Origin of the sequence: Vibrio sp. ZOR0018 (assembly GCF_963865925.1) — a bacterium.
GTDB classification, from domain to species: Bacteria; Pseudomonadota; Gammaproteobacteria; order Enterobacterales; family Vibrionaceae; genus Vibrio; species Vibrio anguillarum.
In genome coordinates this window covers 1-50,341 of record NZ_CAWMCN010000104.1, presented here as the reverse complement: position 1 = coordinate 50,341, position 50,341 = coordinate 1, and the positions used below count along the sequence as shown (strand labels likewise).

Genomic DNA, 50,341 nt, shown 5'->3' with positions numbered 1-50,341 from the left:
GGCGCATTAACCCCACTCGCTTTTGCTCCTTATCAGTTTTGGCCGCTGGCCATACTCACCCCCATGTTGCTATTGTTGCTCATTAATCAGCAACCAGCTAAAAAAGCAGCATGGATCGGATACTGCTGGGGCTTAGGTTTTTTTGCTTTTGGCATCAGTTGGGTGCACGTCAGTATTGATACCTTTGGTGGTATGCCCAAAATTGCCAGCCTGTTCCTGATGTCATTACTGGTCGGTTATTTAGCCCTTTATTCTGGGCTTTTCACTGGCTTACTCAACCGTTTTTTCCGCCGTAACACTATCAGCCATTTTTTATTAGCCACCCCTGCGCTTTGGCTAATTACCGATTGGCTTCGAGGCTGGGTAATGACCGGCTTTCCTTGGTTATGGCTTGGTTATAGTCAAATTGATAGCCCGCTTGCCAGTTTCGCACCACTGGGAGGCGTTGAGCTGGTCACCTTCTTCACGCTCCTCTGTTCTAGCGCTCTAGCAATGACGTGGCTTAAGCGCTCTTGGATACTCGTGCTCATTCCTCTGACCATATTGGCGACGGGGTTTGGACTACGCAATTTCGATTGGGTCACTCTCGATCCCAGCACACAAACTCGCGTCGCACTGATTCAAGGTAATATTAAGCAAGCGGAAAAATGGCTTCCCAATCAGCGCTGGCCAACCATTATGGCCTACACCGATCTCAGTCGAGAAAACTGGGACGCAGATATTATCGTATGGCCAGAAGCGGCGATTCCCGCATTTGAATTCGAGATCCCTTCCTATTTGAGTAACTTAGATTCTGCGGCAAAAATGAACGACAGTGCAATTGTCACAGGCGTGCTCAACCAAAGCCCAGAGCGATCCTTTTACAACAGCATTCTGGTACTTGGCACCAACCCTTATGGCGACTACCGTTATAACTCTGACGCTCGCTACCATAAGCATCATTTATTGCCATTTGGTGAGTTTGTGCCATTTGAAGATTGGCTCAGGCCCATCGCACCCTTTTTCAACTTGCCGATGTCTTCATTTAGCCGTGGTGACTATATTCAACCGAATCTGATTGCCAAGGGGAGACACCTAGCCGCGGCACTGTGCTATGAAATCATCTTCAATGAACAAGTCAGAGCGAATGTCACTGATGAAACAGATTTTATCTTAACCCTCTCTAACGATGCGTGGTTTGGGCATTCAAATGGCCCATTGCAACATATGGAGATTGCTCGGATGAGAGCTTTAGAGCTGGGTAAACCGCTCATTCGTTCAACCAACAATGGTGTCACCGCCGTGACGGATCACAAAGGTAAAATAACGCAGCAGATCCCACAATTTGAAACAGCCGTATTGAAAGCAACCATCACGTCGACCAAAGGAGAGACGCCGTATCACGCTGTCGGCACTTGGCCGCTCTACGTCTGGGTGTTACTCAGTTTGATCGTCGGATGGACAAGACGTCACTCACCTCATTCTTAACCTCAAAAAGGCGCATTTCAGCGCCTTTTTGAGGTTTTCTATCAGCAACACTTAAGGTTTTAATGGCTGACGAGTAAAAGCCGTTTGCCCACATTGAATACAAGGCATAATTTCAGTTGGATGATTATACTGGGTTTTATGCCCACAATGGTCACACACTAACATTCCAAGGCCTATCATCTCCCCCGCCTGGTACAAACCTTGTCTTTCTAAATCTTGAAACAATTCCACCCATTCCACTTTTGTTTTATCGGTGATTTCAAAAAGCCCCTGCCAAATTGAATTGGTAATCATCAATGAAAATGGGCTGCTTCTGCTCTCTTCAAAACTATCCGCGAATTCTTTGAGATCCGCTTTTACATAGGCAGAAATAAGCGCTAATTCATCTTTGGTGAGATTATTGGCAGCATCAACAACCTTACCTGATGTTTGCAAAACTTGGGACATTTCATCAGGACTATGTTTGAGCGTTTCAATCACGTCATCCACAATCTCTTCGTAACTTGTTTTACGTTTTGGCATCACCCACCTCCATCAAACCAGATTGGCTATTGTTGTGTACCCCTGCTTTAGGTATTCTATGTCGATCTATTAGACTCTGTTCTAACCGAACTCACAAATTCCAAGATAACCGGATATCATCGATGCAAGAGCAATATAACCCGCAAGATATTGAACAAAAAGTTCAACAGCACTGGGATGACAACAAGACCTTTGTTGTAAGTGAAGACCCAAATAAAGAAAAATTCTACTGTCTTTCTATGTTCCCATACCCAAGTGGCCGACTGCACATGGGTCACGTGCGTAACTATACTATCGGTGATGTAGTCTCTCGTTTTCAACGTCTGCAAGGCAAGAACGTCATGCAACCCATTGGTTGGGACGCATTTGGCCTACCCGCTGAAAATGCGGCTGTAAAAAACAAAACGGCACCAGCGCCTTGGACCTACGAAAACATTCAGTACATGAAAAACCAGTTAAAACTGCTGGGTTTTGGCTACGATTGGAGCCGTGAATTCGCCACTTGCACGCCAGAATATTACCGCTGGGAACAAGAGTTCTTCACGAAGCTGTATCAAAAAGGCTTAGTCTACAAGAAAACCTCTTCCGTTAACTGGTGTCCAAACGACCAAACCGTTCTCGCTAACGAGCAAGTTGAAGATGGCTGCTGCTGGCGTTGTGATACACCAGTAGAACAAAAAGAGATCCCACAATGGTTTATTAAGATCACCGCGTACGCACAAGAACTGTTGGACGATTTAGAGAACTTAGAAGGTTGGCCTGAAATGGTCAAAACCATGCAGCGTAACTGGATTGGTCGCTCAGAAGGCGTAGAGCTCAAGTTTGGTGTCAACGGTCATTCAGATCTCGACGTCTATACCACTCGCCCTGATACCTTGATGGGTGTCACTTATGTGGGCATTGCGGCTGGTCATCCATTAGCGACCATTGCAGCGCAAAATAACCCTGCTTTAGCTTCTTTTATTGACGAATGTAAGAACACTAAAGTTGCAGAAGCTGAACTGGCGACCATGGAAAAGAAAGGCATGGATACAGGCTTAACGGCCATTCATCCTTTAAATGGTCGTGAAGTGCCTATTTATATCGCCAACTTTGTGCTGATGGATTACGGTACAGGCGCGGTGATGGCCGTACCTGCTCATGACCAACGTGATTTTGAGTTCGCCACCAAATATGGCCTAGACATCATTCCAGTCATCAAACCAGAAGATGGCTCTGAAGTCGATGTGTCTAGCGCTGCGTACACTGAAAAAGGAGTCCTGTTTGGTTCTGGCGAATTTGATGGTTTAGCCTTCCAAGCAGCATTTGATGCTATTGCAGCCAAGCTGGAGGCTGAAGGTAAAGGCAAGAAAACCGTTAATTTCCGTCTACGTGACTGGGGGGTTTCTCGCCAACGTTACTGGGGCGCGCCGATTCCTATGGTGACCACTGAAGATGGCCAAGTTCACCCAGTGCCAATTGATCAACTGCCCGTCATTCTACCAGAAGATGTTGTGATGGATGGTGTAACTAGCCCAATCAAAGCCGACAAAGAGTGGGCCAAAACCACCTTTAATGGCGAGCCTGCACTACGTGAAACCGATACCTTCGATACGTTTATGGAGTCGTCTTGGTATTACGCTCGTTACTGTTCACCACAAGCGGACGATATTTTAGACCCAGCGAAGGCAAACTACTGGTTACCAGTAGACCAATACATCGGTGGTATTGAGCATGCTTGTATGCACCTGCTCTACTCACGCTTCTTCCATAAGCTATTGCGTGATGCAGGCTATGTCACTTCAGATGAACCTTTCAAGCAACTACTTTGCCAAGGCATGGTATTGGCAGATGCGTTCTACCACACGAACGAGAAAGGCACCAAAGAGTGGGTAGCGCCAACTGACGTAAAAGTGGAACGCGACGGTAAAGGTCGCATCACTCAAGCCGTAGACAACCAAGGCCGCAACGTTGAGCACTCAGGCATGATCAAAATGTCTAAGTCGAAAAACAACGGTATCGACCCGCAAGAGATGGTTGATAAGTATGGCGCAGATACGGTTCGTCTATTCATGATGTTTGCCTCTCCGGCTGACATGACGCTTGAATGGCAAGAGTCTGGTGTAGAAGGTGCTAACCGCTTCCTAAAACGCGTCTGGAAACTGGTTGCAGAACATAGCGCTAAAGGTGTGGCTGAAGCGGTAGATAGCGCCTCTCTTACTGGTGAACAAAAAGCGCTGCGTCGTGATGTGCATAAAACCATCGCCAAAGTGACTGACGATATTGCACGCCGCCAGACGTTCAATACCGCCATTGCTGCGATTATGGAGTTGATGAATAAACTCACTAAAGCGTCACAAGAATCCGTGCAAGATCGGGCCATTCTCGACGAGGCTTTAAAAGCGGTTGTCAGCATGCTTTACCCAATCACTCCTCATATCAGCTTTGAACTGTGGAATGCACTGGGTGAGAGTGATGTAGATAATACCGTGTGGCCGACCTACGACGAATCCGCCCTAGTGGAAGATGAAAAACTGATCGTCCTACAAGTTAACGGAAAACTTCGTGGTAAGCTGACCGTAGCCGCTGATGCAAGTAAAGATCAGGTTGAAGCACTCGGTTTAGCAGACGAAAACGTCATGAAATTTACGGATGGCTTAACCGTTCGTAAAGTTATCTATGTACCAGGTAAGTTACTGAACATCGTTGCGAACTAATATCGCAGCCTAATGTCGTAATAACTGGTTTATCAACAGGGTAGCTCGCTGCCCTGTTGATTTATCTTAGCGTTCTTACCCACAGAGCTATAGAGCGCTAAGATAAGTCACCTAAATATATGAGAACTTAACCCCAATGCGCCAAATTTCGTCTTACTCTCTGAAATTATCGTTAATTGTTATTATGAGCAGCCTACTCTCAGCTTGCGGCTTTCATCTTCGTGGCGATTACTCCGTTCCTGAAGAACTCAATCGAGTCTCTGTCACCAGCTACGACCAATACAGTACCTTCACTCGTATGGTAAAAAATCAATTACGAATGAGTGACATTGAGATTGTTTCCCCCTCAGAGACGGTGCCAAACATCTATCTAATAAACGAGAGTGTTGGTGAACGGACGCTTTCGCTTTATCAAAATACTCGTGCTGCTGAATTGGAATTGACGTTCAACGCCTCCTATAGCGTCACCCTACCTGAAGTGGGGATAAAAACGTTTTCAACCAGTGTGACTCGTAGCTATCTTGATAACCCATTAACCGCTCTCGCCAAATCGGTAGAGCGAGACATGATTGAAGATGAGATGCGTAAACTAGCTGCAACTCAAATTCTACGCCAAATGGCACGTCTAAAAGCCGATATTGCAGCGAATGAACATCAACTTGAACAACAAGAAAATGAACAGCAGCAAACAGACCAGCAGGCCTATGAGATAAACACCGTGGAAAGTGAACCGTCACAATTCACGGCTCCTGCGACAAACTAAAGGCGAGTAATGAGAATATTTGCTGACAAGCTGGCCGATCACTTAAACAAGCCCTTGATGGGGCTTTACTTACTGTTTGGCAACGAACCGCTATTGCTGCAAGAATCACGCGTGGCGATAGAGAAAAAAGCATTAGAACAAGGATTTGAAGAACGCCATCGTTTCAGTGCCGATGCCCATTTAAACTGGGATCAAGTCTATGACTGCTGCCAAGCTTTAAGTTTATTTTCCAGCAAAAAAATCATTGAAATTGAATTACCTGAAACGGGTGCAAATGCAGCAACAGCAAAAGAGCTCGTCGCCCTAGGTCAATCGCTTCATCCTGACGTACTACTTGTGATCATCGGTGAGAAATTGACCAAAGCACAAGAAAGCACTAAATGGTTTAAGACACTCTCAAGCCTAGGATGTTGGGTGAGTTGCTTAACCCCGGACATCAGCAAACTGCCACAATTTGTCATGATGCGCTGCCGCGCATTGGGGCTAAAACCTGATCAAGAAGCAGTGCAGATGCTGGCGCAATGGCATGAAGGCAATCTGTTCGCACTATCTCAAAGCTTAGAAAAACTCGCGCTACTCTATCCAGATGGCTTACTGACGCTGATCCGCTTAGAAGAGTCATTAAGCCGACATAACCACTTCACTGTCTTTCACTGGGTCGATGCGCTGCTCGAAGGGCAAGCGAATCGGTCACAACGTATTTTACGCCAGCTCATTACTGAAGGCACTGAGCCTGTGATTCTGATACGTAGCCTACAAAAAGAGCTGCTACTGCTGCTGCAAATGCATCAAGATTTAACCCAGATGCCGATTGGCTCAATCTTTGATAAGTACCGAATTTGGCAATCCAAGCGACCTTGGTACGCGGCAAGCTTAAAAAGACTATCGAGAGATAAACTCAAACAGCTGATTGCATTACTCACCCAAGCCGAAAGAGTAACTAAAACTCAGTATGAAACCTCAACTTGGCCAATATTGCAGCAAATCAGTGTTGAATTTTGCTTGCCACAGTCCGTTGTATCAAAGTTGGCTTGAAGGCGTGTTATACTCCGCGACATTTTGTCAGTAACCAGACCAATTTTTAAAGGAGATGACGCTTGCAACACCACGAATTGAAAGACTTTCTTGCCGATAAAGCCGACGATATGAAAGCCATTGATATCAAAACCTTAGATGTTAAGGGAAAATCTAGCATCACCGATTACATGATCATTTGCACAGGCACATCAAAACGACATGTAGCCTCGATTGCCGAACATGTCGCAACTGAAGTCAAAAAAGTGGGCATGGAACCACTGGGTATGGATGGCGAAAGTGAAGGTGAATGGGTCGTGCTAGACATGGGCAGCAGCATGTTGCATGTTATGCAAGAAGAGCACCGTGATCTGTACCAGCTTGAAAAACTTTGGAGTTAAGTTTTGAAAATTCAGTTGATTGCCGTTGGTACCAAAATGCCGAAATGGGTAGAAGAAGGCTTTCAAGAGTACCGCCGACGTTTTCCACACGATATGCCGCTTGAATTAGTGGAGATACAAGCGGGCAAACGTGGCAAAAATGCGGATATTGCAAGAATTTTGCAAAAAGAAGGCGAAGCTATGCTCGCGGCCGTGCCAAAAAGCAATCGAATTGTTACTCTCGATATTCCAGGTAAGCGTTGGGATACCGAACAACTGGCGGAACAACTTGAAAGTTGGAAGCTCGATGCCCGTGATGTATCAATTTTAATTGGTGGCCCTGAAGGGCTTTCTCCTGCATGCAAAGCCGCCGCAGAGCAGAGCTGGTCGCTTTCGCCGTTGACACTTCCTCACCCTTTGGTTCGAGTGGTCATGGCAGAGAGTTTGTACCGCGCTTGGAGTATTACGGCTAATCACCCTTATCACCGAGAATAACTATTCATGTTACGTAAGCGTAGCCAAATTCGTGACTACCAATCAGAAGCTCGGCTGTTTCGCAACCGAGCAATTGTCTCTTTTATTGCGATCATCATGCTGGTGGGCGTTCTGCTTACCAATTTGTACCATATTCAAATTAACCAATATCAAGATTACAAAACGCGATCCAACGATAACCGAATCAAAATCGTCCCGATTGCGCCTAATCGAGGGTTAATTTATGACCGCAATGGTGTGCTACTAGCGGAAAACCGCCCAGTATTCAACTTAGAGATCACACCTGAGCAAGTGCGCGATATGGATGATACGATCACGCGCTTACAGCAATACCTGACCATCTCACCAGAAAAAATTGCCACCTTTGAAAAAGAGCGTCGTCAGACACGCCGGTTTAATTCAGTGCCGCTTTTGACACAGTTAACACCGGAAGAAGTGGCTATTTTTTCGGTCAATCAGCACAAGTTTCCCGGTGTATCAGTAAGCGCAAGCTTAAAGCGCTACTACCCCTATGGTGAAGCTCTCACTCATGTTATCGGTTATGTATCCAGAATCAATGACCGAGATATGGAACGTCTAGAACGCGAAGAGCGCTCAGCCAATTACCAAGCCACTCGTGATATTGGCAAACTGGGGATTGAACGCTTTTATGAGGATGTGCTGCACGGCACGGCTGGCTACCAAGAAGTTGAGGTCAATAGCCGAGGACGCATCATTCGCACCTTAAAATACGTCCCTCCCGTGGCAGGGAAAGACATTGTATTAAGCTTGGACATTGATCTGCAGCTTTATGTGCACAAGTTGTTGGATGGCCGTCGAGGTTCAATTGTAGTGCTCGATCCAAAAGATAACGGTGTCCTTACCATGGCATCAAGTCCAAGCTACGATCCAAACCCATTCGTACATGGTATTTCTAGCGCCGCCTACAACGAACTTCTCAATGACCCAGACCGCCCGTTAGTCAATCGAGCGACACTTGGTATTTACCCTCCCGGCTCAACGATTAAACCTTTTATTGCCGTCGCTGCACTTCAAGAAGGGGTTATAACCCCAACAACAACACGTAATGATCCTGGTTATTGGGTGATACCAAACTCCAAAACGCGGCCCTTCCGAGACTGGTTGCGCTGGGGGCATGGTCGAGTGGACATTAATAAGGCGCTCGAAGAGTCTGTCGATACTTTCTTTTACCAAATCGCCTACGACTTGGGTATTGATCGTCTCTCTAGTTGGATGATGAAATTTGGCTTTGGTGACTATACAGGTTTAGACATTTATGAAGAAGGCAAAGCGAACATGCCAACGCGTGAATGGAAAATGGCACGTCACCGAACCCCTTGGTATCAAGGTGATACGATTCCGGTCGGCATTGGCCAAGGGTATTGGACATCAACACCGATGCAAATTGCCAAAGCGACTTCCGTGCTGGTTAATCACGGCAAAGTGATTGCGCCGCATTTATTGCGTTCGACGCTCAAAAATGGTGAAGAGTTTAGCAGGCAAGAGCTTTCAGAATTAGAAACTTCGCCACCGATCGAAGGGGTGCCGAAACGCTATTGGGACATCGCAATCAATGGCATGCGTCTTGTAAACCACGGTAAAAAAGGAACCGCACGGCGCTCATTTACCAATATGAAATATGTCAGCGCTGGAAAATCTGGAACTGCGCAAGTGTTTGGCTTGGCAGAAAACCAAGTGTATAAGGCCGATGAATTAGCCGAACACCTTCGTGACCATGCCCTATTCACAGGCTTTGCGCCTGTAGATGACCCGCAGCTTATTGTCACTCTGGTACTCGAAAACGCAGGGGGAGGTTCTGGCAATGGTGGACCCGTTGTTAGGAAAATATTTGACCGCGCCATTCTAGGTAAAGAGGCTGAAAAATAATGGAACTGGATCCTTCAACAGGACAAAATCGAGCGCTTTTTGAGCGCTTGCACATCGACTTGCCATTACTGCTGGGTATTTTGTTATTGATGGGGTTTGGACTGGTCGTGATGTACAGCGCCAGCGGTCAGAGCTTAACTATGATGGATCGCCAAGCCATGCGCATGTTACTGGCTCTCGGTGTGATGATCTTTCTTGCTCAAATTTCCCCAAGAACTTATGAGTCTCTTGCACCCTTTATGTTTTTCTGTGGCGTACTGTTGTTGCTCGGCGTGCTGTTTTTTGGCGAATCGTCCAAGGGAGCTCAGCGCTGGTTAAATTTAGGCTTTGTTCGTTTTCAGCCCTCAGAATTGCTTAAACTCGCAGTGCCTCTCATGGTCGCTCGCTACATAGGGAAACGTTCTCTTCCACCCACCTTTAAAACCCTAGTCGTTTCGCTGTTAATGGTGTTTATCCCTACCGTGCTAATCGCGAAGCAGCCCGATCTTGGCACTTCAATATTGATTGCAGCCTCCGGTATTTTTGTCATTTTCTTATCTGGAATAAGCTGGCGAATCATTTTTTCTGCCGCCGTGGCTTTGGGTGGCTTCATACCTGTGCTTTGGTTCTTTCTGATGCGTGAATATCAAAAAACCCGAGTCAGAACACTTTTCAATCCGGAATCCGATCCACTCGGTGCAGGTTATCATATCATTCAGAGTAAAATAGCCATTGGGTCTGGAGGGTTGTCAGGAAAAGGATGGCTACACGGCACACAGTCGCAACTTGAATTCTTACCTGAGCGGCACACCGACTTCATTTTTGCCGTCATTGCTGAAGAGTGGGGCATGATTGGCATCTTGTGTTTACTCGCTATTTATCTTTTTATCATCGGACGTGGTCTATACCTCGCGAGCAACGCACAAACGGCTTTCGGCCGAATGATGGCAGGAAGTATTGTACTCAGCTTCTTTGTTTACGTTTTTGTAAATATAGGTATGGTCAGTGGTATTTTACCCGTGGTTGGTGTTCCCTTGGCTCTCATCAGCTATGGTGGCACATCCATGGTCACTCTCATGGCTGGCTTTGGCATACTGATGTCTATCCACACTCACCGAAAAGCATTTTCTAAGGCAACCTAAGCATGAGAAACTCCCTATTTATCTTTATATTAACGAGTCTATTTCTCATCGGTTGTAGCTCTTCAGGCCGCTATTCAATAACAGACGACGTGGCCCCTAACACGCCACTCTCGGTTGAGCATATTGAAGATGCACATCCGCAATACGAACCCTATAGTTTGGGCGGCAACAAGAATTACACTTTGAGAGGCATAAACTACACCATTGTCAAAGAGGCCAAAGGATTTACAGAGAAAGGCCAAGCCTCGTGGTATGGAAAAAAGTTTCATGGACATCTGACATCCAACGGTGAAATCTACGACATGTATTCGATGACGGCCGCCCATAAAACGTTGCCGTTACCCAGCTACGTTAAAGTAACGAATTTAGATAACAAAAAAACTGCGATCGTTCGGGTAAACGATCGCGGTCCCTTTCATGAGGGACGAATTATTGATTTAAGTTACGCTGCCGCTTACAAATTGGGTGTCGTTCAAACCGGGACTGCGAATGTGGCTATCGAAGTCATCACCATCGATAAACCCATCACGACGTCACCACAGAAAAAGAAGGCTCAATATCTCATCCAAGTTGCCTCTGCAAAATCAGAGCAAAGAATACGAACTTTATCCGAACAATTGAGTCAAACATTGACGGTTGAAAGCTTTGTAGACAGTGTGAATGGCAGTCATCGCGTATTTTTAGGGCCATTTAATGACGATGCCCTGACTCAACAAACGCTAGAAAAAGTTAAATTGCTCGGTTACGAGACCGCCTTCATCAAAGCGCAACCCGTCACTCAGTGACTTATCAAATCCAGTGATCTTGATTCAAGCTCTGGTTTGATAGGTCGTTTCTGTTAAGATATGGACAGTTAATAAGATAATTTGCATTCCTCATGAAAAAACACACATTCTTAAAACCGATTCTAGCGTCTTCTATTGCGCTTTCTGCAACCTTTACTAGCTCAGTATTTTCTGCGCCTATCGTGATACCTGATGCTCCTCAAATTGCCGCTAAAGGCTATGTGTTGATGGACTACCATTCAGGTAAAGTGCTGGCAGAAAAAGAGATGAACACCAAACTTTCACCTGCAAGTTTGACGAAAATGATGACCAGCTACGTGATTGGCCAAGAACTTAAACGTGGCAATATCTCTCCACAAGATAAAGTGGTGGTCAGTAAAAATGCGTGGGCTAAAAACTTCCCTGACTCGTCTAAAATGTTTATTGAAGTCGGCACTACAGTTACCGTAGAAGAACTGAACAAAGGTATCATCATTCAGTCTGGTAATGACGCTTGCGTGGCGATGGCTGAACACATTGCTGGCTCAGAAGACGCTTTTGTTGACCTAATGAATGCGTGGGCAAGTTCACTAAAAATGAGCAATACGCACTTTGCTAACGTACACGGTCTAGATAACCCAAATCTCTATTCAACTCCATATGACATGGCGCTACTAGGTCAAGCGTTGATTCGTGATGTACCAAACGAGTACCGTATTTATTCAGAGCAGAAATATACCTATAACGGGATTACCCAGTACAACCGAAATGGTTTGCTGTGGGATAAAAGTATGAACGTAGATGGTATTAAAACCGGTCATACGAGTAATGCTGGGTACAGTTTAGTTAGCTCTGCAACGGAAGGGAAAATGCGCCTCGTTGCTGTGGTTATGGGAACCAAAGATGAAAATGCTCGTAAATCAGAAAGCAAAAAACTTCTGAGCTATGGCTTTAGATTCTTCGAAACCGTTGCGCCACACAAAGCAGGTGAAACATTCGTCGAAGAAAAAATCTGGATGGGTGACAAAGATAAAGTGGCGCTTGGTGTCAATGAAGATACTTACGTTACACTCCCTCGCGGTCAAGCGAAGGATCTCAGCGCAAGCTTTGTTCTTGAAAAAGAGCTCAGAGCGCCAATAAGCCAAGGTGATGTGGTCGGTAAGCTTTACTACCAGCTTGATGGCAAAGACGTGGCTGAATACCCTCTTTTGGCATTAGAAAATGTTGATGAAGGCAGCATATTTAGCCGTCTTTGGGACTACATTATATTGCTTTTCAAAGGGTTATTCTGATATCCCTTGTAGAAGATAAAACAAAGCCGCCTTACCGCGGCTTTGTGATTATTGAGTTCCATCAACATTCGCTGTAGTATTCGCCACCGCTAATCGAATTATCAACGGGAGTTTCCATTATGCTGACTATCAACTCTGATGCAAAACTCAAAGACTTACTCGAGTTTCCTTGTTCATTTACCTACAAGGTGATGGGCCACGCAAAGCCCGAACTTCCAGAGAAGGTTCTTGAAGTTATCCAACGTCACGCTCCAGGTGATTACAGCCCACGAGTTAAACCCAGTGCAAAAGGGACTTATCACTCCTTATCGATTAACATTACCGCCACCTCTATCGAGCAAGTTGAAATACTGTACAAAGAGCTAGGCGAGATCGATATCGTACGTATGGTTCTGTAGCCCAAAAACCGTGATTGAGATGCCTAGCCTCTCATTTTTTGATTTATTCAATTTTTTTTGAAAGCAGCTTAGGCTGCTTTTTTAATATAAATCATATAGCTAGCATATACCCCATCACACTAAGGACAAATTTATCGTCCTCATTAGTAGTCCATTCGCTGGAAGAAGTTTATAATCCAAAAACTTTATTTATACGGTAGATGAGTCACGCTGATGTTAAATTCGCTTGTTGTAAAACGTCTGGGTCGCCAAGAATACCTTCCTGTATGGGAAGCTATGCATGAATTTACCGATACAAGAACCGAAAGCACACCGGATCAGATTTGGCTTGTCGAACATCAACCAGTTTTTACCCAAGGCCAAGCAGGTAAAGCTGAGCATCTTCTCAATACTGGCGATATTCCAGTGGTACAAAGTGACCGAGGCGGCCAAGTTACCTACCATGGTCCAGGCCAACTAGTGGCTTATTTCTTGATCGATTTACGCCGCAAAAAATTAGGTGTAAGAGAGTTAGTGACCAAAATTGAACAGATCGTGATCAATACCTTGCAAGCATACCGTATTGACTCAGCCGCAAGACCAGATGCCCCTGGTGTCTATGTCAAAGGGAAAAAAATCTGCTCTCTTGGGTTACGGATCCGTAAAGGTTGTTCGTTTCATGGTTTAGCGCTAAACGTCAACATGGATCTCTCCCCTTTCCTACGCATTAACCCTTGTGGTTATCAGGGTTTAGAAATGGCCCAAGTCAGTGAACTGGGCGGCCCGACAGAACTACAAACCGTAGAAAAACAACTTATAATAGAACTCGTTAACATATTGGCTTACGAGCAAGTAGAATTCAGCACAGAAGCACCTCTTCAAAGGTAAAAAGCATGAGCAAACCGATCCAAATGGAAAAAGGCGTTAAATACCGCGACGCTGATAAAATGGCATTAATTCCTGTAAAAAATATGCCAGCCGCCGAACAAAAAGAAGTTTTGCGTAAGCCCGAGTGGATGAAAATTAAGCTGCCGAGTGATAGCCAACGCATCCAAGAGATCAAATCGGCAATGCGTAAAAATAATCTCCATTCGGTGTGTGAAGAAGCGTCTTGCCCTAACCTAGCAGAATGCTTTAACCACGGAACCGCCACCTTTATGATTTTAGGCGCCATCTGCACAAGACGGTGCCCATTTTGTGACGTTGCTCATGGACGGCCAAATGCCCCAGAGACAAACGAACCACAAAAACTGGCGCAAACCATTAAGGATATGAAGTTGAAATACGTGGTTATCACCTCAGTTGACCGTGATGACCTACGTGATGGTGGTGCCCAACATTTTGCCGACTGTAACCGTGAAATTCGAGCATTAAACCCAGAGATCCGTATCGAAACGTTAGTACCGGATTTTCGTGGCCGAATGGATATCGCCCTTGAACTACTGAAAGATAACCCACCGGATGTGTTTAACCACAACTTAGAAACTGCACCACGCCTATATCGTAAGGCGCGTCCTGGGGCAAACTATAAATGGTCACTGGAACTGTTGAAGAAATTCAAGCAACAACATCCAAGTATCCCTACCAAATCAGGCATCATGATGGGGCTTGGTGAAACAAAAGAAGAGATCGTGGAAGTATTGAAAGATCTTCGAGCTCACGACGTCACAATGCTTACTCTTGGTCAATATTTAGCACCGAGTCGCCATCACCTGCCAGTTGAACGCTACGTTCCACCGTCTGAATTTGACGAACTTAAAGAGATCGCACTAGAGCTTGGATTTACTCACGCCGCCTGTGGCCCGTTCGTACGTTCCTCCTATCATGCGGATATGCAAGCCAAAGGGCTAGAAGTGAAATAACCACACAGCACAAGTTCAATCAAGCCGATGTTCACTCATCGGTTTTTGAGACTCTGCTCGGTTAATGATTGAAGCTTGAATATTGATTCTATGTTCTATAGGCTAACGACATAGAAAATAGATAACAAAGCTAGGGATTTATTAATATGAAAACGATCAGTACATTAGCACTTGTTACAGCCACTTTAATGGCCGGTTGTGCGTCTAATACTCAGCAAGATAACTATCGTGAAGCCTCCTTTGAGCTTTGTAATACTGAAGTCAACATTTACTCTGTGAGTGATGATGGCCGCGTTCGTATTGTCTGCGCTGACGGCTCTAAGTTTGCCTTAAATAGCGAAAAGACACTTGATACTATGCGCAATATTAATATTGAGTATTGTGATGGTGAAGGTTTAGGCAAATTTAACGAGAGCACTAAATATTACTCTTTTCAATGTAAGTCAGGCACATTGCTCAGCATTGCAAAATAGTTCTGCAGAGCACATTCAACAGCGAGAGGCCACTTCTTCTTATTGGCGCTCAATAAAATAAATAATGACCAAATAAAAAAGCTCCTGAATATTAGGAGCTTTTATTTTATTGTGCGTAAAACTACGCGTATACAGGCAAACGCTTACAAATTTCTAACACTTTTGCCTTCGTTGCTTGAATCACAGATTCATCACCCATGTTGTCCAAAATATCACACATCCATCCAGCTAGTGCTTTCGCATCAGCTTCAGTAAAACCACGGCGAGTAATTGATGGAGAACCCACACGGATGCCAGAAGTCACAAATGGGCTACGCGGATCATTCGGTACAGAGTTTTTGTTCACTGTAATGTTAGCCGCACCCAATGCCGCATCAGCATCTTTACCTGTAATATTTTTATCGATCAAATCGACAAGGAACAGGTGATTTTCTGTGGAACCTGAAACAATGTTGTAACCACGAGCCAAAAACTCGGCCACCATCGCTTTCGCATTGGCGACAACGCGTTTTTGATACTCTTTGAACTCTGGTTCTAGAGCTTCTTTGAACGCGACCGCTTTACCTGCGATAACGTGCATTAAAGGACCACCTTGACCACCAGGGAATACGGCTGAGTTAAGCTTCTTATATAAGTCTTCACCTGCATTCGAAAGAATAAGGCCACCACGAGGACCTGCCAGTGTTTTGTGGGTAGTGGTCGTCACTACGTGGGCATGAGGAACTGGGTTAGGGTAAACACCCGCCGCAATCAAACCAGCTACATGCGCCATATCAACAAACAAGTAAGCGCCCACTTTATCAGCAATTTCACGCATTCTTTTCCAGTCGCAAACTTGTGAATAAGCAGAGAAGCCACCGATGATCATTTTTGGCTGATGCTCAACCGCTAATGCTTCCATCTCTTCGTAGTTAATTTGACCTTTTGCATCAATGCCATAAGGAATGATGTTGTACAGCTTACCGGAAAAGTTGACAGGAGAACCGTGAGTCAAATGACCACCGTGTGCCAAGCTCATTCCTAATACGGTATCACCTGCGTTAAGCAACGCCATATAAACCGCGTTGTTTGCTTGTGAGCCAGAATGCGGCTGCACGTTCGCATAGTCTGCGCCAAACAGTTCACACGCACGTTCAATCGCCAGTGTTTCTACTTTATCGACAAACTCACAACCACCGTAATAGCGTTTACCTGGGTAACCTTCAGCGTATTTATTGGTGAGCTGTGAACCTTGCGCTTCCATTACACGTGGACTTGTGTAGTTTTCCGAAGCGATAAGTTCAATGTGTTCTTCCTGACGAAGAGTCTCTTCTTGAATAGCTGCGAACAGGTCCGCATCGTAATCTGCGATGTTCATATCACGCTTAAGCATCTGTATCTCCTGACTCAGATTTTACTGAAAGTTTCAAAAAAACCACACAACGACCAAAAGCAAACGTTTTCGTCACCATAATATGGCGCACATTCTACATAATTTGATCTGGGTCATAAAGAACAAATTACAGAAATTATCATGCAGTTTTTTCATAATGGATAGTGAGGTAACTCATGCTAAACAGTAAGTTGGATAATGATGAGTTAGTATGTCAACCATTCTGCTTTACACCTTGTAAAGCTGCAATTACATAGGTTTACCTCAATTTTCACTCTCTATCTACCGAAAATATTACTTTTTCTTTACTATGCTCGCCATTCTTAGCTATTAAAATTATTTATCGATGCGAACACACACACGTAAAGAAGATTGGGTTGCCATTTTAACGGGAACCTTTTTGGTCGCACAAGGCGTCTTCTTTCTCCAGTCCGCTCATTTACTGACAGGTGGAACCGCTGGTTTAGCACTGCTGATCAGCCAGTTAGTCCCAGCCTCATTTGGTAGCATTTATTTTTTGGCTAACACCCCTTTTTACATTTTGGCTTGGAAACGATTTGGTCATCGCTTTGCCATCAACAGCGCGCTATCCGGCGCATTAGTCTCTATTTTTGCAGACCATCTTTATTTGGTAATTTCTTTGGAAATGGTCAATGAAATTTACTGCGCCATTGCCGGGGGATTATTAATGGGTCTTGGCATGTTAATTCTCTTTCGTCACCGTTCCAGCTTGGGTGGCTTTAATGTCTTGTGTTTGTTTATTCAAGATAAATTTGGGATCCCTGTTGGCAAAAGTCAGTTGGTTATAGATTGCTCAATTTTAGCTGCTTCTGCCTTTTTTGTTTCGTTTTCCATTGCCACACTGTCTGTGCTCGGGGCTGTCTCACTTAACCTTGTGTTAGCAATGAATCATAAACCCACACGATATAGCGTGACTTACCCTTAAGCTGTCGCAATATCCATAAGATTAAGAAGAGATAAAAACACAACCAAATTTAGCCTTAATTCTTACACCGTAAATACCCTCCATTATTTTTATTTAAACATTAGCTAGCTCTTATGTAACGGTCATCTAACAAGGTGACCACATTAAGTTAATGCAGTAATAGCAAGTGATTACATCACCTTATCCGACTCTCCGTACTCCATCTCAAATTGAAAAACCCAAAATACAGTCACCCATTCCATATATCACACATCGCGTCTTATTTTTGATGCACCTGATCAGTTGAAGTCGTCGGAGCTTAATATGAGAATGCACTGCTAAAAAATAATTATTATTCGTTACCTTAATAATTGAGCGGTTAGGAGCTTCTACAATGGGTGAAAGAGGAAGGATCCGTATTTCTAACTATCAAGGTAAATTTTTCTACCGCCTGATAGATTGCTTAGTAATACTGATCACAATGTATATTACACTAAAGTTTCACTCACATATCGTTACGATGTCTTATATATCTGTGGGACTTTTAGGGGTTATTTTTTATTCATTTATTGCTGAAAGCCTTGATATATACAGCGGTTGGCGAACCACAAAACTTAGAGTTTTAACTCTACACACTGCTTTTTGTTGGGCTTCAACTGTTGGCTGCTTAACTTTAGTTGGTTATTTCACAAAAACTGGAAGCGATTTCTCACGTTTAATTTTAGGCTTTTGGTTTGTCGGATCATTTATTTTATTACTGCTTTGGCGCTTCGTCGCATTTACAGTCATTTACTATCTACATAAAAAAGGTTATCACACCACTAAAGCGGTCATTATCGGCATGACACCGCAGGGCCTAGAACTATCGAAAAATCTCATCAATAACCCTGAGTTAGGTATTAAACTGACGGGCTTTTACGATGATAGGGGTGATGAACGTATCGCAAGTGATATTCCAGTGCTCGGTAAAGTTAATGATGCATTAACACTTGCCAAAAACGGTCAAGTAAAAAGTGTGTACATAGCACTACCAATGCAAGCCCAGCATCGGATCAGCAAGATTCTAGAGGCCTTTTCGGATAGCACAGTAAATACCTATATTGTGCCGGACTTTTTCACCTTCAATTTACTGCATTCACGTTGGTATACCATCGGCGATGTTAATGCTTTTAGTATTTTTGACACACCGTTCAATGGGTTAGGTACGTGGCTAAAACGTTTTGAAGATTTAGTCTTAAGTAGTCTTATCCTGATTTTAATCAGTCCTGTCCTCATTGCAGTTGCAGTAGGCGTAAAACTCAGCTCGCCCGGCCCTATTATTTTCAAACAAATGCGTTATGGGCTGGATGGAAAGTCTATCAAAGTATGGAAATTCAGAAGCATGCGTGCCATGGATAATGGAAATAAAGTGACGCAAGCAACAAAAAATGATCCCCGAGTGACTCCTTTTGGTGCGTTTATTCGGAAGACATCACTAGATGAGCTACCACAGTTTATTAATGTGCTACAAGGTCGAATGTCTATTGTCGGCCCTCGCCCTCATGCCGTAGCGCACAACGAAGAGTATCGAACGATAGTTAACCGCTACATGCTGAGACATAAAGTAAAACCAGGAATTACTGGCTGGGCACAAATTAATGGCTGGCGTGGTGAAACCGATACGCTAGATAAAATGGAAAAACGTGTCCAATTTGATTTGGACTATATACACAGATGGTCGTTGTGGTTCGACATCAAAATCGTATTTCTCACCGTATTTAAAGGATTTGTAGGCAAGAATGCTTACTAGAATGGATAAAGCATACTCATATGAAAACAACTAATTTAAATAGAATCGCGTCCTTTGGTTTGGCTTTTTTTGCGTTATCAGCCGTACAAGCAAAACCGCAACCTAACCCAATCATGACTGAGTCAGGGATTGCTATTGTACCGTTTTTAAACTTATCAACGGGTTATAACGACAACTTAGCAAAAGCGTCACAAGATCTCGAACATTCCCAATATTCAGTGTTCGAACCAGGTATCGGTTTAGCAATAGAGCCGACAAGTGGCCAGAAACATCGCGTAGGTTATCGACTACAAAGAGGCGATTTTTTCAGCTCTAGCAAAGATAACTACACTGACCATTTCTTTGATTTAGCCAGTGACTGGGAGCTCAATTCCAAGCATCGAGTTGACTTCAGCTATGCTCTTGCATTAACTCATGAACAGCGTGGTGATAACGATACGACACTCAATTTGTCGTACAACAAATACAACACCAATAACGTCAACCTCGGTTACGGTTTTGGTGGTGAAGACGCCAAAGGTCGAATAGAAACCAACCTTGGTTGGGGCAATTTGGACTATAAAAACAACCAAAATATTACTCAATACCAAAATTGGGATGAATTACGATTCAACAGCTCTCTATACTATAAAGCGCTGCCAAAAACATCGTTGGTTTTCCAAATTATCGTTAATGATAGGCATTATAGTGATATAGCCCCAGGCTCAACTCTCAAAGACAGCACCCATTATATGGGATATGTTGGTACCTCGTGGGACGCAACAGGGAAACTGCAGGGAAATGCCAAGGTCGGTATGCAACATAAAGATTTTGAATCCTCTTCTAGAGAAGATTTCGACTCTTTTTCATGGGATATTGATGTCACTTATCTCATCCGCACATACTCTGCAGTGCAGTTGAAAACAAATCGTAAATCAACCGATACTGACGGTACAGGTGATTCAATCGATACCAAAGTGTATAACGCAAATTGGACACACAATTGGAGTGACATCATCTCTTCTAACGTCGATTATTCTCTATTAAGCGAGAATTACACCAGCACTGCTCGCGACGATGACACCAGTAAGGTAACACTTTCATTAAGCTACGATTTTCGTCGTTGGCTAACATTCAAAGTCGGCTACCAACTTGAATCAAGAGATTCCAGCATCAGTTCGTTAAGCTACGATCAAAATGTTTATTACTTTGCTATTGAAGGTGTGATGTAACTTACGATGAAGTACTTCTTAGTCATTCTATTGAGTTGTCTTTCCTGGTCAACATTGGCCAATGAGAGTTTTTATAAGTTAGGCGTTGGGGATCAAATTCGGATTCAAGTTTATGATGAACCAGAGTTATCTATTGAAACGCGTGTGGGTGACAGTGGTAACATTGATTACCCTTTTTTGGGACGAATTAAACTGAAAGGAAAAACGATTGAGGAAGTAAAAACTGCTATCCACAATGGTTTAATCGATGGGTATCTGGTTAACCCCAATGTTTTTGTCAGCATAGTCGAATATCGTCCCTATTTTATCAACGGACAAGTGAAAATATCCGGGAGTTATCCGTATCATCCGGGGTTAACCGTAAACAAAGCCATTACGATTGCGGGTGGATTCACTGAGCGAGCCTCTAAAACTAAGATCTATATATCATCAAGTGATGCTCCTGAGGCCAAGCCAGTAAAAGTAACATTGCTTCATAAAATTCAGCCTGGTGACATTCTCACCGTAGAAGAAAGCTTTTTTTAGGTAACTTAGTTGTATGGAAAACTCTTTAATTAAAAATCACTTGAACTCAGATGAAGTTATTGATATTCGTCAGTATTTTCATGTTCTTCTCAACTATAAATGGCGTATTCTACTTTTTTCTACAATGGTTACCGCCATCGCCGTATTGATTGCATTATCAATTCCTTCGCAATATACCGCTCGCGCCTCACTGATCATCGAATCGAAGCAAGCAAAAGCTGTTTCGATTGAAGACATCTATGGTTTAGATACCAAAAGCCAAGAATACTATTTGACTCAAATAGAGATCTTGAAATCAGACCGAGTCGCAGAGGAAGTCATTAAACGCCTTAACCTTGCCAGCCACCCAGAATTTGACCCTACTGTAGAAAATAATCAAAAAACTGGGTTTAAATTCGATGTATTGGAATGGTTTCCTGTTCTAAAATCGTTCAAGAAAGAGCCAGCGGAAATATCACAGGAAGACCAAAACTATCGAACTAGCCGATTGGTTCTGGCTAAGTTTAAGCGTGGGCTAGAAGTTAGCCCAATAAGAAAAACTCAACTAGTGAATATTTTCTACACCAGTAAAGACCCTAAATTATCGGCTCAAATTGCCAATGAGATTGGTAACGTCTTTATGGATAGTCATATCGAAGACAAACTTCAAGTTGAACTGAAGGCGAATAGCTGGCTCAACAACCGCATGGGTGATTTGCGCGAACAACTAAAAAAGTCAGAAGCTCAACTACAAACATTTTTAAAATCTGAAGGACTAGTTGATATCCAAGGCGTTGAAAGCCTAGCATCTCAAGAACTTGAAGAACTGACCTCTCAATTGAATAAAACGAGAGACAGACGCGTTGCAGCTGAGACTCTGTATTTGGTCGCTCAAACGTACAGCCGTCAAGATGGTGACCTCTCTGCCCTTGCATCTATCCCAGAGATATCTAACCACCCGACGATACGAGATGTCAAATTGGCTGAAGTGCAAGCTGAAAAGAAAGTCTCGGAACTATCAAAACGTTATGGTGACAAACACCCAAAGCTAAAATCAGCTCAAGCCGAACTAGCCTCTGTTAAACGCAATTTAAATTCCGAACTAAAACAGCTACTAAACGGGATCAACAATGAGTTACAGGCTGCTAAGCAAGCAGAGAGTTCTTTACACAGGGAACTTGAGAAACGCAAATCAGAGTTTCAAAGCCTCTCCGTAAAAAATGCACGATATTCAGAGCTAAAGCGCGAAGTCCAAACAAACCGAGAGCTGTTTGATCTCTTTTTAAGTCGTCAAAAAGAGACCAGTGCATCGAGCGACTTTAATGCTACGATTGCTCGTTTTACCGATTTTGCCAATCCGCCCCTCGCCCCAAGTAAACCGAACCGTAAACTGATTGTATTATTAGCGTTCGTCGCTTCGTTTGGTTTGGCATGTGTTGTTGCTTTCATTGCTGATGCGGTAAACGATACATTCCTTGATGTAAAACAGGTCGAAAAACAGTTATCACTAAGCTTGCTCGGTATTATACCGGCAATTAAAACTCGAGGCCCCCTAACGCTAAAAACCTATTTTAATTCGAAACATCGAGAGCTCACAGAAGCGATTAGAACCGTTCGGACTGGTTATTTACTTGCCAACACCAACAAAGATCATCATGTGGTAATGGTTACTTCTTCACTACCTGAGGAAGGAAAAACAACCTCGAGTATCAATTTGGCTTTTTCACTGGCACAAATGGAAAAAACACTGCTGATTGACTGCGATTTGAGAAAACCGTCGGTTGCACACCGTTTTGGCATCTCTGGTTCACAGCCAGGAATGAGCAACTTGCTCATAGGTACGCATACCATAGAAGAGTGTCTCTATACCGATGAAGAATCAGGGCTTGATGTTTTGGCAGCAGGAGTCGTGACAGACAATCCTCTTGAACTTATCTCCTCGCCTAAGTTTGCCTCACTACTCGAAGAGCTAAAGACACGCTATAGCAGAATTGTGATTGATACACCTCCATGTTTAGCCGTTAGTGATGCATTTATGCTGTCGCAGTACGTGGACTCGACCATACTCGTGATCAATGCTCCACACACACGTACTAAAGTGGCTAGAGATGTGGTCGGACGCTTAACGCAGCAAGGAGCGAGAATTGATGGCGTCATATTGAACAAACTGAACACCAAAAAAGCCTCTAATTATAGCGGTTATCATCAATATCAATCCTATTACGGCCCAGAAAAATAACCATGAAGGTCGCGAATCACCCTTTTTTAGCCCATGCTTTGCGTTTGAGCATTGGGCTAACTGCACTCGTGACTCTCTATTTTGCATTTCATTTTTTGACGGCGTCCATTTACGCTCTAGCAACAGAAAGAAATATCGACTACTGGACAAAGCACAGTGATGGTGTAACTTTAGAGCAAGTGAATGAGACAAAACTCATGATACTAAAGGCCCTACAACACCACAGCGACCATCCTCATTACCACAATTTACTGGGTAAGGTCTATGAGTGGGAAGCCTATTTGGGCGATGATGTATATAAAGAGAGCCGCTTGCTCAATGCAAAAAAGGCCTACTTGGAAAGTGCATTATTGAGACCCACTTGGTCAGACACATGGGCTGATTTATTGGTGATTGAAACTCAGTTGAAAGGGGAAAATATTGATCTCTATTTTGCACAAGCCGACAGATATGGGCCTTTTACACCCAAAGTGAACAACACACTTTTCCAGATTGGCCTTAACCATTGGTCTATTTTTTCAGCGCCGCAGCGAACTATCATTATTGATCACGCCGCAAGAGCATTAGCTCATCCTCAAAGCAGAGGAGAAGCCTACCAATATCTAAAATCAAACGGTCTCTTAAAATTTACCTGTGCAGCTATTATTTATAACCCTCAACGTTATACTGAGAAAAATAGTCTCTGCAAGAGAGCGCTAGAGTGATATCGATGATAAAACATTATTCAATAAACCGGCCTATCGCCTTGTTCATGTTAGCCTTGCTTTCTCTTGGTACGGCTTCGCTATCACTGGCAAAAACACTGAATATTCATGCTGAGATACCGATATTTTTGGAAAAGTCACTCGGCGGTGATATTTATCTCCACTTTACACTTGCGCTATTCATTACCTTGGTTTTTATCCGAGTAATTTCCGCCACTCTTTCCCCTATACAGAGCATCTTTCTCGCCATAGTTATCGTCTCGACCTGTTGCGTAATTGATGAAAGTTTACAAATGTTATCGAGTTCACGATCATTCTCTTTGCTCGATTTAGGGGCAAGCTTACTTGGTATAACAATGGCCTCAATAATCTATTACGTTACTAGCAGACTTCAATCTTCAAACTTATGCTCCAAACTAAGACAACCTCGCGCATAAAAACGCCTTAAGAATGAGAATCGAACCCTTATTAACAGAAGTACGATATCACTGGATGTACTACTTCACTTATAATCATCGCAACAGTAAATCGTAGGCTTTTAGGACTTACCAATGAAAAAATCACTATGGATATTTTGGATTGCTATTTCAGCTTTGCTGGCTAGTTCAAGGTTATATGCCGAAACAGAAATTACTTGTTCACTTTATAAAAACCATAAAGTGGCCACAGACACAATAAGAGCCAGCCTAGAACAAGCAGACGACGCCATTATTTCTCTGCAAGCTTTAATGAAACTATGCCCAAGCATGGCACTAGAAATGGCGGACCTAGCGTCTACTCTACACCCACAACTAGCACTCGATATCTTCAATACGGTATTTGACCATATATCGAGTGACCAAGTCGCAGCTTTGACTGCGATACTCGTTAAAAATGCACCTCAAGAGATGCGTTCTGAAGTCATTCAGCTTGCTGTCACTAAATCACCAGAGTCAGCTCAAGCTATCGTTGATGCTGTTATTGCAATGGATTTAATGGACTCAACCGATGTGATTGTTGCTGCAATCTCCGGTGGCGCTGACCCAGCGACCATTACTGAACCGACAGCGGCAGGTACTCCATCGGCTTTACCTGGTGGCTTACCTCCAGTCGCAACGGTGCCAGGTAACACCACAACACTTGGAACCGGCAATGGCAGTGGTGGTGGTACCGCTTCACCAAACTGATCGTTTAATTCGATGCTTTCATCCAGTTTAGGGCAGGTATATTCCTGCCCTTCTTAATTGATATTAATAGTATGCGTCTAATAGAAAAATCCATTTTCCCAATATTTCTCATTTTTATATTTTGGCTGCCCATACCTTTAGGTAGTAATCGCCCATTAGCATGGTCATTCAATGAAATCTGGATTGCATTGCTGCTTATTGCCTGTTTATTCAACTACTCTTTTGAGCACTGGAAAAACTGTCTGATAAAGGGAAAATTAGTCATCATTCCCATCGCACTTATCACTTGCTGGTCATTCATCCAAAGTATTCCACAACTTGGTATAACTCAGGATCCTAGTTTAGTCTTTGTCTCTGCAATCAAATCGCTCCACTATTTCCAGTTTTGTCTTATTGCTCTTGTCCTTATCGACACACCTAAAAAATTAAAACTTCTCGCAGTAGTCATGGTTAGCAGTGGAATTTGCCAAGGCTTTTACGCTGGCGTGATTTTGCTACTCAACCTAGATCATTCGATAATTTTCAAGCTGCCACTAGGAAATAGAGCCTCCGGAAGCTTTGTCTATCATAATCATCTGGCAAACTTCTTGATGCTGAATCTCTGCATTGGATTTGGCTTATTAATTGCAAAACTCGATAGCTCACATAAAACCGGATTTAGAAATATCACTAAACAGTTTTTAGCCGTGTTGCTGTCTGATAAAGCCTTTGTACGTTTAGGGCTCGTGATCATGGTGATTGCATTAGTCTTAACACGCTCAAGAATGGGAAATATGGCTTTCTTTATCGCCCTAACCGTAGGTTGTGTGCTGTTGCTATTGTTTTACAAGCCGAAACCCAAAAGTGTTTATGTGCTTATAATCAGTTTATTCATCATTGATACGTTCATCGTGAGCCAATGGTTTGGATTGGAGAAAGTCAAACAACGTCTTATTGAAACTAGCTTGGAAAGTGAATCAAGAGATGATGTTGTCAGATATTCCCTAGTTGCAATACAAGAAAGGCCTCTGACTGGCTTTGGGGCTGGTACTTTCTACTCCACTTTTCCTTCCTATAATCAAGGGAAAGTAAAACTGTTTTACGATCATGCTCATAATGACTACATCCAATTCACATTAGAATCAGGCCTTGTCATGGTTTCGATATTAGGTGTAATGATCTTAGTCGCCGCCCAACGCGCATTTTATGCGTTTAAAAACCGCAGAAATAGATTGATGAAAGGGATCGGATTATCATCCATGATGGCTATTATTGGTATGTTGATACACATGAGTGTTGATTTCCCACTTCAAGCTCCCGCAACAACACTTTATTTCTTGCTGTGTTTATTGATGGGACACTGGTCAAATTCAATGCCGAGTCTGGTCACTCGTTCAAAATATTCCTGATATATAAAAACGACTTTAAGTTGCAGGTAAACGAATGTATCCAACACCGCGCAGCTTCAAGTAGGAATGGTATACGTCCAAAACAATTCCTACTCCATATCTGGTTAATAAAAAATCCCTCGATTGTCTCGAGGGATTTTCAATTATTGAATTAAAACGATATCAATTAATCGAATACAAACTGCAAGCCTTCAACTAACCAACCACCAGTCCAAACATTAATCTGCTTGATGCGTTTACCTTGCGGCACAGTGTACGTTTCAACTTTTTTGTTGCTCGCATAGTGGGTTGAACCCAATAACACGCTAGAGCCATCCTTCATCGTGAACTTAATCGCCACTATGTGGTAACCACCCCAGTTATAAAGACCAGAGGTAACTTCCACGGATTGCAATTGATCAAGAGCAATCGGTGCTCTTAGCACACCACCGTTAGTACCTTGTACTGGGCCGCCCACCAAGTTATTGGCCGTCGTGCCGATCGCATCGATCGCAAAACCAGAACGCAGATACATCTGGTTATCCGCCGTCACGACACGTTGCGATTGCTGAGTATTTGAGTAACCAAAAATTGGAGACTCACCACCCACCGTTGCACGTAATGTACTCGAACGGTATGTATTATGGCTCAACCAACTTGGCTCAACAAAAGTAGGTAAAGTGCCATCTTGATTGATGTTGGTCAGGTGGAAAGCGTGCTGGTTCCAAATACGAGTCGCATTCTTCCAAGGTTTTGCACTGTCCGCCGATTCATAAACAAACACACCATGGTTAACGACATAGTTTTTATCAAAATCATTAGCAACAACAATCAGCTCTGCATTATTGTCACCTTCCAGATCGACCACGATAGGATATTCCCAAAGTGTCGCCGTTGAGTGCGCTAACGAAGCACGTTCTTTACCCGTTTTGCCATCTAACACACGTACACGAGCATGGTCTTGCACGAGTACTTCATCGATACCATCATTATCAAAGTCATAGGCAGACACACCAATTTTGCCGCTGCCAGTATCATCGTTCGCAACAGACCAAACGCGCTCACCTTTGCTGTTATACATATCGACAGCGGCATAACCCGCGTAAACAATCCCTTTTACATCCAGATCATTGGTACCATTTAGCGTAGCTAACTCAAACTGAACACCGTCCAACAGCCAACCAGCGCTCCAAGCTTTAATGCCTTTAATACGACTACCTACTGGTACAGTAAAGCGCTCGGTCTGCTTGGAATAAGCATAGTTTTTAGAGCCCATAGAAATCACGCTACCGTTGCTCATTCTAAAATCGAGCGCCAATAAATGATAACCACCCCAATAGTATTTACCCCAAGTCAGATCAATCGCTTTAATATCTTTGACGTTAACTGCGGCATTAAGATTGCCTCCCGTACCACCGACTAAAGTCGAAGCAGAAGCACCAATCGCATCAATCGCGAATCCTGAACGAACAGAGATTTTACCATCGACCGCCAAAACAATAGAAGCAGGATTGCTATTAGGTTGATAACCGTAGATTTTTGAGAACTCAGTCGTTTCAACTGCTTGAGCTTTGCCTAAAAAGTTAGATACCGCCTGCACGCCACCGCCTGGATTGGCAGTATTATTGATTTCCCACTTAATGGTGCCATCGTGTTCTAGCACAGCAAAACGTGCGTTATGCCCAGTTGATGCAGAAGCAGGAACTGAAGCGATAATCTCTGGCTCAGCATCATTATCTAGGTTAACCAGCGAAGAGAACCAAACTGCATCATTGGCATGATATTGCCAATTGATCGCGCCGTTATTTTGAAATAGAGTACCACCTGAAAAGACTTCTTGTTGCTGATCGCCATCGACATCAACGTTGATCGATGACGGTGCCCAAGGGTGGTTAAAAATCAGCCCTGTGTGGTAGTTATACACACCATCTGCAGCCAGAATTTCGACGCTGCCATCATGGTCTAAATCAGCCAACGTGATATCACCAACAATACGCCAGCCACTTTCTGTGGTTGGGATCTGTTTTTTGATGTTGCCTTGGTTATCCAAAATCGTGATGAATTGATCGCGATTGTTGGTTGTAACAATTTCAACGATTCCGTCACCATCCAGATCGCCTACGGCAGGAGAATAACGCGCATCCGCGATCACACCACCATTCGCATAACTCCACAACTCAGAACCATCCACACCACTTAAAGCACGCACTAAACCGCCATTGGCATATTTGTTTCCTTCAAATGTCACTACGATCAAATCTGCGACATCTTTTTCATCAATCTTGCCATCGCCATTGTCATCATTCAGTTGCGCGGCAACCGGCGTAACCATCACTTGGTTAGAATTAGGTTGGAAAGCACTGCCTTGCCAAGACCACTTAAGCTTCATATTGAGTGCAGAGCTGTCACCTTCATAAGGAACAACACGCATTGAACGAGGCTTTGAGAAATCAAGAGTTTCGCCATTGTAGGCTGTGACTGCTCGCATCTGCTCATTTTGAGTATGACCACCAAATACCGCTAAACGGTTATAAGAGAGGTTATCCCAATCACTCAGCATGACACCTAAACCTTGTGGCGCTTCCACATCCACTTCATGAGCATAGATATAAGCAGGCAATGAGTAGCCTGAGCGCTCACCCTCTTTCAAACAGAAACGCTCACCCGTTTGGCGGCTAACGATACAAGCCTCAGGATAAGTTTCAGAAGCCAGCACTCGCATTGAGCGTGGTTTAGAAAAATCTAAATAAGCGCCGTTGTAGGCCTTAACATTCTTAAGATCTTCGTTGCCAGTATAACGATTGAACACAGCCAAACGGTTATAAGACAGGTTGTCCCAATCACTCAGCATGACAGAGACACCACTCGGAGCCTGTACATCGACTGGATGAGCATAAATCCAGCTAGGTAGGGAGTATCCCGAGCGCTCTCCTACATTCAAACAATATTTTTCGCCATTCAGGCGGCTGATAATACACCCTTCGGCTTCATTCGTTGTGGCTTGAGCCACGGTGCTACTTAGCGACAAAAGACTGACAGCAAGTGCAATATATTGAGATGTCATCTGTAAGACTCCCTTTACTTGGGGTTAATTTTTTCAAAGCCAGAAACGATATGCATCTGGTTGATTTTTTTGTAATTATTATTTTTCAAACCTAGGAACTGGTGAACTGGTATCGTGAATTGCCAATAAAAATCCGACGGAATTATCAATAAATGGAAGGGATATTTCAACACAGCACGCCTATTTTTACGCCTCACTAATGAGACATCTCAAAGTTGAGAAACGAACCGACTATAGTGAATAGCTCTCTATTTTTTCAAGAAGCGTTTTATAGGTGCTGTTATACTTAAATCAATTAGATAAAGAGGGTGGTATCTTGCGTTACATATTTATTTCACTTATTTTAATCAGCCTAAGCCCAGCCATTATCGCTGAAGTCGTTTCTCATAATGTAATAGAATATGGTGCCATCGCAAATGATGGAGAGGATGATTCATCCGCATTTCAAAATGCACTGAATCAATTAAATGATAATAATGTACTGATTATTCCCTCTGGCGAATATCAGATTTGTAAAACCCTTTATTTAAAGGAAAAGAATAACATTGAAATTATTGGCTCCATACACAGTAAATTAAAGAAATGTAGTCCATTTAATGGTGAGTATTTACTCAGTATCATGTACACACAAAATATCAAACTGCAAGGTCTCAGTTTTGAAGGGCTGAATAATGGTGACTTAAAACCTATATGGGGAGAACAAGGTGTCTACCTTGGCAGCACTAAAGGCACCTTAGTAGTTCAAAATCAATTTACTCGCTTTGGTGACGCGGCATTGCGCATGACTACCGCAAGTCAGGACCACTCTATACCACCCGGGTCGATGGCAATCAAAGTGAGCCATAATCACTTCGAAGACTGCGCTCAAGTCACTACAACGCAAGCGACTGTAGGAACAGAGATGCCAGGCACACAAGATATTATTATTGATAATAATCAATTTAATGCTTGTAAATTAAAATTATCAGCACGGGCCGATACCAAAAGCGCCAAAGTCATTAATAACCAATTTGAAAATATTAATGGTACTGCAAATGAAGTCAGTTATTATTCAGACGTTTATTACTCAGGAAACATCTTTTCAAATATAAATGGATTCGCTATCAATATTTATCCAAACTCTAGAACAAAAAAAAATGTTCGGTGGGGAAATATTTCCATTATTGGAAACGCTTTTGATACTATTCAACAAGGTATACGTTTACAAAGCTTCAGTAAAAATGACCCAATAAATCAATCCATTAAAAATATTCAAATAAGTCATAACACATTCGAAAACATTTACTTTGGAAATGAAATTGAAGAACAGTATAAAGCTATTATTAGAACCAATAGCCAAGATAATCTCGTTTCTTTTGAAAACGTCAATATTATAGGAAATCAGTATCATTTAACACCATATAGTAAATTCATCTCAATTGACAATAAAAGCAAGCTTATTAACATTAGAAACAATGAACAACTTTATAATGAAAATTATCATATACAGGATGTTATTAAAGATTGATAAGTGCGCACCACCAACAAGATACAACTATTTGATTGAGCTCAAGAGTAAGTGACCACTATGTAATTCAACGTTAAGAATATATTGCTTATATCATTCAAAAAGTACAATAAAAACCGCCAAAGGCGGTTTTTATACACATAAGATTAGAACTAGATAAAACTATTTTTTTACCACTATCATTGACTGCTCAATTCGCTCACTAGAGACAGTATCTACAACCTGAGCATTAATGGTATATTCACCTGCGGGATAGCTTTTATCGAAATTAATTCCACGCACTTTTGAATAAGTATCACCTGAAGCAATAACCCATTTCTCTCTCGCGTTGACAGGAATAATCAAACCATCAGGGCCTACCGCTGTCATCCAGAACTCGACGTTAGCTTCTCCCTCACGGCCATTATTTAAATCAATGGTGAATGGAACAAAACCACCGGTACTTTCCACACTATTAATACCAAATTGATTTTTGATATCAATAGTCAAACCATTGAGTTCAGGTAGGCTATTTAAATCGACCCCTTTCACAAATTCTTGGTTGGCTTTAAATACTTCTCCATTTTCTGCAACGACTTGAAGAGAAACAGTATATTTACCATCAGCCATATACTCTGGAACCCAGAAACCACGTGTAACATTCAATATGCGACCATCAGTAAGAGCATCAGACTCTTGCTGCGCTGTATCCACTCCAACTACCGCTTTGGCTGGAAAGTAGATACCTTCTGGGCCTTTAATTGATAGCCAGTAATTGAACTTCACTGTTTCACAGCTTTCATTACGGATCCCTAGCTGACTGGCAATATATCCACCGTTACGTGCCAACTGGTTTTGATTTAATGAAAGGTTTGCTTCAATCACTGGCTGTAACTCACAATCCACTTCCGCATAAGAAGCAGTTGAAAATAACAATGCCAAGCATGATACCAGATAATAATAACGTTTGTTCATGATAGATCCTTTAAAGTTAGACAACCATTTGTTTTTACAACTGGCGCTAAGGCTAATTGATAACTATAAAAAATACATCCGATTTTTATTAAAGGATCAGATTTTATCAAATCTAAGACAATTACATTGACTAAGTATTAATAATAATAAACAAAATTGATTCAACTAATAAGCTCCCTAAAAATAAACTAAAGTTTGCTTTCATATAGTCAATTTAATCCTTTCGTTTTATTTTTTCATTAAGTAGTAGCCAAGCATAACGACTATTAGTCACTAAATAACGCTTCCACATTCTTCTAGGTTCTTGTAATACACGATATAACCATTCCAACCCAGATTTTTGCATCCATAAGGGTGCACGAGAAACATGACCTGCGACAACATCAAATGTTCCCCCTACCCCCATCACAAATAACACGCCCAACTGCTCTTGCCAGCGGTTGATAAAATTTTCCTTTTTCGGCGACGTGATCGCCACAAACAGTAGTTTCGCCCCTGATTGACGGATCTTTTCAACTATCGCGTGCTCATCATCCCAAAAATAGCCATGGTGATAACCCGCAATCACTAATTGTGGATGCTTTGCCTGCATGGCCACAGCCGTTTTTTCAACAATCTCCGACTTTGCGCCTAGGTAGAACACTGGCATTTGTTCTTGTGCAGCCATCGCATTGAGCTCTAGAAACAAGTCAACACCAGCCACTCGTTCGGGAACTTGGTGACCTAAAAAGCGCGCGCCCCAAACCACACCCATACCATCGATATTGATAATGTCACACTCGGTCACGGACTGAGCCAATTCAGAATCCTTACGCATATTGACTAACTTAGCAACATTGACGACCACATGCTGGGTAAACTCTTGTCGCAAAATGCGATCGCGGATCAGAGCAACAGTTTCACTCATCGAAGCCACATCCATTGGGCTACCAAGAAAATTAATGCGTTTCAATCGGTTATTCCTCATTGGTAATTCTTAAATAAAAACGGAATGAAAAGTACATCCACGCCTGTGTCCAGCGCGCGTAGTGAATTCGATTAACCAAACGTTTGTTACGTTGATAAACAAACTGATCCCGCTCGGGCATGTACAGCGTTTGAATAGCACGCTGAATGACGCGTTTAACCAAAACAACATCACTCTCCTCACCTCCAACACTGAGTAAGGTAATAATTGCCTGTGATACTGAGTGCGGATCCAGTGGATAAGGATTGTTGTGGTAATATTTCGCTGTTCCATCGGTTTCAAATAGATGCTGCTTGTAAAAATAAAAACCGCGTGCAATCACCTCATCAAATTCCTTTGTCGCTAAAGTAGTTCGTATGAGGTGTAGTGCTTCTAAATTGTAGCCCGTATGAAATCCGTCAATAAACACATGATGATGACGAGTACCATAGGCCCAGCTGCCATCGGCAGCTTGAGCCTGAGCACTGTTACGCGCAATGCGTAATGCCAACTCAGTGTAGTCTGGGCGAGACGTTTCTCGACCGACCACGGCCAGCCAAGCTGCCGCCCACAAACTGGCGTTGTGCACAAACGCCGTTTCCCCGGGGATATACGCAAAAAACTCCCCGCTCTCATTTTGAGTCAATAAATGGCCAGCAATAAAATCACCACTGCGCAGCGCCAACTCGACCCAGTCAGCTCGCCCCGTCAGTTGCCCCAATTGGTGTAAGGCACGGCTGACATAGACTGTCGTGATCACATTTGGCTTCCCCTTAGGAACAAAGAATGCACGCGCTTTCCAATCAAAATGATACCCCCAACAGGCACCATGCCAGATTTGCTCATCACAACGCTGAGCCACTAGCCACAGCGCAAGTTGCTCCGCTTCTGTGAGCAAAGCGGGATCTTTGGTCACTTGATACTCTTCGATTAATCCGAGAATAAACAGAGCCACGCCTTTAGGGTTTCGCGCTTTGGGCACACCTAGCCATGGCCGAAGATTAAGGGGAGAGCGTTTGAACAACTGGATCCATGCTAAGCCGAAAGTCGAGTCTTTGCTTATCGGCAAGCGCTTGAACCAGCTTGAATTGAGTCCATCAAAAGGGTCATATCCAGCAAATTGTTCTGTACGAGCTTTCTTAAGAATAGCGGTGGCGATGCTATTGACGGTCATTTAGCTCTTCCTCGTTCCTTATTCGTCAATAACTCATAAAACCCTAGTAGCTTTTGTGCAACAACGTCTTCGTGAAATAATTCATCAAACTTTTCTTTTCCTAGTGTTGCAAGTTCTAGTCTTTTGGCTTTATCACTTCCCAGAACATTTATAGCACTTGCCAGTTCATAAATATTACCAGGAGGAACTAACAGGCCATTAATATCATGAGTAATAGCATCACCAATAGCACCCACTGGGGTCGTTATAACAGCGACACTTGCTGACATAGCCTCTAAGATACTAATAGGTAACCCTTCTGCATAGCTGGGAAGAACAACAACATCGGCTATAGATAATAAAGAACCTTTCTGTTCAGAATCAATCCAACCAAGAAATTCAACTCTATTTTTAACACCAAGTTCATTACAAAAGTATGTTAGGCTATCAATATCCCCGCTCCCTGCCACGTACAACTTTGCATTATCATTTTTAACGAGGGAAAACGCTTCAATTAAATCTCTTATCCCTTTCCTTTTTGACAGTTCCCCCATGAAAACCAAATTAAATCCTTCATGTTGTGATTTTTCAAATGGAAAGGTAGCAACAGGATTATGTAACACATTCCATTTTAGTCCTGTAATATTTTCAAAATTACTCTTCCAACAGTTGCCTAAGCATAATCTTAAATCATATTGTTTGAAAATTTTATTAACTATGTACTTTTTTAGTGAATTAGAAAAAAAATCATCCACCTGAGCCGCGTGACATTGATATACTACAGGTATTTTGTATATCTTAAGACAAAATAAAAAACATGCTTTCCTAAAGAAACTACCTTTAAGTGAACCATGAACATGAGCGCCATCAAAATCATTGCAAAGCAAGAAAAATGGAAATCTAACAAGAAAATAAAAAAATGAAAGATGTTTTTTCAAAGACCCTCCAGACTCATGAGTGAAATAATAACGAATACTGTATCTACTATTTACATAATTATTTTTCATAAATGTAGAAACAACAGATGCCACTCCACCTTTAGCATAATTAGGTACACTAATTACTAATATTTTTTTCATAAAAAAATCTCATCCCCCCTACCATTACAGATAGCTAACAATGGTTCACCAACAATAAAATGGTCTCTCAAACCACCGACGCCAGATTGCATATGGTCTAAACCTAAAAGAGTGTTAGCCTCTATCATCAAAAAACCTTCATTAGTTATAGCAACATCCCATCCTATTAGATTTGCATTCTCCAATTTTCTTGCAGAATCAATAATACCAGACTTTATATCTATCCAATTTGGTATATTTAGCTCTGAAAATATAAAACCACTGTCTGGATGATGGATAAATTTCTCCTCACCATATTCATAAGTTGCATATGGTTTTAAAGGGCCTCCTGACATTAAATCGATACCGATGAGTATTCCACCTGCAGAGCCATTATCTATCTTACGGCCATTAATCCCCATTCGTAATGTCACTGCTATTAACTCAACTTGATTATTTTTTTTCCTTATAGTTACAGCTCTAAGTGTATTTACACTTTGCTCATACACTTTTGATATCTCTGCATGTTGTTCAATCCCTTCCTCTACAACATAGTCACCATCCAGATCTAATAAAAATTTATAATCTATAATATTCTCTTCAAAAAAATAGCTAACCCCGATTTTCTCAGCAATAATTATACCTTTTCCACCGCGTCCATCAGTAGGTTTTATAAAAATTCGTTTTGCCGAACAATGTTTAATTAAAAAATTAATTTCCATTTCACCAACAGCATTCACATTATCATTTGATAAAAAAATGTTATTTAATTTAGTAAATATTGTTCTTGATGTAGGAATATCAACGCTTTCAAACAACCTCTTCATTGATGTTTTATTTTCTAACATTAACGTAGTTTTTTCTATGTCATCATAATATGGATATACTATTTTATAAAAATAGTATGATGGCATGTATTCCTTCATTTCATCCAACTTTAACAAGCAAAACTTTGAATAAAAATCATGCGTGTAATATTGAATAGGGAAAACCCCCCAATATTTCCAAAGCTCCTTAGTTTCAAACCTAATAGTTTTTATATTTTTTTTATTATTAGATCTAATATAGCGAATCACATGTCCACGAGTCCTTTTATCTTTAATAAAAAGATAACCGACCCTTATAAAATCAACAATTTTATGTTTTAAAAAATTCACTGACGTCATATTTATTCCTATATAAAGCAAATAGCCTGTCTTGTTTTTCCATTTTTAGTTTTAGGAATAGAATCAACTTTTACAATTTCAACACAAATGCTTTTTCCTATCCTATCCTTTGTATTTTTAATTAGAATCTCCTCCTGAGTCAGATCAAAGATTCTTGAGTCCACAACAACCAATACTATTACTTTATTGACATCCTTCTGTAAAAATTGCGTTGCCAATAATCCATTAACCCCTTTAGGTATATGGTTAAGGATGTGTATTTTTTGCCCATCCTCACCAATTAAATAGTCACCAATCCGTCCATCAACATGGTCAATCACAGGAAAAATCCGACCACAAGGACAGATCTCGTTTTCAGATAAATGCACATGATCACCGGCCTTATAGCGGATCAAAGGGAAATACTGATTATTAAAGTTAGTGCCAACCAACTCGTAACGCCCGTCGCCTACGGCTAACAATTCCACATGCGAATAGTCGGAGAGCAAATGGTAGCGACCATGCTCACACTGCCCTATCGCAGCCACTCGCTCAAATAGGCCATACCAGTCAAAGACTTTGCAGCCAAAGCGTGTCTCAATCACCTGTCTATCTTCTGCTGACAACGATTCTGATGAAGTCATAATGGATTTGAGCTTCGCCGGATAATAACTTTGGTTAGCTTCTAAATAGCGGGCTAACGTAGCAATCGAAGAAGGGTATGCCTGAATCACTTCAACCCCAAAATCGACCATGGCTTGCAGATAACTCGACATCGTTTGCGATGTCAGATGGAAAGATGAAAGCACTATCATCTGCTCAAACCAAGAGTAGCGCCAGAATGGTCCTTGCTTTTGACTTAATGGCACCACCATATCGCCACGGATCCACGCTCGTTTATCCCCTTTACGATAACCAGCCCAAGCCAACTGTCTTTCGACAAAGGCTTGCTCACGAATAACCGAATGCCTATCTTGCAAAATAGTCAAAGGCGTCCCCGTTGTGCCACTGGTCGCCCCTTTCACTACCACAGAAGGTTTGTTCTGCGAGATAAACTGCTCGTGGTCATGACGCAATACCGCTTTATCCAGATATGGAAAAGCCTCAAGCTCAAGATTGAGTAAGTCTAAATTCTGATAAAACGGCACATGGTTACGAGCATTCGCCAAGGTTTTTTGTAGCTGCTTGTGTTGATAATCCGCTAAATGAGTACGTGAAAACTCGTTAGCTTGGATCTCTTGCAACACCGCGCGCATCTCACCATTTTCTCTGACCATTTTGCGTGACAGCGCCCGTACAGAAAGCATGACATTTTGCAGCCAGATTGGTGCTTTAATATAAAGTGAATTGGTAAACATCAGTAAAAGTCCTTTGGAACAATATTTGTATAATTTAGGCTGTATTGACAACTGTATTGGTTACATTTAAAAAATCACCCGTCAAATATTATTGCTAACTATCTTGATGAATATTAAAGTACAGTTCCGTTCATTGAAAAATCACTCATCCGATGTGATATTCAGTCCACACATATCCTTAAAGAGAAAATTAATAGATAAAACCATATTTATTATCTCCTGTGTAGATGGTGATTAGATGAACGGTAGTGACAGGATAAAACCACCACCAAAAACATCAATGCAGGCGTTTTTACTGTTAAGGCATTATTAGTAACTGATATCAACATAAAACTGAGCAGAGCAATTTTTGCGGACCATTCTTGCTTATAAACCAACATAAAAGGAACAAGATAAGTAGAAAGCAGTAAGCCTATACACCCTAATAAACCAAAATTAAGAACCCATCCAATCACGTAGTTTTCAACAACATTAATACCAATATAAAAAACAATATCATTCAATAGACCATGTGAAGCACCGAATAACCACTCTGAAAAATAAAGCTGTTCAAGTAAAATAAAAACATCGAATCGCGCTTCGGCGCTCGTATCTATATACAACTTAGACAATATCCGTTCACCAATCGGGCTTAATACTAGAGTCAAAATAACGGCAATCACAGAGAAATAGACCAAAGCCTGAAGATAAGCAAATTTCAGCTTTGGGTAGCGCACTCCCTGACCGAAAAAGTCACGTAATTTAGGTAACATCATCAGAAAATTACCCAATAGGAAAATCCCCAACGCAGCTCGCCCTCCAAAAGCAAACAGGGCTAGCACGATAACAGAGACATACATAGCCGCCGGAATTCGTGTATAACGCATAACAATAGGCGTTAGCGATGCCGTAATGAGAGCATTGTTAAGGGGATGTGCCATAAAAGCAGTCGAGCGGAAGAATGAAAAACTACCAATCTCAACAGCAACAATGCTCTGCCCCAAAACAAGTTCAATAATCGCGATGCATGCATTAATAAATAAAAGATAACCGAGTAGAGCCAGTAATCGATTTTTAGCTGCATCGGATAACCCGTATACAACAGGAACCAGAACTAAAGGGATAAAAATCGTATCAATAAGATAAGCGAGTCCCGATGTCCCAAATCGCATAAAGCCATATAAAATAACGGCCAGCATCGATACTATGGCTAGCCACCAAGCCTTTTTGAGATCGTGTAATGGCTTAATTAGGTTGAAAAGGCCAACGCGCAATATCAACAGAGCAAAAGCTCCCATACTCAAATAGGAATAGACATGAATTTTGAGTATGGGGCTCCCGCCTTCTGAAACGTACTGAATGCCCATATTTTCGAGTAAAAAAGCCCCCAGCAGAAACGCACTGAGGACAATCAGAATCATCCATCGAATGAGATTACGTTCGCTCAATTGGGCCTCCAGATTGAGAATAAACGTTGGCGTGCATTAAAAGCATTCGTGCACCACAAACAGATGCCATAAAACAACAATGATGAGGTGACATAAAAGGTTAGAGCGAATAATGAATGGATCGCCAGTGGACACTGTTTCACTGCGTATAAGTAGCCGCCCATCAGAAGTGAAGAAATGATCACTTTGACGCCATCAATGCCAATAGCGTAACGATACCCCGATCTCCATGAGCTGATAAAAGAGAGTATTGCGACTAAGCCACTCACTATAAGCAAGGTGATAGCCGCACCAAACATGCCAAATTGATTGAGCATAAAAGGTAGTAGGAAAATGCTCGCTACTAAGCCCGAGAGAGAAACCCATAGGAGCTTGCGAGTCTGTAATAGAAACTGCAAACCATGATCAAGGTAATGACCTTTAAAATTAATCAGATAAACAGCGATCGCTAACACCCAGAATAGTCCGGTAGAACTACTGAGATATTGCTCCCCCAAAAAGAGCCGAATGATCTCTTCTTGTAATATTCCAAGTCCAAATAGAGCCGGCAAAGTAAGGGTAACCAATAAATGCAGATAGGTTTTATGCTGACTCACAAGGGTGATTTTATCTTCCGCATGCTTGGCCAAATTAGGATAGAGAGGCATAGCAATTACCATGAAAACTAAGCCCAGCACTCCCATCAATAAGTTGGCTTGCGCAGCATAGATACCCGTTTCGTTCATCCCAACGAAATGGGCGATAAATAAACGATCGACTCTTCCCCCTAATACGCTAATTCCTCCCGCTAACATGATCGGAATACCGTAAGTAAGCAGACGCTTTAACATAGCAATATGCCATTCAGGCCGTCTAGGAAAACCAAGACCTAAAGCTCCAATGCCAAAGCTCAAGGTTAAAGCAAACAACGCAGACTCAATAGTAGCCGCCCAAGAGAGTGAAAGGATGGAGAGCACTACCGCAGAAATTGACTGCAATACGGTCGCTTGACGATAAGCGCTCAATCGCTCATTTAAGCGACTCAATTCTAACTGGTATTGAAATATCGATTTAACCGACAGTAAAGCACCCAGTATCAATAATCGTTCCCCACTCAATTGCTGATAAATGAATAAAGTTACGGCGATAACAATAAAACCAAGCAAAGATCCGATAATAACCAGCAGTGAAATGGTTTGAACGAGTTGGACTTGCTCCCGATCCGAATACCCAGGGTAGAGACGTAACATCGACGTGTTGAGCCACTGAGTACTAAAAGCACGCACGAGTTCGAGAACCACCATAGCCACCGCTAACACACCATAATTTTCTGGTGTAAGGAAACGAGTTTGTACGGCGATTAGCATAAAGAGGCTTAAAGCAGCAAAAACCTGAACAGGGGCATATCTGAGTAGGCTGGCTATCACCCCATCACCTCATCATATAAAGACTCATATTGTTTTAAAATGCCTTGGGATGAAAAATGATTATGTATATAATCCTGTGCATTTTCAGTATCACGATAATAAATGGAGTCTATCGAGTTCACTATATTATTTGCTTGTTCATTTGAAAAAAACGTCACACCTAATTTAGCAAACCTATCCTTTCTCTCTCCTAAAATCCCCACAGGTGTAGCAATAAGAGGCAAGCCTGTTGCCAACATTTCTAAAGGTGCTAAGCCAAATGTTTCTTGATCTGATAGAAACACACCAATGTCAGCGTATTTATATTGCTGAATAATTTCTTTCTGATTCAGCTTTCCAAGAAAAGAAACATTATCGGATAAGTCCCATTCTTCAATTAATTTTTCAAGCTCAGAATAGTAAACAGGATCAACATTAGGACCTATTATATTTAATGTTACATCTCTACCTAAATCTCGTATCTGTCTTAGTAAATCTAAAATTAGATCCACACGTTTACGACGTGAAATGAGAGCACAGGTGACTAAATGTATTTTATTATCCAGCACATTATTAGCGTTTTTTTTGTTAAGTAGAGAAACATAAGCTTTATCAATAGGATTACCAATTATATGAATTGGTTTCTTAGTATCTTTTTTTAGAGCCTCACCCAGCTCATTTCCAACGCAAGTGAAAGCATCAACAAAATATTTACTTAAAAACGGGATTATTTTTTCATATAAAAAATCATTAGTCGTTGATACTGGTTTTCTTGCTATTTTCCGATAAGAATGAAGAGTTACAATATTCTTAGACCTACCTCCGAGCCAAATCATCCAACTATTCATATGTCCATGTACTATGTCAGGTTTGTAATTTGAGATTTGTTCTCTTACTCGTAACCATCCTGTCAATATTCCGGGTAAGGGTATCCCTATACGTGATTCATTAGCAGGTGCAAAGATAACTTCTACCTGTTCAGAGAGAATAATTGGACTACCGGTATATTGCTCTTGACTGCTAGGATCAAAAGCCAAGACGCGATAGCGATATTTTGAAGGTTGAGTTTTAGAGGCTAACTCACGAACCAACATCTGACATACAGAATCTACCCCACCTGCATTTTTCTCTCCCCAGTTAAGAGTTGAAAGAGGCATGATGAGAAGTACTTTTTTCATAGCTTATTATCCAACTGCACAGGATGGCCAATATAGGCTCGATTATTTTCCGTTTTAATGACTCGCCCCGGATTTCCAACAACGACCGCATTTTCAGAAACATCACGAATAACCACAGCACCAGCCCCTACAACCGCTCCATTGCCAATCGTAACATCTTCGACTATCGAGACATGAGGACCGATGTACACATAATCACCGATCGTAGCCGCTTGTCCTTGGTTTGAGCCAATTACAGTGAAGGGGCTTAAATTACAATTGGCGCCAATCTTCGCGGTACTGTTGATAATTATCCCAGTACCATGCCCTAGGTATAACCCTGGGCCAACATCGGTTTCTTTCGGTATTTGTATTTGGTACCTAATGGATAAATTTTTATGCATTAGCCTAGCAAATGAACGTAATAAACGATTTTCACTTCGGCATAATCGCAACCAAAACATATACTTAAAACCAGGGTTAAACATCAGATTCTTGATGAGTAACCCCGTCGACAACTTTCCTGTATGACGATACAGATCAGCTTTAATTAGATCGAATGCTGAACTCAAGCAACCACACCTCTAGTATCAATCACTACTTTCTTGGCAAACGCCGTTTTATCTGCTTCTTTAAAATCTCGGTGATCAACCAGCACCACAACGATATTGGCCAACTCTAAAGCACGCTCTAGCGAGACTAGCTCAACATCATGTTCTGTTAACTTACCCGGTAATTGGTGGATATTTGGCTCTACCGCTAGAATTTGTCCAATATTGTCTTGTGCTAAATGCAAAGTGATGTCTAAAGCTGGGCTTTCACGTAAATCATCAATATCGGCTTTAAAGGCCAAACCTAAGCAGGCAATGACTGGTTTTTTGAACTGATCTGCCGCTTGTTTTACCTGATCAACGACCCAGTGTGGTTTACCATCATTAACATAGCGAGCAGCAGCAATCAGTTTTGCTTCTTCTGGGCAGCTGTTAACAATAAACCAAGGGTCAACTGCAATACAGTGCCCGCCAACACCTGGTCCTGGGTTTAATATGTTGACCCGAGGGTGGCGGTTGGCCAATTTAATTAATTCCCAAACATTGATTTTTAATTTCTCACAAATAAGGGAAAGTTCGTTCGCGAATGCAATATTGACGTCGCGAAAGGAGTTTTCTGTTAATTTCGCCATCTCCGCCGTACGAGAGTTGCTGATGATGCATTCGCCTTTAACAAAGGTTTTATACAGAGCCATCGCTTTCTCGCTACAAGATTTACTCATACCACCAATCACTCGGTCATTACTGACTAATTCTTGTAGTACATAACCCGGTAAAACTCGCTCTGGGCAATGCGCTACTTTAATGTCAGCCGTATCACCTTTATGCTGTGGGAAAGTTAAATCAGGACGAGCCTCTGCTAGCCATGCGGAAAGCTTTTCTGTCGCACCGACTGGGGAAGTACTTTCCAATACCACCAAGTTGCCTTTTTCCAGAACTGGCGCAATCGCTTTGGCTGCGGCTTCTATATAGCTAAGATCAGGCTCGTGATTATCACCTTTAAATGGTGTGGGTACCGCCACTAAGAAAGCATCAGCTGGTTCAGCTGTCACAGTTGCTTTTAGTTTGCCAGTCATCACTGCACTTCGAACTACGATATCTAAATCCGGTTCGACAATGTGAATTTCACCTTTATTGATTGTATCGACAGCGTGTTGATTGACATCTACGCCAATCACTTCAATACCACGCGAGGCTATAACGGCAGCCGTTGGCAGGCCGATATACCCTAAACCAATCACAGAAACTTTATTAAACATCTTATTTTCCTTAAATCTTATCTTGCTAGAATGTCGGCGATACGTTGACAGGCTTTGCCATCACCGTATGGATTGTGTGCTTGACTCATGAGTTGGTAAGCGCGCTCATCACTAAGCAACCGGTCTAACTCTTCACAAATCAGTTGTGTGTTAGTCCCAACCAGCTTGACCGTACCCGCGCTTACCGCTTCAGGTCGTTCGGTGGTGTCTCTCATCACTAATACAGGCTTCCCTAGCGACGGTGCCTCTTCTTGAATACCACCGGAATCGGTTAAAATGATGTGTGCTCTGTCCATCAAATAGACAAAGGGCAAATACTGTTGTGGATCCACTAAGAAAATGTTTTCAATGCCTTTTAAAAGACGATTGACGGGCTCTTGAACATTCGGATTAAGATGTACCGGATAAAGAATTTGACAGTCAGGGTGACGCTTTGCTGTGATGGATAAGGCTTCACAAATACGCTCAAATCCATCACCAAAACTTTCACGACGGTGGCCTGTAACAAGAATGAGTTTTTTATTGTTATCAAGCATCGGAAACTGGTGTGCCAGCGTAGCATTGAGATCTTGCTCGTTGTGAATCTTGTTACGGATCATAAACAAGGCGTCAATGACGGTATTCCCCGTAATATGGATGTTCTCGAGGCAATAGTTCTCATCCAATAAATTTTGTTGAGATGTTGCCGTTGGTGCGAAATGGTAGTGAGTCAATGCACCCGTAAGCTTGCGGTTCGCTTCTTCAGGCCAAGGGGAATAGATATTACCGGTGCGTAATCCAGCCTCAACGTGGCCGACTGCAATTTGCTGATAATAACAAGCAAGTGAAGTCGCAAACGTTGTAGCGGTATCGCCATGAACTAAGACGATGTTTGGTTGAAAGTCTTTTAGAACCGTTTCCATACCGTTCAAGATTTTAGTCGTTACTGTCGTCAGTGTTTGCCCTGGTTCCATGATATTAAGATCAAAATCAGGCACCACTTCAAACAACTCTAAAACCTGGTCAAGCATTTCCCTGTGCTGGCCAGTGACGCATACTTTTGTGTCGAAGCGGTTATCTTGTTTAAGCTGATGAACTAGAGGCGCCATTTTAATTGCTTCAGGTCGTGTACCAAACGCAATGAGTATTTTTTTCACTTTATTTATTTCCTTGGGCTAAACTAAACGACTGTTAAGAACAAGCTGTTCAACGCTATTTCTTCAAAAAAGCAGATAAAAATGGTGAATAGCAACGGTTAAATACGCTACCGCCACTAGATGTCGCCTCTAGAATGCGCATTTTCTTCACATTTTTTGCTTTATGTATATAAGAGAAAACTTATTAACCACCCACATTTAATCACCTACCTACAAACTATGAGTAGAAATTAATTGCCAAACTGTTGCTTTGTTTTTTGGGGTGGGTAATCAAAAAGTCATATAAAACTTTCTATGTGTTACACACAAAGTTTCATTGCACTTTCCTTTAATTGATATTGTTTAGATATATGTTCGATGATCCCTTGGGCCCCGCTCTCTATCAGTTCCAAAACCCGTTCAAACATATGAATATTTCCTTTGTAAGGATCAGGGACTTCCGTGACACCGATGTGGCTATGCGATAGAAACAGTGAAAGTTTCTCTTTATGTTTAGCAGGACAAATGTCAATCAGATCCGCTAAGTTGGCTTTATCTAAGGCAAAAATAAGATCAAATTTTTCGAAATCCTCAGAACAAACCTGCCTTGCTCTTAAATTTGACATTGAATAGCCACGCTGCTCAGCGACAGATATTGCTTTGGGATCTGGTTTTCGGCCCACTTGATAATTCACAGTACCAGCGCTTTCAACAAATAAATTAATTCCATGTTGTTGCGCTTTTTGGCTCAAAACAGCTTCAGAAAGCGGTGAACGGCATATATTTCCCATGCATACGATGAGGATAGAGAGTTTTTTATTTTCCATGGCCATTACTGATGCATTCACTTCATTTTGTCTCTGTATTAAAGAGGTGGATAGAGTATCGCAAGGCGCATTGCAATGGGTGTCTCAAAATTGAGTCTATCTATAATTAATACCTAAGATTTAAATAGGAAAAATGAACTGGCTATTTTGATGGATTATCGAAAATGGCATTAACCATTTGATATCTCGCTTGTATGTTCAAATAACTTGATGTGATAAGCCGGCCGCATGTGATTTCATCGAATGGGCATAGATAACGGTGAATGGAATAGGTGTGAACGGTGAACAAAAAAGAGCCTGCAGGGCGCAGGCTCTTGATACGTTAATCAGTGAACACTTCTGGTTTTAACATCATGCAGCAGTTCTTGGTTAAGTTCAGCTTCAACATGACCTGGAGAGCGTGTTGATGCCGAGACCAAACGATACATAGCAGGGATAACAAACAGAGTGACTAAAGTGGCAAAACCCATACCGAAGAAAATCACTGTACCCACCGCAACTCGGCTTTCATAGCCTGCTCCTGTCGAGATAATTAATGGGATTGAACCTGCTAAAGTAGTAAATGCGGTCATCATGATTGGCCGCAAGCGCCTTGCTGAAGCATCAATAATTGCTTTTTCAAACTCAACCCCTCGGTCACGCAGCTGGTTGGCAAATTCAACGATCAAAATGCCATTTTTGGTCACCATACCGATCAGCATAATCATCCCAATTTGGCTATAGATGTTGATACCTTGTCCCATAATTGATAGACCAAGAAAGCCGCCAAACACACCCATCGGCACCGTCAACATCACCACTAACGGGTTGATAAAACTTTCAAATTGGGCGGCTAGTACCAAATAAGCGACAAGCAGCGCTAACGCAAATACAATGGCTACACTCGATTGGTTTTCTTTAAAATCTTTTGACTCACCTGAGTAACTAATGGAAATATCACTAGGTAGCGTTTCAATGGCTTTTTGATCTAGAAAATCAAGCGCTTCGCCCAACGTGTAACCAGCCGATAAATTTGCAGTAACCGTGATCGCCTTTTGCTTATTGTAATGAGACAAGCGGATTGATGATGCCACTTCTTCCACTTTCGCAAGTGCATCCAGTGTAACAAGCTCACCGGATGCGGTTCTCATGTAGATCTGGCTTAAATCGGAGGCGTTATTGAAGCTATTTTCGTCCCCACGGAGATAAACATCATACTCTTCGCCACGCTCAACAAAGCTGGTTTCACTCTTCCCGCCGAGCATCACTTCTAACGTATCTGAAATATCCGCGACACTGATCCCCAATTCCGCGGCACGCTGCCTATCAATCGTCACCACCAGTTCAGGTGTCTTTTCGGAATAATTGGTGTCAGCACCTTCCATAAAGGGGGAATTTTCAGCTTCCGTTTTTAACAATTCAGCCCATTTTTTGAGTTCAGGATAGTCTGACCCACCTAACACAAACTGAACAGGCTCGTTAGAGCCACCACGAAAGCCGGGCATAAAGGGCATAACTCGTACATCGGGAATTCCCGTTAGCGCTTTTTTTACCTGCCCTAATGCTTGTTGAGCGGTGATGCTTCGTTCGTTCCAGTCATCCAAAATCATGATAACAAAACCCGTCTGATCACCCGCTTGCCCACCGAACGCAGGCGATTGAATACTAAACGACTTGAGAAAACCTTTGCCAACCAAGGGCATTAACCGCTGCTCAACAAGATCCATATTGGCCGACATCCGGTTATAACTGGTCGCATCCGCTCCGCGCACAAAGGCAAAAATAACGCCGCGATCTTCTGAAGGCGTAAGCTGAGAAGGCACTTTCTGCATCAGAAAATAACTGCCACCAACGCATGCAAGGATGACGAGCGGTGCAGCCCATTTCCAACTGATAGCAAAACGTAAAGAGGATTTGTAACCCGCTTCTAAACGGCCAAAAACACGATCAACAAAACGATTAAAACGGTTTGGTTTGACATTGACCTTTAAAATCTTACTACCGAGAACGGGTGTTAAAGTTAACGCTATTAGCGATGAAAAGAGAACCGACATGGCCAAAAGTACAGAGAACTCGGTGAACAACAGGCCGACCATGCCGTCCATAAAAGAGATCGGTAAAAAGACCATCACTAATACCAATGTGGTGGCAATCACGGCAAAGCCGACTTCGCGCGTCCCTTTATAAGCCGCCAGCAGTGGCTTCTCTCCCTGTTCTATGTGATGAAATATATTTTCCACCACCACAATCGCGTCATCAACAACCAAACCGATGGAAAGAATCAGCGCCATCAAGGTGATAAGGTTAATGGAGAATCCGAAATAGTAAGCGGCAATAAAAGAAGAGATCAATGATACTGGCACAGTAACGGCTGGGATTAGCGTTGCCCGAACTTGGCCGATAAAAATGTACAGTACCAAAATCACTAAACCACCCGTGATAAACAGTGTGCTATACACTTCCGAAATTGAGCGATCAATAAAGACGGTCGAGTCGTAGTCAATGGCCAAGCGCGTTCCTTTGGGTAGAAACTGCTGAATATTATCGACTTCTTGATGGACACGCTGCGCCACATCCAAGGGGTTAGCATCTGACTGTGGCACAATGCCCATGCTCACATTAACCACACCGTCGCTTTTGAAGGTTGAGTTTTCGTTCTCAGCGCCGATGAAGACATCCGCGACATCTTTTAAGTAAATCGGCGAATTGTCACTTGCGCGCTTAACCACCAAATAGTCAAAATCTTGCGCCGTTTTGTACGCTCGGTCGGTACGCACCGACATTACTGTCGAATCGTTACGCACTTCCCCGCCCGGGCTTTCAATATTTTCACTGCGCAATGCACTTGATATATCAGAAGTCGTGACACCACGCCCAGCCATCAGATTCGGCTTGAGCTTGACATACATCACCTTATAAAGACCACCAGACACATCCACAGAACTGACGCCAGAGATTAAACTAAAGCGGTCAATCAAAGCTCGTTCGATATAATCGGTCAGTTGGGTTCGATCCATCTCTGAAGAACTGAGATTAATGTACAAAGAAGCTTCACCAGAGCCATTATTTTTGAATACGGTTGGATCATCTGCTTCATCGGGTAATGAGCGCTGTGCTCTCGCAACGGCGTCGCGGATATCGCTCACACCAGTATTGAGATCGTAACCCAGTTCAAATGTAACGGTAATCCGTGACATGCCATTGCGCGTGGTGGATTCAATTTCATCAATCCCGCTAATGCCTGCCAGTTGATCTTCCAATACAGAAGTGATTTGGCTTTCAATGATGGTAGCTGAAGCCCCTGCATAGCGAGTACTGATTGAAACCACCGGGCTTTCAATATCGGGCATTTCCCGGACCGAAAGCTTAGAAAATGACACTAGACCAAAAACGCACAACAGTAAGCTTAATACCACCGCCGCCACAGGGCGCTTCACTGAAACATCGGATAACCACATTATTTGTCATCCTTTTGTATCGGTGAGCCATCCACATTGACTTCAGTAACGACAATGCCGTTTCTCATATTCACGATGCCTTGCACCACAATCTTATCGCCAATGGCTAAACCTTTATCAATCACCACTTGATTGTCGATCCGCGCGCCAAGCCAAACTTCCGTGCGTATTACTTTGTTATTACTATCAATCACATAGACATAGCGTTTAGTGCCTGAATATTCGAGTGCTTGAACGGGGATAATGGGCGCTTCAATCGCTGGGAAATTCAACTTAGTAGAAAGCAACATCCCGGGTTTTAGCTTGCCATCTTGGTTATCGAAATGAATACGGACACGCAAATTCAAGGTTTCACGGTTAATGCGAGAATCAATACCCACAACTTTGCCGGTAAACTCGTTTTTTGCCCAAGCATTACTCTTCGCCGTCACCGTCATACCTTTACTGATTAACGAAAGGTAACGCTCTGGCACTTGGATATCGAGTTGCATCACCGATAGGTCATCTAAAGTCAGCAATTCCGTCCCTGCACTGACCATTTTGCCCAAACTAAAATCAATAAAACCAACGGTGCCATTAAATGGCGCGCTAATGCGCAGATCGTTTAAATTTGCGTTTGCGGCATCTAAACGTGCTTGAGCAATATCAACACTCGCTTTTTGCGCATCAATTTCAGTTTGGGTAATGGCGTTCCGTTTGACCAAACGTTCAAACTCTTTCAACTTACGCTGTTCATCGTTCAAATAGGCTTGAGCCTCTGAAAGTGCGGCTTTGGCTTTATCATCATTAAGCTGAATTAAGAGCTGACCTTTCTTGACCTCTTGATTGGCTTTAATCGCAATATGGCTGACCTTTCCCGAAACTTCAGATGAGATCTCCACTGCTCGTTCAGCTTCTAATTTACCAATCAGTGAAAGAGACTGAGACACTTGATGAGTTGCCACACGCTCTGCGACCACCGCAACGGCTTGTGGTGCTTGCGCAGCGAACGCACTTAACGGTGTGGTAAGCAAGGTAACTATCATTAACGAAAGAATAGACGTGTTTTTCATAGTTTTTATTCAACAATAAATAGACTGATTGAATTGTAACTGCTTATACGACGCTCGAACGTCAAGGAGTGTAAATCTTATTAAATATCTGTAACGTGCGTCATAACTTAGCCTCCTCCGGCTGCTTTTTAGGCGCCACACACAGGCTATACCCAAACAACTTGAAGTTGCAGGTAGGCGGCAAGTAAGTTCATTCCCATGAGCATAGATAAACTATGTGATTGGGGTGAGCGAACGTAGCCAACACCGCTGCAGCTTCAAGTGGGAAGGGTATAAATAGAGCAAAACTATCCATTCCTCACCCCTTTGCCCAAAAAGGCAGCATTCAATTCAAAATCATAAGAAAAAGGCTTTACAGAGAGAGCGAGTTTGCTATCATGCGCTCCGCACTTGAGCAATGCGTTGGGAAAACGTTGTTTAAGCATACTGTGAGCCAATAGTGTCCTTATAAGCACTATAAATCACATTGTATGAAAACCCTCTGGAGGGGTTCCCGAGTGGCCAAAGGGAGCAGACTGTAAATCTGCCGGCTCCGCCTTCGATGGTTCGAATCCGT

41 protein-coding genes are annotated in these 50,341 nt (G+C 42.5%); 23 read left to right on the top strand and 18 right to left on the bottom strand.

Annotated elements, in window-relative coordinates; translation table 11 throughout:
* The coding region (gene lnt / locus AACR75_RS07915; RefSeq protein WP_047689575.1) for an apolipoprotein N-acyltransferase at positions 1-1,467 on the top strand (1,467 nt) is incomplete at its 5' end.
* Positions 1,468-1,518: 51 nt separating this feature from the next.
* Here the strand turns inward: lnt and AACR75_RS07910 are convergent.
* Positions 1,519-1,989, bottom strand: a complete 471-nt coding sequence (locus AACR75_RS07910) for a zinc ribbon-containing protein (RefSeq protein WP_029388304.1) — start codon at positions 1,987-1,989, stop codon at positions 1,519-1,521.
* Positions 1,990-2,111: 122 nt separating this feature from the next.
* Between AACR75_RS07910 and leuS the strand changes: the two genes are divergently transcribed.
* The 13 genes from leuS to AACR75_RS07845 all read left to right on the top strand — a co-directional run bounded on the left by leuS (position 2,112) and on the right by AACR75_RS07845 (position 15,113).
* On the top strand, positions 2,112-4,685 hold the full coding sequence (gene leuS, locus AACR75_RS07905) for a leucine--tRNA ligase (protein WP_026028474.1): 2,574 nt from the start codon (positions 2,112-2,114) through the stop codon (positions 4,683-4,685).
* 136 nt (positions 4,686-4,821) lie between these two features.
* A complete protein-coding gene (locus tag AACR75_RS07900) occupies positions 4,822-5,448 on the top strand; it encodes an LPS-assembly lipoprotein LptE (RefSeq protein WP_017045823.1) in 627 nt (208 codons plus the stop codon).
* A gap of 9 nt (positions 5,449-5,457) precedes the next feature.
* Positions 5,458-6,483: a DNA polymerase III subunit delta gene (holA, locus tag AACR75_RS07895; RefSeq protein ID WP_013857334.1), complete on the top strand. Its 1,026-nt coding sequence runs from the start codon at positions 5,458-5,460 to the stop codon at positions 6,481-6,483.
* Between the two features lie 62 nt (positions 6,484-6,545).
* Complete coding sequence (gene rsfS, locus AACR75_RS07890; protein WP_013857335.1) at positions 6,546-6,863, top strand: ribosome silencing factor; 318 nt, start codon at positions 6,546-6,548, stop codon at positions 6,861-6,863.
* A gap of 3 nt (positions 6,864-6,866) precedes the next feature.
* Positions 6,867-7,337, top strand: a complete 471-nt coding sequence (gene rlmH / locus AACR75_RS07885) for a 23S rRNA (pseudouridine(1915)-N(3))-methyltransferase RlmH (RefSeq protein ID WP_013857336.1) — start codon at positions 6,867-6,869, stop codon at positions 7,335-7,337.
* A gap of 6 nt (positions 7,338-7,343) precedes the next feature.
* Entirely contained in the window at positions 7,344-9,224 is a 1,881-nt protein-coding gene (gene mrdA / locus AACR75_RS07880; protein ID WP_047689572.1) for a penicillin-binding protein 2, read from the top strand.
* Positions 9,224-10,345: a rod shape-determining protein RodA gene (gene rodA / locus AACR75_RS07875; protein ID WP_047689569.1), complete on the top strand. Its 1,122-nt coding sequence runs from the start codon at positions 9,224-9,226 to the stop codon at positions 10,343-10,345. The genes mrdA and rodA overlap by 1 nt, the downstream gene beginning before the upstream one ends.
* Positions 10,346-10,347: 2 nt before the next feature.
* Positions 10,348-11,130 carry a septal ring lytic transglycosylase RlpA family protein gene (locus AACR75_RS07870; RefSeq protein WP_047689567.1) on the top strand — a complete coding sequence of 261 codons (783 nt, stop codon included), beginning with the start codon at positions 10,348-10,350 and terminating at the stop codon, positions 11,128-11,130.
* Positions 11,131-11,222: 92 nt separating this feature from the next.
* Complete coding sequence (locus AACR75_RS07865; protein WP_017045828.1) at positions 11,223-12,401, top strand: serine hydrolase; 1,179 nt, start codon at positions 11,223-11,225, stop codon at positions 12,399-12,401.
* Between the two features lie 119 nt (positions 12,402-12,520).
* Positions 12,521-12,799: a DUF493 family protein YbeD gene (gene ybeD / locus AACR75_RS07860; RefSeq protein WP_010317329.1), complete on the top strand. Its 279-nt coding sequence runs from the start codon at positions 12,521-12,523 to the stop codon at positions 12,797-12,799.
* A 213-nt stretch (positions 12,800-13,012) separates the two neighbouring features.
* Positions 13,013-13,666: a lipoyl(octanoyl) transferase LipB gene (lipB, locus tag AACR75_RS07855; protein WP_013857342.1), complete on the top strand. Its 654-nt coding sequence runs from the start codon at positions 13,013-13,015 to the stop codon at positions 13,664-13,666.
* Between the two features lie 5 nt (positions 13,667-13,671).
* On the top strand, positions 13,672-14,640 hold the full coding sequence (gene lipA / locus AACR75_RS07850) for a lipoyl synthase (protein ID WP_013857343.1): 969 nt from the start codon (positions 13,672-13,674) through the stop codon (positions 14,638-14,640).
* 146 nt (positions 14,641-14,786) lie between these two features.
* Complete coding sequence (locus tag AACR75_RS07845) at positions 14,787-15,113, top strand: hypothetical protein (protein WP_013857344.1); 327 nt, start codon at positions 14,787-14,789, stop codon at positions 15,111-15,113.
* Positions 15,114-15,234: 121 nt separating this feature from the next.
* Here the strand turns inward: AACR75_RS07845 and glyA are convergent, their stop codons facing one another.
* The gene (gene glyA, locus AACR75_RS07840; RefSeq protein ID WP_013857345.1) at positions 15,235-16,485 is read right to left on the bottom strand and encodes a serine hydroxymethyltransferase; all 1,251 of its coding nucleotides are present in this window, start codon (positions 16,483-16,485) and stop codon (positions 15,235-15,237) included.
* 346 nt (positions 16,486-16,831) lie between these two features.
* Here glyA and AACR75_RS07835 point away from each other — a divergent pair, with 346 nt between their 5' ends.
* The 8 genes from AACR75_RS07835 (at position 16,832) to AACR75_RS07800 (ending at position 26,411) form a co-directional block, all read left to right on the top strand.
* Positions 16,832-17,431, top strand: coding sequence for a YitT family protein (locus AACR75_RS07835; RefSeq protein WP_013857347.1), 600 nt, complete (start codon positions 16,832-16,834; stop codon positions 17,429-17,431).
* Between the two features lie 373 nt (positions 17,432-17,804).
* Positions 17,805-19,199, top strand: coding sequence for an exopolysaccharide biosynthesis glycosyltransferase VpsL (gene vpsL, locus AACR75_RS07830; RefSeq protein ID WP_017045831.1), 1,395 nt, complete (start codon positions 17,805-17,807; stop codon positions 19,197-19,199).
* A gap of 20 nt (positions 19,200-19,219) precedes the next feature.
* Positions 19,220-20,410, top strand: coding sequence for an outer membrane beta-barrel protein (locus AACR75_RS07825; RefSeq protein ID WP_047689565.1), 1,191 nt, complete (start codon positions 19,220-19,222; stop codon positions 20,408-20,410).
* A 6-nt stretch (positions 20,411-20,416) separates the two neighbouring features.
* Positions 20,417-20,935, top strand: a complete 519-nt coding sequence (gene vpsN, locus AACR75_RS07820; RefSeq protein ID WP_017045832.1) for an exopolysaccharide export protein VpsN — start codon at positions 20,417-20,419, stop codon at positions 20,933-20,935.
* Between the two features lie 13 nt (positions 20,936-20,948).
* Positions 20,949-23,153, top strand: coding sequence for an exopolysaccharide regulatory tyrosine autokinase VpsO (gene vpsO, locus AACR75_RS07815; RefSeq protein ID WP_047689563.1), 2,205 nt, complete (start codon positions 20,949-20,951; stop codon positions 23,151-23,153).
* 2 nt (positions 23,154-23,155) lie between these two features.
* Positions 23,156-23,857 (top strand): VpsP family polysaccharide biosynthesis protein, encoded by a 702-nt coding sequence (locus tag AACR75_RS07810; RefSeq protein ID WP_017049478.1) that lies wholly within the window; start codon positions 23,156-23,158, stop codon positions 23,855-23,857.
* 551 nt (positions 23,858-24,408) lie between these two features.
* A complete protein-coding gene (locus AACR75_RS07805) occupies positions 24,409-25,023 on the top strand; it encodes a hypothetical protein (protein ID WP_013857353.1) in 615 nt (204 codons plus the stop codon).
* Positions 25,024-25,094: 71 nt separating this feature from the next.
* The gene (locus AACR75_RS07800) at positions 25,095-26,411 is read left to right on the top strand and encodes an O-antigen ligase family protein (RefSeq protein ID WP_047689561.1); all 1,317 of its coding nucleotides are present in this window, start codon (positions 25,095-25,097) and stop codon (positions 26,409-26,411) included.
* 166 nt (positions 26,412-26,577) lie between these two features.
* Here AACR75_RS07800 and AACR75_RS07795 read toward each other — a convergent pair whose 3' ends face one another.
* Positions 26,578-29,454 (bottom strand): beta-prism lectin domain-containing protein, encoded by a 2,877-nt coding sequence (locus AACR75_RS07795; RefSeq protein WP_047689558.1) that lies wholly within the window; start codon positions 29,452-29,454, stop codon positions 26,578-26,580.
* A 274-nt stretch (positions 29,455-29,728) separates the two neighbouring features.
* Here AACR75_RS07795 and AACR75_RS07790 point away from each other — a divergent pair, with 274 nt between their 5' ends.
* The gene (locus AACR75_RS07790; RefSeq protein ID WP_047689555.1) at positions 29,729-30,961 is read left to right on the top strand and encodes a glycosyl hydrolase family 28-related protein; all 1,233 of its coding nucleotides are present in this window, start codon (positions 29,729-29,731) and stop codon (positions 30,959-30,961) included.
* 162 nt (positions 30,962-31,123) lie between these two features.
* On the opposite strand, the gene AACR75_RS07785 is transcribed toward AACR75_RS07790, so the two are convergent.
* The 15 genes from AACR75_RS07785 to AACR75_RS07715 form a co-directional block, all read right to left on the bottom strand.
* Positions 31,124-31,915, bottom strand: a complete 792-nt coding sequence (locus AACR75_RS07785) for an RbmA family biofilm matrix protein (RefSeq protein WP_047689551.1) — start codon at positions 31,913-31,915, stop codon at positions 31,124-31,126.
* Between the two features lie 214 nt (positions 31,916-32,129).
* The gene (gene vpsK, locus AACR75_RS07780; protein ID WP_047689548.1) at positions 32,130-32,882 is read right to left on the bottom strand and encodes an exopolysaccharide biosynthesis glycosyltransferase VpsK; all 753 of its coding nucleotides are present in this window, start codon (positions 32,880-32,882) and stop codon (positions 32,130-32,132) included.
* Positions 32,872-34,035 (bottom strand): exopolysaccharide biosynthesis protein VpsJ, encoded by a 1,164-nt coding sequence (vpsj, locus tag AACR75_RS07775; RefSeq protein WP_047689545.1) that lies wholly within the window; start codon positions 34,033-34,035, stop codon positions 32,872-32,874. The genes vpsK and vpsj overlap by 11 nt, the downstream gene beginning before the upstream one ends.
* The gene (locus AACR75_RS07770; protein ID WP_047689542.1) at positions 34,032-35,093 is read right to left on the bottom strand and encodes a glycosyltransferase family 4 protein; all 1,062 of its coding nucleotides are present in this window, start codon (positions 35,091-35,093) and stop codon (positions 34,032-34,034) included. Before AACR75_RS07770 ends, vpsj begins: the two co-directional genes overlap by 4 nt.
* The gene (locus tag AACR75_RS07765; RefSeq protein WP_047689539.1) at positions 35,090-36,238 is read right to left on the bottom strand and encodes a sugar-transfer associated ATP-grasp domain-containing protein; all 1,149 of its coding nucleotides are present in this window, start codon (positions 36,236-36,238) and stop codon (positions 35,090-35,092) included. Before AACR75_RS07765 ends, AACR75_RS07770 begins: the two co-directional genes overlap by 4 nt.
* An 8-nt stretch (positions 36,239-36,246) precedes the next feature.
* Positions 36,247-37,575 (bottom strand): exopolysaccharide biosynthesis protein VpsH, encoded by a 1,329-nt coding sequence (vpsH, locus tag AACR75_RS07760; protein WP_047689536.1) that lies wholly within the window; start codon positions 37,573-37,575, stop codon positions 36,247-36,249.
* A gap of 212 nt (positions 37,576-37,787) precedes the next feature.
* Positions 37,788-39,002: an exopolysaccharide biosynthesis protein VpsF gene (vpsF, locus tag AACR75_RS07755; protein ID WP_047689534.1), complete on the bottom strand. Its 1,215-nt coding sequence runs from the start codon at positions 39,000-39,002 to the stop codon at positions 37,788-37,790.
* Entirely contained in the window at positions 38,999-40,408 is a 1,410-nt protein-coding gene (gene vpsE, locus AACR75_RS07750) for an exopolysaccharide biosynthesis flippase VpsE (protein ID WP_047689532.1), read from the bottom strand. The genes vpsF and vpsE overlap by 4 nt, the downstream gene beginning before the upstream one ends.
* On the bottom strand, positions 40,405-41,565 hold the full coding sequence (locus tag AACR75_RS07745) for a VpsD family glycosyltransferase (RefSeq protein ID WP_047689529.1): 1,161 nt from the start codon (positions 41,563-41,565) through the stop codon (positions 40,405-40,407). Before AACR75_RS07745 ends, vpsE begins: the two co-directional genes overlap by 4 nt.
* Entirely contained in the window at positions 41,562-42,116 is a 555-nt protein-coding gene (vpsC, locus tag AACR75_RS07740) for an exopolysaccharide biosynthesis acetyltransferase VpsC (protein WP_047689526.1), read from the bottom strand. The genes AACR75_RS07745 and vpsC overlap by 4 nt, the downstream gene beginning before the upstream one ends.
* On the bottom strand, positions 42,113-43,354 hold the full coding sequence (gene vpsB / locus AACR75_RS07735) for a UDP-N-acetyl-D-mannosamine dehydrogenase VpsB (protein ID WP_047689523.1): 1,242 nt from the start codon (positions 43,352-43,354) through the stop codon (positions 42,113-42,115). The genes vpsC and vpsB overlap by 4 nt, the downstream gene beginning before the upstream one ends.
* A gap of 17 nt (positions 43,355-43,371) precedes the next feature.
* Positions 43,372-44,490, bottom strand: coding sequence for a non-hydrolyzing UDP-N-acetylglucosamine 2-epimerase (wecB, locus tag AACR75_RS07730; RefSeq protein ID WP_081245367.1), 1,119 nt, complete (start codon positions 44,488-44,490; stop codon positions 43,372-43,374).
* A 299-nt stretch (positions 44,491-44,789) separates the two neighbouring features.
* Positions 44,790-45,317, bottom strand: coding sequence for a low molecular weight protein-tyrosine-phosphatase (locus AACR75_RS07725; RefSeq protein ID WP_013857370.1), 528 nt, complete (start codon positions 45,315-45,317; stop codon positions 44,790-44,792).
* Positions 45,318-45,622: 305 nt separating this feature from the next.
* Positions 45,623-48,733, bottom strand: a complete 3,111-nt coding sequence (vexH, locus tag AACR75_RS07720) for a vibriobactin export RND transporter permease subunit VexH (protein WP_017049467.1) — start codon at positions 48,731-48,733, stop codon at positions 45,623-45,625.
* Positions 48,733-49,785 carry an efflux RND transporter periplasmic adaptor subunit gene (locus tag AACR75_RS07715; RefSeq protein WP_017049466.1) on the bottom strand — a complete coding sequence of 351 codons (1,053 nt, stop codon included), beginning with the start codon at positions 49,783-49,785 and terminating at the stop codon, positions 48,733-48,735. The genes vexH and AACR75_RS07715 overlap by 1 nt, the downstream gene beginning before the upstream one ends.
* Positions 49,786-50,341: the final 556 nt, after the last annotated feature.

Coding starts and splice junctions, on each gene's coding strand:
- AACR75_RS07910 (WP_029388304.1), bottom strand. CDS start 1,989: ATGCCAAAACGTAAAACAAGTTACGAAGAGATTGTGGATGACGTGATT.
- leuS (WP_026028474.1), top strand. CDS start 2,112: ATGCAAGAGCAATATAACCCGCAAGATATTGAACAAAAAGTTCAACAG.
- AACR75_RS07900 (WP_017045823.1), top strand. CDS start 4,822: ATGCGCCAAATTTCGTCTTACTCTCTGAAATTATCGTTAATTGTTATT.
- holA (WP_013857334.1), top strand. CDS start 5,458: ATGAGAATATTTGCTGACAAGCTGGCCGATCACTTAAACAAGCCCTTG.
- mrdA (WP_047689572.1), top strand. CDS start 7,344: ATGTTACGTAAGCGTAGCCAAATTCGTGACTACCAATCAGAAGCTCGG.
- rodA (WP_047689569.1), top strand. CDS start 9,224: ATGGAACTGGATCCTTCAACAGGACAAAATCGAGCGCTTTTTGAGCGC.
- AACR75_RS07870 (WP_047689567.1), top strand. CDS start 10,348: ATGAGAAACTCCCTATTTATCTTTATATTAACGAGTCTATTTCTCATC.
- AACR75_RS07865 (WP_017045828.1), top strand. CDS start 11,223: ATGAAAAAACACACATTCTTAAAACCGATTCTAGCGTCTTCTATTGCG.
- ybeD (WP_010317329.1), top strand. CDS start 12,521: ATGCTGACTATCAACTCTGATGCAAAACTCAAAGACTTACTCGAGTTT.
- lipB (WP_013857342.1), top strand. CDS start 13,013: ATGTTAAATTCGCTTGTTGTAAAACGTCTGGGTCGCCAAGAATACCTT.
- lipA (WP_013857343.1), top strand. CDS start 13,672: ATGAGCAAACCGATCCAAATGGAAAAAGGCGTTAAATACCGCGACGCT.
- AACR75_RS07845 (WP_013857344.1), top strand. CDS start 14,787: ATGAAAACGATCAGTACATTAGCACTTGTTACAGCCACTTTAATGGCC.
- glyA (WP_013857345.1), bottom strand. CDS start 16,485: ATGCTTAAGCGTGATATGAACATCGCAGATTACGATGCGGACCTGTTC.
- AACR75_RS07835 (WP_013857347.1), top strand. CDS start 16,832: ATGCGAACACACACACGTAAAGAAGATTGGGTTGCCATTTTAACGGGA.
- vpsL (WP_017045831.1), top strand. CDS start 17,805: ATGGGTGAAAGAGGAAGGATCCGTATTTCTAACTATCAAGGTAAATTT.
- AACR75_RS07825 (WP_047689565.1), top strand. CDS start 19,220: ATGAAAACAACTAATTTAAATAGAATCGCGTCCTTTGGTTTGGCTTTT.
- vpsN (WP_017045832.1), top strand. CDS start 20,417: ATGAAGTACTTCTTAGTCATTCTATTGAGTTGTCTTTCCTGGTCAACA.
- vpsO (WP_047689563.1), top strand. CDS start 20,949: ATGGAAAACTCTTTAATTAAAAATCACTTGAACTCAGATGAAGTTATT.
- AACR75_RS07810 (WP_017049478.1), top strand. CDS start 23,156: ATGAAGGTCGCGAATCACCCTTTTTTAGCCCATGCTTTGCGTTTGAGC.
- AACR75_RS07805 (WP_013857353.1), top strand. CDS start 24,409: ATGAAAAAATCACTATGGATATTTTGGATTGCTATTTCAGCTTTGCTG.
- AACR75_RS07800 (WP_047689561.1), top strand. CDS start 25,095: ATGCGTCTAATAGAAAAATCCATTTTCCCAATATTTCTCATTTTTATA.
- AACR75_RS07795 (WP_047689558.1), bottom strand. CDS start 29,454: ATGACATCTCAATATATTGCACTTGCTGTCAGTCTTTTGTCGCTAAGT.
- AACR75_RS07785 (WP_047689551.1), bottom strand. CDS start 31,915: ATGAACAAACGTTATTATTATCTGGTATCATGCTTGGCATTGTTATTT.
- vpsK (WP_047689548.1), bottom strand. CDS start 32,882: ATGAGGAATAACCGATTGAAACGCATTAATTTTCTTGGTAGCCCAATG.
- vpsj (WP_047689545.1), bottom strand. CDS start 34,035: ATGACCGTCAATAGCATCGCCACCGCTATTCTTAAGAAAGCTCGTACA.
- AACR75_RS07770 (WP_047689542.1), bottom strand. CDS start 35,093: ATGAAAAAAATATTAGTAATTAGTGTACCTAATTATGCTAAAGGTGGA.
- AACR75_RS07765 (WP_047689539.1), bottom strand. CDS start 36,238: ATGACGTCAGTGAATTTTTTAAAACATAAAATTGTTGATTTTATAAGG.
- vpsH (WP_047689536.1), bottom strand. CDS start 37,575: ATGTTTACCAATTCACTTTATATTAAAGCACCAATCTGGCTGCAAAAT.
- AACR75_RS07745 (WP_047689529.1), bottom strand. CDS start 41,565: ATGAAAAAAGTACTTCTCATCATGCCTCTTTCAACTCTTAACTGGGGA.
- vpsB (WP_047689523.1), bottom strand. CDS start 43,354: ATGTTTAATAAAGTTTCTGTGATTGGTTTAGGGTATATCGGCCTGCCA.
- vexH (WP_017049467.1), bottom strand. CDS start 48,733: ATGTGGTTATCCGATGTTTCAGTGAAGCGCCCTGTGGCGGCGGTGGTA.
- AACR75_RS07715 (WP_017049466.1), bottom strand. CDS start 49,785: ATGAAAAACACGTCTATTCTTTCGTTAATGATAGTTACCTTGCTTACC.